Here is a 57,671-nt window from a genome sequence, read left to right as displayed (position 1 = left end):
GGCACAGGTTCACCCCCGGCGGGTGAGGCCGGCGGTTCGCCGGACGAGCAGGCTGACGCCATGGCATTCGGGCCGCTGGAACTGATGGTGTTGTCCTTCCCCGCCGAACGGCTGAGCGACGGTGTCCGGGTGACCCTGGACCATCTCTCCGCCGCCGCGGAGATGAGAGTCGTCGACGTCCTGGCGGTCCGTACCGACCCGGCGGGCTGCGCGTTCACCGTGGAGCTCAGCGAGTTGCCGGAGCTGGGCGGCGATCGGGCCCGGCTCGCGCGACTGGCCAGCGGCCTGATCACCGAGTCGGACGTCGCCGAGGTCGCGGCGGTGGTCGGCGACAAGCGGGACGCGCTGGCGGTGCTCCTGGAGCACCGCTGGGTGCGCGATCTGGCCGGGCCGGTGGCCGCCTTCGACGGGAGCATCGTGGCGCTCACCCACATCCCCGGCGCCCCGGGACACGGCCGGGTCCGGATCCGGAACAGCCACGACCAGAACCGCCTGATCACAACGAGCTGAGGAGAGCGATGACCAGGAGACAGAACACCCGGCAGCGCGCGGCCGCCGCGTACGGCGTCCTGCGCGGCCGAACCGTACCGGCCGCGAGTTAGGGGGGCACTGTGCCTGAAGATCTGCTGGAAGAGATGGGCCCGATCGACTATCTGTGCGTCGAGTTCCCCGACGGGAGCCTCAACGGCAAGGCGTTCCCGCTGCTGGTGGACCTGGTGGACCGGAGAATCATCCGGATCCTCGACATCCTGTTCATCAAGAAGACGCTCGAGGGAAGCGTGTTCGCCCTGGAGGGTAAGGACCTGGAGATCGCCGACCTGGGCGTCTTCCACGGTGCGGCCTCCGGCATCCTCGGCGGCGACGACCTGCGGGAGGTCGGTTCGGTGCTGACCGCCGGTTCGGCCGCGGCGGTCGTGGTCTACGAGAACCTGTGGGCGGCACCGCTCGCCGTCCAGTTGCGGCGCAACGGCGCCCAGGTCGTGGCGGGCGGCCGGATTCCCGTACAAGCGCTGCTGGCAGCCCTGGACGAAACCGATCCGGAAGCGGCCGCGGCGGCACCCACCAGCGCTACCGGAGGAAGGTGAGTCTGATGCCCGGACTTCTGCGAGGAATCGCCCGCACCGCGGTGGTCGCCGGTACGGCGACCGCGGTCTCCAATCGTGTCTCCCGCCGGCAGGCCGGCCGCTGGCAGAGGAAGGCCGACGAGCAGGACTCACAGGCGTACTACGAACAGCAGCAACAGCCGCAGTACGCGCCGGCGCCGGTAGCCGCCGAGCCTGCGCCGGATCCGATGGCCGTGAAGCTGGAGCAGCTGAAGCAGCTCGGCGAGCTGAAGAGCCAGGGCGTGCTCTCCGAGCAGGAGTTCCAGCAGCAGAAGGCCCGCATCCTGGGCTGAGCAGGCGATCGAGCGGCGAGGTCTCCGGCGGCACCCGGAGGCCTCGCCGCTTGCCGTCGGCCTGGCCCGGGTGGTCAGACCCGCAGTGCCAGCGGCGCGGTCGCCTCGGCCAGGGCGCCGACGAAGTCGCGGGTCGGCCCGTACCGCTTCCAGAGCCGCCGCTGCCGCTCCGCGCCGGTGCCCTCCCGGCGCAGCCGCTCGACGCCGGCGTAGACCTCGCCGGTGTCGCCGTTCGCGTCCAGCTGCGGGGTGATCTTGCCGAGCAGGCGGGCCGCCTCGTCCGCGGTCCGGGTGCCGCCGCGGGCCACCGCCAGCAGCCGCTCGGTGATCCGCCCGGCCGCGACCGGGACGATCTTGGCACGCTGCCGTACGTCCTCGATGAGGGTCGCCACCAGGGCTCGCACCACGCCGGCGAGCAGCACCGTGTCCGCGACGCCCAGACCGGTGTCGGCCACGCGTACCTCGATGGTCGGGTAGCGGGCGGAGAGCCGGGCCAGGAAGTAGATGCCGGACTCGTCGAGGGCGGTGCCGGCCGCGAGGTGCCAGCGCACCTCCCGGTCGTACTGTTCGGCGCTGGCCCAGACGTCCGGTGGCCGGAACGTCGGCCAGCGCAGCTGGGTCCGGTAACGGTGGCTGGCCCAGCCGGTGTCGGTCGCTCCGGTCACCGGCGAGTTCACGGTGAGCGCGAGCAGTCCCGGCAGCCAGGGCCGGATCCGGGTGAGCACCGCCGCGGCCAGTTCCCGGTCGGGCACGCCGATGTGGACGTGGCATCCGCAGGTGCCGCCGGCCTCGGTGGCCTCCGGGAAACGCCGGGCGAGCCGCCGGTACCGGTCCTCCTCGTTGAACGCCATCATCGGACCGGCCGGGAACGGCGGCGCGCCGCTGGCCACCAGCCGCACCCCGGACCGTTCCGCCGCCGCGGCCGCAGCCAGGCGCAGCCGGCTCAGTTCCCGGCGCAACTCGTCGAGGCCGGTGCAGACGGGTGTGGCGGTCTCCAGCTGGTAGGACATGTACTCGGTCTTGATCTGCTCGTCCACCCCGGCCCGGCGGACCACCTCCGGCGCCTTCGGCGCCACCGCGCCGTGCGGCTCCAGCAGCAGGAACTCCTCTTCAACCCCCATGGTCAACACGGCCTCAGCGTGCGGCCCGGGCTACCGCCCTCACCTCATCCCGCGGGGATGAGAGGCGCAGCACGGTGGTGCGCGCGACCTTGTCCTGGAGTCCCTGGCGGCGGCGGTCCACCAGCAGCCAGAGCGCCCCGATCGGGAAGAAGGCCAGCACCACCGCCCGGATCAACGCGGCCATCCAGCCCACCGGGCCGCCGTCGAAGCGGACGACGCGCAGGCCGAGCACCGTCATCCCGGGGGTACGCCCGGCGAGCGCCCAGAACAGCGTGCAGTACAACGCGAAGATGAAGGGCAGGAACTTCAGATACGACGAGAGCACCGTCTCGGACAGCTCGTGGGCCACGTTGCCGACGACCGAGGCCACCAGGCCCAGTGCGGTCGCCGTGACGCCGGTGAACACGGCGACGATCAGGGCGTCGAGGAGGTACGCCATCGACCGGCTGATCAGCCCGGCGTAGACGGTCACGTCGGTTCGGCGTCGCCGCCGCGCCGGCCCATCCGCAGGGTGAGCCGGTCGACCGCCGCGTCGCCGGCCGCCGCGCCGGCCCGGACCCGCCCGACCACCTCGCCGACCATGGTGTCGCGCTGGCCGCGGACCAGCCCCTGTATCCGGTCCGGCTCGTGCTCGAAGAGCTTGAGCATGCGGTCCACCTGGACGTCCACGATCCGATTGACGAGCGAGGACGAGGCGATCGCGGTCATCGCCGCGTCCAGCGCCTCGGCAGCCCGGGCGGATGCCTCCGATTGTCGTTTGGCCCGCTCGGCGGCACCGCGCTGGGCGAGAGCGGCCAGTCGCCCGCGCAGGCCGGACGTCTCGGCCGAGGCCCGCTCCCCGGCGGCCTCGCCGGCGGCGCGGACCCGGGCCAGCGCATCGGCGGTGCTCTCGCCGGCGCGGAAGGCCGCACCGATCGCCACGTCACCCAGATCGAACAGGCTCGGCATGTTCATCGGCTCCTTCGTCTAGCCGTACTGGCGGGGGTAGGGCCGGGGTGCCGGGCGCGCCGAGACCAGCATCGTCGCCGATCGGGCCACCCCGGCGACCAGCGAGCCGATGGCGATGCCGAGCACCATGTTGAGCCCGGCGGTGTAGATCCGGGCCGCGAGACTCGCGTCGGTGACGAACGGTGCCAGCATCGCCGCCACCGTGCTGAGGCCGATCACCCAGCCGAAGAACCGCATCGGTCGCGGGGTGGTCACGATGAGCACGTGCGCCAGTCCGGTGGCGAGCAGGGCGGCTACGGCGGCGCCGAGGGCGTACCAGCCGGTGCTGGCGTCACCCCAGGTGCCCTGCCCCTTCGGCGCGAGCACGTCGATGTCGAAGAGGCCGCGTCCCAAGAGGATGCCGACGATCGCGATCAGGGCGGCGACCGCTGCGGTGGCGGCACCACCGGCCCAGAGTTTGCCGGCGTTGACCACCGGGCGCGGCGTCGGATCCAATGGCGGATTCATACCGGTCATGGCGCTGAGCCTCACCGGACGGCATGCGCGCCGCCTCATCCGGCGTGGATGAACCGCCGGTACGCCGCTGAACGATTCCGCGCCCGGGGCCGTACCAAGCGACGGCAACACGTCGACCGAGGGCTCGGGAGGACATCGTGGCACGGACCGGAATCGACACGTCGATCCTGCACAAGGGTGCGCACAGCGCCTCCTACTTCGACCTGGCTCGTGCCGCCGGTGAAGGTGCGGAGATCGTCGACTTCTGCATCCCGTGCAACCCGTACTTCCCGACGCCGGAGATGTTCGACGAGCTCACCCGGGACCTGAAGAGCATCCTGAAGTACTACCCCAGTGACTCCGCCACGATCACCAAGAAGCTGGCGAGTGTGCTCGGCCTGCACCCGCAGACGGTGGCGATGGCGAACGGCTCCACCGAGCTGATCACCTGGATCGACCATCTGCTGGTCAAGGAGAGCCTGGCCATCCCGATCCCGACCTTCGGCCGGTGGACCGACCAGCCCCTGGAGACCGGCAAGCGGGTGGACATGTTCCCGCTGCAGGAACGCGACGGCTTCCGGCTCGACCTCGAGGAGTACGTGGAGTTCATCCGGGAGCGCAAGTCCCGGGTCGCGGTGATCTGCAACGTGAACAACCCGGACGGCAACTACCTGCCCCGGCGCGACGTCATCCGGTTCATGGACGCGCTCAGCGACCTGGACCTGGTGGTGGTCGACGAGTCGTTCATCGACTTCTCGGACGCCGAACGCTATCCCTCGGTCGGCCCGGACGCGGTGATCCGCCCGAACGCGGTGGTGCTCAAGAGCCTCGGCAAGAACTTCGGCCTGCACGGCATCCGGTTCGGCTACATGCTGGCCAACCCGGCGATCGCCGGCAAGATCGCCAAAATGCTCCCCAAGTGGAACCTCAACTCCCTCGCCGAGAAGGTGGTCCACATGATCCAGGAGCACGAGATGGAGTACGAGGAGAGCCTCCGCCTGCTCAGCCGCGACCGCCGGTCGATGGCGCGAGAACTGAGCCGCATCCCCGGGCTCACCGTCTTCCCGTCGCAGGGCAACTTCTTCCTGGTGAAGCTGCCGACCGAGTGGTCCGGCGTGGCACTGCGCGACTACCTGGTCGCCAACCACGGCATCATGACCCGGGAGTGCGGCAACAAGCTCGGCATGACCAGCCAGTTCATGCGCCTCGTGGTACGGCCGACCGCCGACGTCGAGCGGCTCGTGGACGGGATGATGGACTACGGGCAGCGGTTCCACGGCCGCTCGGTCTACGACATGGACCCGATGGAGTCCACCGGCCGGCGCTGGGCCACCGAATCGTACGACGATCCGCAGCCGGACAACCTGATCCCGTACCCGAGCCACCGCAACACTGAGTACACCGCCCGCCGCGCCGCCGTGAGCTGAGACTCAGATCACCCGCCGGCCCGCCGATAGGTCAACGACAGACCTTCTCTCCGCGGACGGGCGAGTAATGACCTATCGCAGGTCGCTGACGCGTACGGCGCTGTTCGCCGTGGTCTACGCGATCGCGATGGGCATCGGGCGTCTCACCGTGATGGACTCGGCCAACATGAGCCTGGTGTGGCCGGCCGCCGGGGTCGCGGCGGTCTGGTTCTGCGCGCAACGGCGGGCTCCGGCACGCTGGGCCGACGTGGTGGCGCTGGCCGTGGTCACGGTCTTGGTCAACATGGCCACCGGGGCGACCGCGCCGATGACGGTGATCTTCGTCGCCGCCAACCTCATCCAAACCACCGCCTTCATGTACGCGATCGGCCGTTCGCGCCCGCACCTGCTGGGCGCCGGCGGCATCGAGCCGCTGCGCAGTCCCCGTGACCTGTGGGGCCTGCTGGCCTGCGCATCCGCGGCCACGATCGTCGGTGCGATGGTCGGCCGGGCCGGCACGTGGCTGCTGACCGGCGCCTACACGTGGTCAGCCACGTTCGTGTGGCTGGCCCGCAACACGACGAGCGTCCTGCTGATCGTGGCGGCGGGCATCTGCCTCGGGCACGCGTACAAACGGTGGCGCCACGGCACAGCGGGCCGGCTGAGGAGCATGCCGCGCCGGCGGGTCGCCGAGTGCGCCGCGCTGATCCTCTGCTCCGCCGTGGCGTACCTGGCCGGGTTCGCGTACAGCCGCGGCCTGCCGCTGGCGTTCCTGATGATCGCCGTGACGGTCTGGGCCGGTGCGCGGTTCCGGGCCTCGTTCGTCGTGCTGCACAGCCTGGTCGCCGGCATCACCGTGATGTCGTTCACCCTGCACGGGACCGGGCCGTTCGCGGAGATCCCCAGCCCCGCCGACCGGGCGGTGGTGGCCCAGCTGTTCGTCGCCATGATCGTCGTCGTCGGTCTCTCGCTGGCGCTGGGCCGCGACGAGCGCGACGCCCTGATGGCCGAGCTCGCCGCGGACCGGGCCGAGCTGGCGGTGCAGCGGGAGCGGGCGTCGCAACGGGCCGAGCTGCTGCGGGCGATCATCGACTCGACCGCCGACGGGCTGGCCGTCGTCGACGAGAACGGTCAGGTGGTGCTGCGTAACCGGGCCGCGAAGCGGCTCCTCGGCGACTACCTCAACCCCGGCGACACCATGGCCGGACCCGCCCACTACGGGCTGTTCCACCTCGACGGCACCCCGCTGGCCGCCGAGGAGATGGCACACGTGCGGGTGCTGGCCGGAGAAGACTACGGCGACGCGGACCTGCTGATCCGCAACCCGGCACTGCCGGACGGGCGGATCCTCAACATCCGCGCCACGACGTGCGAGAACGGCGACGGCACCCGCAGTGCCGTCGTGCTGTTCCACGACGTCACGGCCGAGCGGCGGCACCGCGACGAGCTCGCGAACTTCGCCGGGGTGGTGGCGCACGATCTGCTCAACCCGGTGACCACCGTCGAAGGCTGGAGCGACGCGGCCGGCGAGTCGCTCGCCGAGGCACCCGACCACCCGGCGGTCCGCGACGCCCGCAGCGAGCTGCGCCGCGTCACCCGGGCCGCGGTACGGATGCGGACGCTGATCGACGGCCTCCTCGCCTTCACCACGGCACGCGACGCCGCGATGCGGATGGTTCCGGTGGACCTCGCCGAGGTGGTGACCGAGGTGACGATCGCCCGTCTCGACAACGCGATCGCGGCGGGCCGGCCGGCGCCCCGGTTCACCGTCCGGGACCTGCCCACGGTGCTGGCCGATCCGGTGTTGCTGCGCCAGCTGCTGGACAACCTGATCGGCAACGCGATCAAGTACACCGCCGCGGACGTCATCCCGAACCTGACCATCACCGCGGAGCGGAACGAGGACATGATCCGGGTGCGGATCACCGACAACGGCATCGGTATCCCGCCCGGGCAGCACGAGGCGATCTTCGGCGACTTCCACCGGGCCCACCGCTCCGGGCCGTACGCCGGCACCGGGCTCGGCCTGGGCATCTGCAAGCGCATCGTGGAACGGCACGGCGGCACGATCGCGGCGGAGGACGTACCGGGTGGCGGCTCCCGCTTCAGCTTCACCGTCCCGGCCGCCACTTCCACACACGAGACGGAGCGCGTGGCCGATTCCGCTCAGCTTCGATGAGTGCGGGCCGAAAGACAGGCGTGGACGCAACCCGGCCGGTGGACGGCATCGTGGAGGAGACACGCCTCGAGGCGCTGCGCTCGTACCGGGTCCTGGACCAGCCACGCGCGTCGGTGCTCGACGACCTCACCCGGCTGGCGGCGACCATGTTCGGCACGCCGATGGCCGCGGTCTCGCTCGTCGATCGGAACCGCCAGTGGTTCGCCGGCAGTGTCGGCCTGGCCGATGAGCAGACCCCGCTGGACGTGTCGTTCTGCGCCCACGTCGTCAGCGGCCGCGCGCCGCTGGTCGTGCCGGACGCCACCCGGGACAAGCGCTTCGCCGGCTTTCGCACCGTGGTCGGTTCGCCGAACATCCGGTACTACGCGGGTGCTCCGATCGTCGACGAGCAGGGACACACGCTCGGCGCGATGTGCGTGATCGACGACAAGCCGCGGGACACCGACGACCGCCAGGTGGCGGATCTGATCACCTTCGCCGGTCAGGCGGCCGGCCACCTGACCGCTCTGCGCAACCGCCTGTGGATGGCCGACCTCGGCGACGAGCTGGCCCGGACGGTGCAGCGCGAAGACGAGATGGTCGCCAACATCACTCACGAGCTGCGTACGCCGGTGACCACCATCCAGGGCTACCTGGAGCTCCTTGGTGATCATGAGGAGCTCCAGCCGTACCGTCGCCTCATCGAGCCGATCCACCGCAACGGCCGGCGGCTTGTCGCGATGGTCGATCACATCCTGGCCGGGACGCGGTCGCCGGAGGCGCCGCTCCCGCCGCCGGTCGGCACGGTCGACCTGGCCACCGTCGTCGCCGCCGCGGTCACCACCTGCCGTCCGCTGATCACGTCGCGTCCCGGGACGGTGACGGTCGAGGCGGACCAGGTGCTGCCGGTCCGGGCCGACCTGGCCCGGCTGGCCCACGCCGTCGAGCAGGTGCTGCGCAACGCGCTGCTGTTCACCCCGGCCGACCGGCCGATCACGGTACGGATGACCGGTGTGCCGTACCCGGTCGTCGAGATCATCGACGCCGGCGTCGGCATCCCCGACGACGAGCTGCCGCATGTCTTCGACCGCTTCTACCGGGGCCGGTACGCCCGCGGTCAGGCGGTGCCCGGGGTCGGCCTGGGTCTCACCATCGCCCACAGCGTCGTCGCGGCACACCGCGGGACGCTGATCGTGACGAGCTCACCGGATGGCACCACGGCCCGGATAACCCTGCCCGGCGCCGACTGAGGACGGCCGTGCACGGTTACGGTGAGGGAATGGACCGGCCCCGCGCGATGCGACTCGACGACATCGTCGGGGCGATTCTGGGCCGGCTCACCGAGCAGCACCGGGTCGTCCCGGAGTACATCGTGCGGGACGCCGTCGAGGCCGCGCTGCGCCGCCGCTTCCCCGGGCTGCCGCTCGCCACGGTGGAGGTGCCGGCCGACGTCGCCGGCGAGCTGGTCAATGGCTTCTGCGCGGACGCGGGAGAGGCCGAGGACGACTCGGCGACGATGCCCGCGGTGCTCACCGGCGACGAGACCGGCCGGCTGATCACGGCGCTGGGTCTGGCCGTACACGTGGCGGCCTTCAACCTGGACCGCGACCGCCTGCACGTCGCCCAGGTCCTCAACGGCGCCGCCGCCGCGCTGGTGGCGCTCGGCTCGGGCGCCCGGGCCGCGCACGACGACGGCACCTCGGCCGTCCTGCTCTCCCCGGCCACGCTGCGCACCGTACGCACCACGGTGATCGGTGTGCTCCAGGGTCTCCAGAACCGCGGCTGGCAGGCCCAGCACCTGGACGAGGCGACCACCCTCGCGCTCTTCGACGGGGTGCTGGCGATACTCGGCGCGGTGCCCTGAGTCCGCTCGATATAGCTATTTCGATATATACATGATTCGCTCGGTCGCCCATACGCTCTCTCCAGGCAGCGCGAGAGAGGAAGAACATGGCGATTCGAGGACACGGCCGCATCCTGGCCGCAGGTCTGTTCGCACTGGCCACCGCGGTGGTCGCGACCGGAACCCCGGCCGCGGCCGCACCGGCGACGGGCGAGATCCGCCTCGCCGGCACCGCCGACGCGATCCCGGGCAGCTACATCGTGGTTCTCAAGTCCGGCGCCCAGCAGGCGAAAATCAGCAAGGCGTACGGGGCGACGCTCAAGCGCAGCTTCGGCCGCGCGCTCAACGGCTTCGAGGCCGGCATGACCGAGACCCAGGCCAAGCGGCTGGCGGCACACTCCGACGTGGCGTACGTCGAGCAGAACCAGACCATCCAGCTCAACGCCACCCAGACCAACGCGACCTGGGGCCTGGACCGGATCGACCAGCGGAACCGGCCGTTGAGCACCACCTACACCTACCCGGTCACCGCCTCGAACGTCACCGCGTACATCATCGACACCGGCATCCGCTACACGCACAGCCAGTTCGGCGGCCGGGCCACCCCGGGCTACGACGCGGTCGGCACCGGCGCGGTGGACTGCAACGGCCACGGCACGCACGTCGCGGGCACGGTCGGCGGCTCCACCCACGGTGTGGCGAAGGCCGTGCGGCTGGTCGGCGTGCGGGTGCTGAGCTGCACCGGCAGCGGCACCACGGCGGGTGTCATCGCGGGCGTCAACTGGGTCACCCAGAACGCGGTCAAGCCGGCCGTGGCCAACATGAGCCTCGGCGGCGGCGCGTCCACCGCCCTGGACAACGCGGTGGCCAACTCGGTCGCCTCCGGTGTCACGTACGCCCTCGCGGCGGGCAACTCCAACGCCAACGCCTGCAGCTCCTCGCCGGCTCGCGTCGCCAGCGCCATCACGGTCGGCGCGACCACGAACACCGACGCCCGGTCCAGCTTCTCCAACTACGGCAGCTGCCTGGACATCTTCGCGCCGGGCTCGTCGATCACCTCGGCCTGGTACAACAGCAACACCGCCACCAACACCATCAGTGGCACCTCGATGGCGTCGCCGCACGTGGCCGGCGCGGCCGCCCTGGTCCTCTCCCGCAACCCGAGCTTCACCCCGGCGCAGGTGGCCTCGTCGCTGATCACCAACGCGACGCCGAACGTGGTGACCAGCCCGGGCAGCGGCTCGCCGAACCGCCTGCTCTTCGTGGTCCAGTAACAGCTCTTCAGAAGTCGAGGGGGCCCGCGACGACGGGCCCCCTCGTTCTGTGAGAGCGCGGTAAGGAACCACCTGCCGCTTCCGATAGGGCTGAGGTGAGCCGGAAGCGAGCGGGGAGCGGGCTGGGCCGCGCCACGGCGCTCAGCGCGCTGGTGGCCGTGCTCGGCTGCGCTGTGGCTCTGGGCATCAGCGCGGTGCTCGCCGAACGCGAGGACGCCGCCGCCGAGGTGCAGATGGATCGCCGTACCACGGCGGCGGCGGAGACCGTCCGGTTCGAGACCCGGCGCTACGTCGACGCCCTGCGGATGGCGGCGGCCGCGGCGGGCGCGCAACAGACACTGACCGCCCCCGAGTACGCCGGAATCACCGAGCCGCTGCGGGACATGCGGCTGGCCGGCGTCTCCTCGGTAGCCTTCGTGGTGCCGGCCGCCAACGGCAACGTGGCGCGGGTGCAGCAGACCTGGCGAGACCGGGGAGCCACCGGGCTCACCCTGGCACCACAGGGCGACGGCGATCACGCGTTCACGGTCTTCGTGACGACGCTGGACGGCCGGCCGGTGCCGACCGGCATCGACATGCTCCAGGCGTCCGCACCGGCCGCCGTCCTGGCCGAGGCCCGCCGCAGCCGGGACGTCAGCGTGTCCGACACCTACCAGCTGCTCGCCGACCAGACCCTGCCGCCCGCGCTGCGGCAGAACTCGTTCGTGCTGGCCGCCCCGGTCTACCAGGCGAGCGAGTTCCTCGGCTGGGTGCAGCTCGCGGTACGCGGCCAGTCGTTCATGGGCGCCACGTTCGCGCAGGCCGGCCAGGGACTGCTTGACCTCTCGCTGCGGGCCGACGACTCAGGGCGCCGCCCGGTCACCGTCGCCGAACTGCGCTCGGCCGCGGCCGGCGAGCGCGACCTCGACCGGACGGTCTCCGTACCGGTGGCTGACGGCACCTGGACCCTGCACGTGGCGGCGGTGAGCAACCGGCTGCCCGGCGCGCACACCGGGCTGCCGCTCGCGGTGGCCGGTGGCGGGCTCAGCCTGACCGCCCTGCTCACCGCGCTGGTGTGGGTGCTGGTCACCAGCCGCGAACGGGCACAGGCCCGGGTCCGTGCGGCCACCGCCGACCTGCGCGCGGGCGAGGCCGAGACACGCCGGCAGGCGGTTCTGCTCCAGGCCGTGCTGGACGGGATCAGCGACGGCGTCGGTGTGGTCGGCCCGGACGGCGGCTTCCTGCTGCACAACCCGGCCGCCCGCAGGATCCTGGGCGAGTCCGGGTCGCACCCGCGCCCGGACTCCTGGCCGGAGCACTTCGGGTTGTTCCGGCTGGACGGAGTGCCGTTCCCGGCCGAGGAGATGCCGCTGGCGCGTGCCCTGGCCGGCGAGAGCAGCGACCAGGTGGAGATCCTGGTCCGCAACGACGTGCACCCGGACGGGCGGGTAATAAGCGTGTCGGCCCGGCCGCTGGAGACCGCCTCCGGCGAGCGCGGCGCGGTCGCCGTCTTCCACGACATCACCGACCGCAAGCATGTCGAGACCGAGCTGCGCGGCTTCGCCGGGGTGGTGGCGCACGATCTCCGATCCCCGCTGACCACGGTCCGCGGTTTCGCCGAAATGATCAGCGACGCGCTCGCCGCCGAGCCGGCCGATCTCGCCCTCGCCCGCCGCGGCGCCGACAAGGTGATCACCGGTGCTGTCCGGATGGAACAGCTGATCACCGAGCTGCTCGACTACACCGCCGCACGGGACGCCACGCTGCGCATCGCCGAGGTGAGCCTGCACGCGATCGTCGACGACGTGGTCACCGCCCGCGTCGACGCCCCGGACGGCGCGGACCTGCGCCCGGACGTCTTCGTCGGCCGGCTGCCGGTGGTGCTCGCCGATCCGGTGCTGTTGCGGCAGGTGATCGACAACCTGGTGGGCAACGCGATCAAGTACACGCCGCCCGGCCAGGCACCGCGGATCGACATCACCGCGCGAGCCGGCGCGGGCGGCGCGGTCTCCGTGCAGATCGCCGACCGGGGCATCGGCATCCCGGACGGAGAGCACGGTGCCGTCTTCGACAGCTTCCATCGGGCCAGCAACGGCACCACCCATCCCGGCACCGGTCTCGGCCTGGCGATCTGCCGGCGGATCGTGGAGCGGCACGGCGGGCACATCGAGGCCGCTCCCAACCCGGGCGGCGGCACGATCTTCACCTTCACGCTGCCGGCCTCAGCGGTGGGGCCTTCGGTGACCGAGGTCACAGCCGGAGCGGCTAGTGGTTGAGCCGTCACCCTCCGGGTACGCCTGCCGCATGCCCGCCGACGATCCTGGCACCGTCATGGTCTTCGCACCGGTGCCGCTGCTCACCGTGACCATCGAGCAGCAGAACGACGAAGCGGAACTGCACGTCCACCCCGGCGGACAGGGCATCTGGCAGGCGAGAATGTGCGCCGGCCTGGGCGCTTCGGTCACCCTCTGCGCCGCGGTGGGCGGCGAGATCGGCAAGGTCATCGCCAGCCTGCTGGGCGACGAGCACATCGACGTACGCGTGGTCCACCGCTCGTCCGGCAGCGGCTGGTACGTGCACGACCGCCGGGACGGCTCCCGCAACGAGATCGCCGAGTACGGCGGCGCCCCGCTCGGCCGGCACGACGTGGACGAGCTCTACTGCACCGCGCTCGCCGCCGGCCTGCGCGCCGAGGTGAGCGTCTTCAGCGGGGTGGCGACCGAGGGAGTGGTCGATCCCGAGGTGTACCGCCGGCTCGCCACCGACCTGACCACGCACGGCGGCACGGTGGTCGCCGACCTCTCCGGCGACGACCTGAGCGCCGTGCTCGCCGGCGGCCTCGCCTTCCTCAAGGTCAGCCACGAGGAACTGCTGGACGCCGGCCGGGCCGGTGACGACAGCCCGGAAGCGCTGGTCGGTGCCGCCCGCAAGATGCGCGACGAGGGCGCGGGGTCGGTGCTGATCAGCCGGGCGGGAGAGTCCGGCGTCGCGCTGCTCGACGGCGAGCCGTTCCTGGTCGAGCTGCCCTCACTCGAGGTCGTCGATCACCGCGGCGCCGGAGATTCGATGACCGCCGGTGTGGCCACCGTGCTGGCCCGCGGCGGCGACCTGCACGAGGCGGTACGCACCGGTGCGGCGGCGGGCGCGGTGAACGTGACCCGCCACGGCCTGGGCACCGGCCGCCGGGAGGCGATCGAGGAACTGTCCGGGCGCGTACGCCTGACCCCGTTTCACTCCTGACGAGCGGCCGCGATCGCGGCGGTGCCGGGATTCTCGATGATCAAGCCGGCGTTCTCGCGGACGGCCTCGTCCGCGTAGAACGCGGCCTCCTGCCGGGCCCAGCGATCCCAGTGCGGCTCATAGGTGGCGCCGTCGCGGGCCAGGGCACGCCGCTTGCGCACCGCGGTGGGGCTCTCCAACCAGACCAACCCGCAGAGGTACGCCCGAAGCACCCGCCCACCCGAGCCGACGCCCTCCACGACCAACCACTCGCCGTCGGGCACCCGGTGTGACCCGGCGTAGGCGCCGGCCGCCCAGTCCCAGCGCCGCCAGATCGCCGGACGGCCCTCGGCGAGCGGGACCAGCACCTGGTCGCGCAGCGCGGTCACGCCCTCGGCGAGACCGTCCCAGCCGGCGTACAGATCGTCCATGTGGAGCAGCGGGGCGTCCAGGCGCCCGGCCACCGCCGCGGCGAGCGTGGACTTGCCCGACCCGGAACGGCCCTCGACCGCGAGCACCCGCCGCCCGCCCACCGGCGCCGGACGGGAACGCGCCCATCCGGCCACCCGGTCCGCCGCCGTCTCCGGCCAATCGCTCGCCCGCATTCCGGAAACCTAAATCGGCAGCAAAGCGCTGATCAACTCTTTCACCCGGACATAGCGAGTGGGGATCTCCGTCACATGCGGGCCAAGCGTGATCTGCCGTAACCGAAACCACAGGCTCCGCACAGCATCCTCGGCGAGGCTCCCGATCGCCCCCACAGATCTTGCAAACGCCCAGGAGTACCGGCTTGGAGCCCACGAGCAGTACCGCCGTCAGCATCGTCATTCCCACCCACAGCGAGAAGCGATGGACCTCGCTCACCCGTACCATCGCCTCCGCCCGGGCCCAGACGCATCCGGCCGCCGAGATCGTGGTCGTGGTCGACCACAACCCGCAGATGGCCGCCCGCGTGAAGCAGGAGTTCGAGGGCGTCACCGTGCTGGAGAACGCCTACGCGCGGGGTGCCTCGGGCAACCGCAACACCGGGGCGTTCCACACCCGTACGCCGTTCATCGCCTTCCTCGACGACGACACGGTGGCCAGCCCTTCCTGGCTCGCCGAACAGCTCGCACCCTTCTCCGACCCGAGAGTGGTCGGCACCGGCGGCGGGATCATCCCGGCGTGGGAGCGGATCCGCCCGCAGTGGATGCCGGACGAGCTGCTCTGGGCGGTCGGCGTCTCCTACACCGGGATGCCCACCACGACGTCACCGATCCGCAACGTCTGGTCGGCGAACATGATCGTGCGCCGCGAGGCTTTCCTGGCGGTGGGCGGTTTCCGTACCGGCTTCGGCAAGCTGGGCGACCAGAACCGGCCCGAGGACACCGAACTGTGCCTGCGGATGAGCACGGCGAACGGCGGCTACTGGATGTACGTGCCGCACGCCGTCATCGACCACGAGGTGCCCGCCGCCCGGTCGACGTTCGGGTTCCTGATGCGCCGCTGCTACGCCGAGGGGCGGGGCAAGGTGCAGATGGCCGGCCTGATGCCGAAGGATCAGGAGCTGGGGGCGGAGAAGGACTACCTGCGGCGTACGCTGCCCCGCGCCGTCGGCCGCAACCTGATCGACGCCGGCAGCGGCCGCGGCATGTTCCACGCGCTGCGGGCGGCGACCGTGGTCGCGGCCGTGTTCGCCGCCGCCTGGGGCGGTGGCGTGGAGACCCTGGCCGGTCTCTTCGAGACGAGCGCCGTCTCGGGCAGTGTCGACAACAGCTAGCCGGCCCGTTCCAGGCGGACGACGACCCACTTCGACGTCGGGGTGCCGCTCTCCTCGGCCTGCGAGTCGAGCGGCACGAGCGGGTTGGTCTCCGGGTAGTAGGCGGCCACACAGCCCTTCGGGGTGTCGTACTCGACCAGGCGGAACCGGTCGGCACGCCGGGTGACCCCGTCCTCCCACTCGGAGATCAGATCGACGACGTCGCCGTCCGCGTACCCGAGTTCGGCCAGGTCGGCGGCGCTGATGAAGACCACCCGGCGCCCGGACCGGATGCCCCGGTAGCGGTCGTCGAGACCGTAGATCGTGGTGTTGAACTGGTCGTGGCTGCGCAGGGTCTGCAGGACGAGCCGGCCCGGCGGCACGGTCAGCACCTCGAGCGGGCTCACCGTGAAGACCGCCCTGCCTTCCGGGGTCGGGAAGGTACGGGAGTCGCGCGGCGGATGCGGCATGGTGAAACCACCGTCGCTGATCTTCTCGGCGTAGCCGTCGCAGCCGGGCACGACCCGTCCGATCCGCTCCCGGACACGCTCGTAGTCGCCGGCGAAGTCCGCCCACGGAATGCCGTGCCGGTCCCCCAGTGTCGCCTGGGCGATGCCGCAGAGGATGTCCACCTCGGAGCGGAGCAGCGGTCCGGCCGGGTCGGACCGCCCGCGGGAGGCGTGCACCGCCGACATCGAGTCCTCGACGGTGATCCGCTGGACCCGGCCGCCGGTCCGGTCCTGCTCGGTGCGGCCCAGGGTGGGCAGGATCAGCGCGGTACGACCGGCGTCGAGGTGGCTGCGGTTGAGCTTCGTGGAGATCTGTACGGTCAGCGCCGCGCCTCGCATCGCCGCGGCGGTGACCTCGGTGTCCGACATGGCCGCCACGAAGTTGCCGCCCAGCGCGACGAAGACCTTCGCGTGCCCGTCGCGGAACGCCTTGACGGTGTCGACCGCGTCGTGGCCGTACGTCCGGGGCGGCTCGAAGCCGAACTCGTCGCGGAGCCGGTCCAGGAAGACCGCCGGTGGCTTCTCCCAGATGCCCATGGTCCGGTCGCCCTGCACGTTGGAGTGGCCGCGCACCGGGCACAGTCCGGCGCCCGGCTTGCCGATCATGCCCTGGAGCAGCGCGACGTTGACGAACTCCTTGATCGTGGCGACCGCGTTGCGGTGCTGGGTGATGCCCATCGCCCAGCAGTGCACGACCCGCTTCGCCGAGGCCAGCATGTCCGCCGCCGCCTCGATCTCGGCCCAGGTCAGGCCGGTGGCCTTCTCGATCGTCGCCCGGTCGACGGTCTCCAGATGCTTCGCCCAGGCCTCGAAGCCGACCGTGGACGACTCGATGAACTCGCGGTCGGCCACGTTCTTCCGCAGCAGCAGGTGCCCGATCGCCTGCCACAGGGCGAGGTCGCCGTTGGAGCGGATCCGCAGCAGCCGGTCGGCCAGGGCGGTGCCGCGCCCGGCCAGGCCGCGTACCTTCTGCGGGTTGTCGAAGCGCAGCAGACCCGCCTCCGGCAGCGGGTTGATCGCCAGGATCCGCGCGCCGTCCCGCTTGGCGATCTCCAGCGCGGTCAGCATGCGCGGGTGGTTGGTGCCGGGATTCTGCCCGGACACCACGATCAGGTCAGCCTGGTGCAGGTCCTCCAGGGTGACCGAGCCCTTGCCGACACCGATGGTGCGCATCAGCGCGGTGCCGGTCGACTCGTGGCACATGTTCGAGCAGTCCGGCAGGTTGTTCGTCCCGTACGCACGGGCGAACAGCTGGTACACGAAGGCGGCCTCGTTGCTGGCCCGCCCGGAGGTGTAGAAGACCGCCTCGTCCGGGCTGCCGAGCGCGTTGAGGTGCTGCCCGACCAGCGCGAACGCCTCGTCCCAGGTGATCGGCTCGTAGTGCGTCGCGCCGTCGCGGCGCACCATCGGATGGGTAAGCCGGCCCTGCTTCTCCAGCCAGTGGCCGGTCTGCCGGGCCAGGTCGGCGATCGAGTGCCGGGCGAAGAACTCCGGCCCGACGGTGTCCCGCTGCCCCTCCCAGGAGACCGCCTTGGCCCCGTTCTCGCAGAACTCGGCGGCGTGCCGGTGCCCCTGCGGGTCCGGCCAGGCGCAGCTCATGCAGTCGACGCCGTCGTGCTGGTTGAGGGTGCGCAGGTTACGGACGGTCTTGCGTACGCCCATCCGCCGCACCGCGTTGGTCAGGCTGAGCCGGACCGCCTCGAGCCCGGCCGCGTGATCGGCGGGCGGGCCGACCCGCAGTTCGGCGTCCTCGTCGGGCAGGGGTGCGGGCATCGGACCTCCAGGCGGCGCGAGTGGACCATCAAGAGTCTTCGCGTTACCGCTCCGCCGGGCAACTTCCGATCCCGTCACCCCCGCGAACCAAGAGTTCAGAATCCCCAGGAGATCAGCTTGAGGCTGGAGTTCGCCGCGCGTACCGCGGTGACCAGGCTGTCCCCGCGCGGCACGACAAGCGTGGGCAGGGTGGCCGCGCCCGCCTGGTTGCCGCTGTCGCCGTAACGCGTCACCGTACCGTCGGCCCGGGTCTGCCATGCGATGACCTTGAGGTTGCCGTCCTCGGTGACCACCGCGGTGGCCAGGCGCCCGCCGGGCGCCGGCCCGAGATCGTGGCCGTTGGAGGTGCCGGCGAGACTGCCGCTGTCGCTCAGGCGCTGGATCACGCCACTGGTACGCACCCGCCAGGTGATCAGCTTCAGCGAGCCGTTCGCCGCGCGGACCGCGGTGACCGCGTTGCCGTGCGGATCCATGGTGACCTTGACGAAGCGGCTGTCGCCGGCCTGTTCGCCGCTGTCACCGAGGCGCTGCACGGTGGTGTCGGTGACCCGCCAGAGGATCAGCTTCAACGTGTCCGAGGCGGTACGCACGGCGGTGAGCAGCAGCCCGTTGTCGACCACGGCGACGTCCAGGTCCCGGATCTCGCCCGCCTGGCCGCCGCTGTCGGCGCGCCGCTCGAACGACTCGTCGGGCCGCCGGGTCCAGGTGATCACCTTGAGGTTGCCGCTGCCGTCCTGGCAGGCGGTGGCCCAGAGCGTCGAGCTCATCTGCGCGATCTTGATGAGGTCGGCGGTTCCGGCCTGCTCGCCGCTGTCACCGTGCCGCTGGATGCCACTGCCGTCGTTGGCGACGTCCCAGCCGATCAGCTTCAGCTGGCCGGCCGCGGTGCGCACCGCGGTGACCATCTCATCCGGTCCGGCCAGGGCGATATCGATGGACCGCGCCGCGCCGGCCTGCTCGCCGCTGTCGGCGGTACGCAGCAGCGACCCGTCCGTGCGCAGCTCCCAGGCGATCAGCTTCAGCGTGCCGGCCTGGGTGCGTACCGCGGTGACCAGCCGGCGGCCGCGCTCCGGTGCGACCGCGGCGATCTCGCCGACGAACCCGGCCTGCGAGCCGCTGTCCCCGAGCCGCACCAGCGCCGGGTAGAGCCGGCGGATGCCGTCGATGTCGTCCTGGGTGAGCTGCCGGCGTTCCCCGCCGTAGGAGGCGAACATGACCGCGCCGGCCACTGTGGAGTGGTCCAGCCCGAGCAGGTGCCCGATCTCGTGCAGGGCCACCGTCTCGGTGTCGCGCTGCTGGCCGCCGTGCGCCAGCGCCCAGGTCTCGGCGTCGTCGTAGTGCAGGGCGCCGGCGTTCGCACCACCGCAGGGCGGCGGGTAGAAGGCGTGCGCCAGGGTGTTGCCGACGCCGTCGAAGGCCGAGCCGTCACCGTGCGCACCGGTGAACCAGCCGACCACGAAGTCGGCGTTGGCCGCCGTGGTCAGCGTGAAGCTGACGCCGCGCAACACGGACGCCCAGGTGTTGAAGGCGCGCTGCACGGCGGCCCGCTCGTCGTCGCCGGTGATGTCACCGGTCCCGTTGGCGAACCGGAAGGTCAGCGCGAGCCGGTTGTAGCTGCATCCGCGCAGCACGAACTCGGCGGACTCACCGCGGTGGGTCGCCGCCACCGTGGGCACGTCCGGTACGCCGCAGCGGGGCCGTTCCAGCGCCTCCTGAGTGGACGGGTCGAGGTAGCCGGTCTCCTCCACGCCGTACACATGCTGGAACGACCGCAGCGCGTCGCTTGTCGGCTGGTCGAGCTTGCCGGGCTCGATCGTGGTCGTCAGGTAGCCGAACCGGGTCAGGTACTTCTGCACCTTGGCGATGTCCGGATGTTCCTGACCTTGGTGGACTTCCTTGGCTTCGAGGGTGAATCGTCGTTCTGCCATGCGGCCGACGCTCCTCGCGTAGTGACCGTGGTCACAACAGCAGAACGTGCTCACTGTCTGTCAAATCACGGCCACAATCTGCTAGCCCGGCGGGACGGGCCGGCTCAGTCGATCTCGTGATGGCGTAACTCGGCCAGGACGGCGGGCGGCGGCCAGTCGTCCACCCGGTAGCGGGACGGCGCCAGGATCGGCTCCGGCCGCAACCCGGTCGTCTCCTCGACCACATGCCACGGCACCCGGAACTGGACACTGTCGGCGCGGGCGAAAGCGACCGAGTCGGCGCGCGGCAGCAGTGTGCTGGCGCCCTCGATCCAGGTCGCGATGGTCTCGGCCGGTCCGCCGCCGGGCGGCTCGACCGCGATCAGCCGGCCGACGTGCACGTCGACGCCGGCCTTCTGATACTGCTCGGCGAGCCAGTCGGTCTGGTTCGAATACTCGGTGAGGGCGAGCACGGCGTCGGCGCGGCGGGCGGCGGCGTGGTGCGGGTGACCGGGCGGTGGCGCGTAGGGCACGGCCGGGCCACCGGCGCCGGCCACGTAGGCGACCGGCGACAGGTATCGCACCGCCTCCTGGAAGGCCTTCTCGACGAGCGCGTACAGCTGGTCGGCGCCGTCGTCGGGCAACGGGGCGAGCAGCAGCGTGTTGTTGTCCGGGGCGAAGGCGAGCACCGGGGCACCCATCCGCTCGCCCACCTCGGCGAGCCAGCCGGGAGTGAGCAGCAGCGAGGTGAAGTAGCCGTCACCGTCGTCGATCATCCGGACCACGCTGGGGCCGCCGGGCCAGGGCTGCTCGAGGGAGTGACGGGCGATCTCGGCGAGGTTGTCGCGGGCCGCGGTGAAGACGTCCTCGGCGGTGACGCCCCACTCGTCGAGCCGGTCCGGGATGACGTAGGCCATCGCGTCCGGGGTGTCGATCACGATGAGTTCGCGCAGGAAGGGCATCGCGGGGCGGGACAGCGGCGGGCGCAAGCCGACCGGTCCGGCGACGCCGAACGTCACCGGGCGCACCACGGGACGCAGCTTCGGGCGTACCGAATCCCAGGTGTCCTCGGGCGGCGGAGCCGCCATCAGCCGGACCAGCCTGGCCAGCCGTTCCCGGCGCTCGGCCGGGGTGGCGTCGAGGGTCTCCCGGTAGACGTTGGACAGGTAGAGGCGTGCTGGACCGGCTCCGCCGGCTCGGTGGATCGCGATGGCGAACTCTTCCGGCTGGTAGACCGCGTGTTCCACCCCGGGGGTGCGACGCGCCACCCGGAGGGCGAGCTGGGCGAACCGGCGCTGCGGTGAGCCGATGAACCTGTCCAGCATTCCCATTGGAGGACAGTATCGAACCGAGATGAAGATCAAGAGAGTCGTTGCTCGTCGACCAGCCGGGTAGCGACCTTGCCCAGCGCCTCGTCGAGCAGCGCCCGGTCCTGCGGATCAGTCATGGTGATGTCGTCGAGGTGGGCGTCGAGCCACCCGCGCCAGGCATCCCAGACCCGTTCGAACTGTTCCTCCCCGGCCTCGGTCAGATGGATCGTGTCGCCCTCCAGCCGGGCGTATCCGGCCTGGCAGAGGTCGGCGAACGCGGGCCGCAGCACCTCGGCCGGCATCCGGTACCGGCCGGCGATCTCGGGCAGTTCGGCCCGGCCGCGGGCCGCGGTGTGCAGGTGCGTCTGCCCCATGGCCCAGGCCTGGGACGGGCTCAGCGCGGCGCCGGACTCCGCCAGAACGTTCTCCAGCCCCACCCCGCCGCGGCGGATCGTGTCGCTGATCTGTCTCTCCAGCTGACTGACCCGGTCGTCGGAGGCGGGCGGCGAGAAACCCTCGCCGACGTCGGTGGCGTGCGCCCGGGCACTGTCGCGCAGCGGCAACTCCTTGAGGAACCAGGCGACCAGGAAGCCCAGCAGGGCGACCGGGACGACCCAGCGGAAGACGTAGTTGATCGCGTCCGCGTAGGCCGCGATGATCGGCCCGGCCAGGGCCGGATCGAGGGCCTTGAGCGCGGCCGGTTCCTGTGCGGTCGCGGCCGGTACGCCGGTGGTGGCCAGCGCACCACCGAGCTCCGACTCGAGGCGGCCGGTGTAGAGGCTGCCGAAGACCGCGGTGCCGAAGGAGCTGCCGAGCGTACGGAAGAACGTCACCCCCGAGGTCGCGGTGCCCAGGTCGGCGTAGGGCACGGTGTTCTGCACGACGATCGTGAGCACCTGCATGGACAGCCCGATCCCGGCGCCGAGCACGAACATGTAGAGGGACTCCAGCCAGGTGCTGGTGCTCGCGTCCATGGTCGACATCAGGTAGAGCCCGATCGTCATCACCGCGCCACCGGCGATCGGGAACACCCGGTACCGGCCGGTGCGGCTGACCAGGTTGCCGGAGAGGATCGAGGTGACGAAGAGACCGGCCACCATGGGCAGCGTGCGCACACCGGACGCGGTGGCCGAGACACCGTCCACGTATTGCAGATAGGTGGGCAGGAACGTCATCGCGCCGAGCATCGCGAACCCGACGATGAAGCTGAGCGTGGAGCAGACGGTGAAGACCGAGTTGCCGAACAACCGCATCGGCAGCATCGGCTCCTCGGCCCGCAGCTCGACCAGCACGAACCCGGCGAACAGCGAGATCGAGGCGGCGAACAGACCGAGGATGATCGGGGACGTCCAGGCGTACTCCTTGCCGCCCCACTCCAGGGCCAGGATCATGCTGGTCGCGCCGCCGGCGACCAGCCCGATGCCGGCGTAGTCGATGATCGGGCGGGCGGCGGAGCGGATCGACGGGATGGCCCGGGCCGCCATCACGATCACCACCGCGGCCACCGGCACGTTCACGTAGAACGCCCACCGCCAGCTCAGATGGTCGGTGAACAGGCCGCCCAGGGTGGGACCGACCACCGTGGTGATGCCGAAGACCGCGCCCAGCGCGCCCTGGTACCGGCCGCGGTCGCGCAGCGGGATGACGTCGGCGATCAGCGCCATCGCGGTGACCATCAGACCGCCGCCGCCGATGCCCTGCAGCGCCCGGGCGGCGACCAGCATCAGCATGTCCTGGGCGACACCGCACAGCGCCGAACCGACGACGAAGACCACCGCACTGACCTGGAAGACCACCTTGCGGCCGAAGAGATCGCCGAACTTGCCGGCCAGCACCGTGGCGACCGTCTCGGCCAGCAGGTACGCCGTGACGACCCAGGACATGTGCCCGGCCCCGCCGAGGTCCGCCACGATCGTCGGGAGCGCGGTCGACACGATCGTCTGGTCCAGCGCGGCCAGCAGCATCCCCAGCAGGATCGCGACGAAGACGATGTTGGTCTGTCGCTTGCTCAGCACGGCCGGTGCGGTGGCGGTGGCCATGATCCTCAGTCTTCCGGGCGGCGGACCGGGATGTGGCGGCTATCCGAAATCGCCGAAGTAAACTAAGTTAACTTCGGCATCCCCGCAGCTCAGGAAAGGTGTATGGTCGCCCTCAGCCAGGGCAAGATACCGGGGACGCCATCTGGGAACGCGTCTTCGCGGTCAACGTGGACGGCGTCTTCCGGCTGACCCGCGCCGTCGTACCGGCCATGCTGGCGGCCGGCCGCGGCGCCATCGTCAACGTCGCCTCCGAGGCCGCGCCGCGCGGCAACGCCGCCGGGGTCGCCTACACCGCCTCGAAGCACGCGGTCGTCGGCATCACCAAGAACACCGCGTTCATGTACGGCCCGCAGGGCATCCGCACCAACGCGGTCGCGCCCGGCGGCGTCGCCACCGGCATGGCCCAGCCGCCGAACGCCTCCGCCTTCGGTCAGGGCCGCACCGGCCCGTTCCTGCGCCTCATCCCGCCGGCTGGTCGGTGCAGTAACTCAGGGCGTCAGCACCTGCTGGAGCAGAGCGCCGTACCGGACCACCAGCTCACGGTTGTCGGCGGCGAGCAACGCCTCGTCGCCGACCACCCAGAGCGCGTAGAGCAGCCCGCCCACCACCGCCACCGCGAGCCGGGCCCGCAGATCGGCATCCGGTCCGCTGAGCCGCGCCCGCACCGGTCCGACGAACGTCCGCTCGTGGATCTGCTGCAATCGCGCCTTGATCTGCTCCTCGTTGCTGCCGCGCACCAGCGCCAGATAGACCCCGCGGATGTCGTCGTCGGCGAGCAGCACCTCGACGAACCGCTCCCCGAACCCCTCCAGCGGCACGTCCAGCAACGGCTCGTCGTCGATGCTCAGGTGCATCGTCTCCAGGAACAGCAGTTCCTTCGTACCGAAATGCCGGATCACCAGCGCCGGGTTACTGCGGGCGAGCGCGGCGATGTCGCGCACTGACGTGCGCGCGAAACCCCGCTCGCGGAACAGCCGGGTAGCAGCGTTGCGGATCTCCTCCCGCGTCGCTCCCCCGGTGCGCCTGGTCACGCATCAAATCGTAGGGGTACGCGTATCGGCCGTCCCGCCGGATTCAGCCCGTCCCCGGACCGCGCACGCGGCCGGTCAGCCCGTCCCGGCCCCAGCGCGACCGCCGGGAAACACCGCGCCCTAACCCCTCGGGGCCAATCCCGGGACGTCAGCAGCCGGATTCCCCCGAACGAGGAAGACGCCCGCATCTCTCGTGCTCAGCTAGCCGGAGTCATTGGCATTTACACGAGAAAGGTATGACATGCGCAAGGCGACACGAAGCCTGACCATCGCCGGCCTCGGGCTGCTTGCCGGTGCGGCGTTCGGGGCGAGCCCCGCCATGGCCGCACCCGGCAACCCACCGCCGCAGAGCACCGACAACGCCGTCGGGCAGTACGACACGCAGCAGGCATGCAAATCGATCAGCAGTCTCGGCGCCAGTCTCGGGCTCTGGGACCGGCACGATTGCGCGACCGCCTTCCACGGCGTACGTCGGGTCTTCGTTCTCTACGCCGAATTCGACACCGCGACCCCGCCGGCCGGGCCAGGCCAGCCCAGCGGGTCGGAGACGCCGAGCGGTCCGGGAACGCCCGGTGGGCCGGCAACGCCAGGTCAGCCGGGGACGCCGGACGGGACGGCCCCCGGTGACGCGCCCACGGACATGACGCCGCCTACCGACACCACGCCGCCGACGGACGCCGGCACCACCACGCCGGGCACCACCGAGCCCGGTACCACCACTCCGGGTACGACCACTCCGGGCACCACTGAACCCGGTACCACCACTCCAGGCACGACCGAACCGGGCACCACCACACCAGGCACGACCGAACCGGGCACCACCACTCCAGGCACGACCGAACCGGGCACCACCACACCAGGCACGACCGAACCGGGCACCACCACACCAGGCACGACCGAACCGGGCACCACCACACCAGGCACGACCGAACCGGGCACCACCACTCCGGGTACCACCGCTCCGGGCACCACCGAACCGGGCACCACCACTCCGGGCACCGCTGAACCCGGCACCACCACTCCGGGCACAACTGAACCGGGCACCACCGCACCCGGCACCACCGAGCCGGGCACGGGAACCGCCGCCGGAGTCACCGACACCGACGCCACGACCGACACCAGCAACGCCGACGTGGCTCAGACCAGCAACGCCAGCGTGGCTGACACCAGCACGACCGATACGGCCAGCACCGGCCCGGACGCCACCAGCACGGCCGGCGCGGGCACTACCGACGCTGTGACCGCGACGCCTTGAACCGGCGTTCTGACGGCGGCCGGGATGATCGCCCGGCCGCCGACCGCCGGATCAGCCGCCGGCCATCGCGCCGACTATCAGGAACGGTTCCTCGCCCTTGACGACCCGGTCGGGCAGGGGCGCGTCCGGTGACTCGTTCGACAGGTCCTCCTCGCAGGCGAAGAACCGGACCAGCGGCCGCCGCTGCCCGGTCCGCCGATCCCGCATCGTGCCGCGCAGCATCGGGTAGCGCTCCTCCACCGCGTCGAGCACCAGCCGCTGGGTGACCTCGCCGCCGACCTCGACCCGCACCTCGCCGCTGACCTGGGCGAGGGTCCGCAGGTGCGGTGGCAGCACCACCCGGATCACGGCAGCACCTGAACTTCCACCGACAGCACCGGCGGCAGGTCGCGGACGATCGCCTGCCACGTGTCCCCGCTGTCCGCAGACGCGTACACCTGGCCGCCGCTGGTGCCGAAGTAGATCCCGCACTCGTCGAGCGTGTCCACCGCCATCGCGTCCCGCAGCACGTTGACGTAGCAGTTCTCCTGCGGCAGGCCGGCCGTCAGCGGCTCCCACTCCTCGCCGCCGGTCCGGCTGCGGTAGACCCGGAGCTTGCCCTCCATCACGTAGTGCAGCGAGTCGCTGGTGATCGGCACCACGTACAGCGTCTCCGGCTCGTGGGCGTGCACCGCGATCGGGAAGCCGAAGTCGGTCGGCAGGTTCCCGCTGATCTCACGCCAGTTCGCACCCGCGTCGTCGGTACGCATGACGTCCCAGTGCTTCTGCATGAACAGCGTCTCCGGCCGGGACGGGTGCATGGCGATCCGGTGCACGCAGTGCCCGACCTCGGCGCCCTGCTCGGCGATGCCCTCGGAGACGAGACCGCGGTTGATCGGCAGCCAGCTGGCCCCGCCGTCGTCGCTGCGGAACGCTCCGGCCGCCGAGATCGCCACGTAGATCCGATCCGGGTTCACCGGGTCGAGGATGATCGTGTGCAGACACAGACCCCCGGCGCCGGGCTGCCACTTGGGCGCCGACGGGTGCGTACGCAACCCGGTCAGCTCCTCCCACTTCTGCCCGCCGTCGGTCGACTTGTAGAGCGCGGCGTCCTCGGCTCCGGCGTAGACGACGTCGGGGTCGGTGCGTGACGGCTCGAGATGCCAGATCCGCTTGAACTCCCAGGGCCGGGGTGTCCCGTCGTACCACAGGTGGTCGCCGACCTCGCCGGAGTAGACGAAGTCGTGGTCGACCTGACTCCAGGACTTACCGCCGTCGTCGGACCGCTGGATCAGTTGACCGAACCAGCCGCCCGACTGCGACGCGTACAGCCGGTCCGGGTCGGCCGGCGAGCCGTTGACGTGGTAGATCTCCCAGCCGCCGAAGTGCGGGCCGTCGACCGTCCAGTCCTGGCGCCGACCGTCCGAGGTCAGGATGAATGCGCCCTTGCGGGTGCCGACCAGCAACCGAACTCCGCTCATCTTCCACTCCCTCCATAGCCGTATGGACGCATCATCGTCCATCTAGGCGTAGGCGTGGGGGCTTCGGACGAACGTTCGACCGGATCGGGTCAGCCTTGCAGTGCCCGGGCCATCTCGGCCTGCTCGCCCAGCACGTCGTTCATCCGGGCCTGGACACTGTCCATCTTGCCGATCGTCTCGCTGGTGGTGTGGATACCGGCCGCCACCGTCTGCGCGCTGGCCTGGATGCCGGCGATCTGGGCGGCGACCTTCTGGGTGGCCTCGGCGGTCTCCCGGGCCAGTTCCTTGACCTCGCCGGCGACGACCGCGAAGCCCTTGCCGCTCTCGCCGGCCCGCGCCGCCTCGATGGTGGCGTTAAGTGCGAGCAGGTTCGTCTGCTCGGCGATCGACTCGATGATCTTGATGACGTCACCGATCGCGGCCGACGCCTGTCCCAGCGCCGCGACCTCGGCGGTCATCGCCGACGCCCGGTCCACCGCCTGCTCGGCGACCGAGGTGGCGTCACCGCTGGCGCTGCGCAGCCGCTCCACTGTGTCCAGTAGCGCGCGAGCGTTCGTCGCCGCCCGCTCGGCGCCCCGCATCACGTCGAGCCGCTGTGAGACCAGCTGCTGCACGTTGCGCAGTGCCGCGGCCCGCGACTCGGAGAGGTCGATGTATTCGGTGGTGAAGAAGTCCATGGTGCCGACGATCCGGTCACCGCTCATGATCGGGAAGCAGACTCCCGAGCGGACGCCGGCCCGCTGTGCCGCGGGCGCCCGTACGCAGTCGGTCAGCTCCGCCAGGTCGCGGACGAAGATTAGATCCTTCGCCCGCCAGGCCCGGCCGGAGAGGCCGGTTCCCTCAGCGAACGTGGCCGCCAGGGTGACCCGGCGGAACTCGTCACCGGCCGAGCCGGACTCGAGCTGGAACTTCAGCACGTTGTCGTCCGGGTCCACCTCCCAGTACGAGCCGTACGCCCAGCCGAAGGCGGTCCGCACGCTGTCCAGGGCGCTGCGAATGGCGCTCTGGCTGTCCGGCGCGTTACCCAGCCTGGTGACGACGGTGGTCACCGCGATCCGGTCGTCGGCCACCTGACGCAGCTCGGCCGCGCTCACCGCGCTGGCCCGGGACCGCTCGGCGATCCGGGCGATGGACGCGAACTTCTCCCGCCGCGCGGCGTCCAGGTAGAGCGGGTGCGCGGAGTAGTACTCGAGGACGGCGTGCACCTCGGTGCCCTTGGTCACCGGCAGCACGACCGCGCTCGCCATGCCGGCCTGCTGCGCCGCCTGGCAGCGCCGGCAGTCACCGCACTCGGCGAGCGACTCGACGTAGACCGCGTTGCGCGACCGGTACGCCTTGCCCACCAGGCCTCCGTCGCCGGCCAGTGTCGTGCCACCGGTCGCCGACTTCAGCTGCGGGGTGATCCGCCCGGTCTCGTGCAGCAGGTGCAGCTTGCCGTCCGGCTGCGGGATCCAGACCGCGCCGTAGCCGAAGCCGTAGGACTCGACCGTGCTGGAAACCGTGATTCGCCAGGCGGTGGTCTCGTCGATCGCCGATTCGAGGGCGAGGACGAGATCCTCCAGGGCCTCCACGTCGCGGGGCGTGGGACGGGTGACTTCCGGGCTCACCGGCCGGGAACCGAACAACCGCACGCTGTATCTCCTCGTCACCACACCAGCCGGACGCCGGGTAACAGACATATCGCTCGATCACGCGGAGATTGAGGCATGCGGTCCCCGGTCCGGGCCCGGACGAGGAGACGCCAGGCCCGGACCGGATCAGACCGCTACGTCCTCCGCCGGCAGTTCGGCCAGCGGGCGCAGCCGCAGCCTGGTGATGGCCCGGCCGGTGATCTCCACGACCTCGGCGGTGTGCCCGTCGATCGCCACCGTCTCGCCCGGCTCCGTCGGGATGTGACCCAGGCGCGCCAGCACCAGCCCGGCGACCGTGGTGTAGTCGCCCGCGTCCAGCTCCTCGATGTCGACACCGATGTCCGGCAGGTCGTGGATCGGGAAGGTGCCGGGCAGCAGCATCGCCCCGTCGTCCTCACGAATGACCGACTGCACGTCGCGGTCGGTCTCGTCGTAGATCTCGCCGACGATCTCCTCGACCAGGTCCTCCATGGTAACGATGCCGTCGATCGCACCGCGCTCGTCCACCACCAGGGCGAACTGCTGGCGCTGGACCCGCAGCTGCCGCATCGCGTCGGAGACCTTCAGCGTCTCCGGCAGGAAGAGCGGGGTGAACATGTAGCCGTTGACCGGCCCATCGGCGCCGATCAGGTCGCGCAGGTGCACCACGCCGAGCACGTCGTCGAGACCCATCGGCCCGGTGACCGGGGCCCGCGAGTGCCCGCCGGCGACCAGCCGGTCCAGGGCCTCGGGCGCGGGCGTGTCGGCCGGCAGGACCAGCACGTCGCGGCGGGGCACCAGGATCTCCCGCAGGATCCGGTCGGCGATCTCGAACGCTCCGGAGATGATGGTGCGCTGCTCAGCGGTGAAGTCCTGCTGCTGCGCGACCATGTCGCGGATCTCCTCGGTGCTGACCTCCTCGCGGCCCGCGTCGGGGTCGCCGCCGGTCAGCCGTACCACCAGGTCGGTGGACTTGCCGAGCAGCCAGTTCACCGGCCGGGAGAGCGTGGCGAGGACGTCCAGCGGCCGGGCGACGAGCATCGCCCAGCCCTCGGCGCGCTGCATGGCGATCCGCTTCGGCGCCAGCTCGCCGACCACCAGAGTGAAGAAGGTCAGCACGATGGTGATCAGGAGGATCGCCACCGGCTCGGCGGCCGTGCCGAGAAAGCCCTCCAACGGCTTGATCAGCGGCTGGGCCAGCGTGGTGGCCGCGGCGGCCGAGGCCAGGAACCCGGCCAGGGTGATACCGATCTGAATGGTGGCCAGGAACCGGTTCGGGTCCCGGGCCAGCTTGGCGAGTGTCCGGCCGGTGCGGGACTGCCGCTCCAGACGTTGCAACTGGCTCTCCCGCAGCGAGATCAGTGCCATCTCGCTTCCGGAAAATGCCGCGTTGAGCAGCACAAGCACTACGACGAGGACAACTTGCCACCCGTATCCGCCCACGGCGGAAATCAACTCCTTCGCTGACAGAGATGCGAAGTTCCCAGCCTACCCAGGAATGCTGGGAGCCATTCCCAGGTGGGCTGGGGCCGATGTTCGTCACATGGTGGCGGCCGCTTTGACGCGGGCGGCGGCGTCCCGGCCGGCCCGGTAGCCGAAGACCACCGCCGGCGCGATGGTCGAGCCCGGCCCGGGGTAGGTGCGGCCCATCACCGAGGCGGTGGTGTTGCCGGCCGCGTACAGGCCGGTGATCTGGTCGCCGCCGGCGCCGACGGCACGGCCCTCGGCGTCGGTGAGCAGGCCACCCTTGGTGCCCAGGTCGCCGGGGACCAGCTGGACGGCGGTGAACGGGCCCTTCTCGAGGGTGCCGAGGTTCGGGTTCGGTTTGACGGTCGGGTCGCCGTAGTAGTTGTCGTAGACCGTGCGGCCCCGGCCGAAGTCCTCGTCGACACCGCTGCGGGCGAAGCCGTTGAACCGCTCGACCGTGGCGCGCAGCTTCGCCGGTTCCATGCCCAGCTCGGTGGCCTCGCGCCGGTCACCGCGCCGGCCTCATCGGTGATCAGCCCGGTGAGCGGGGTGTTCAGCAGGATCTCGACGCCCTGCTTCACCAGGATGGTCAGCATGCTGGCGGTGAGCGCCGAACCGAGGCCGAACAGCCGCTTGCCACAGACCAGCCCGAAGAGCGTGCGGAACACGAAGCGGGCGCCGCGGACGAAGCCGTCCGGTGTGGACCAGGCGCGGGACAGCAACCAGACGTCGTCGGTCTTGAGCGGGGCGGGCAGGCTGTCGCGGCCGGCGTCGTCGACCTGGTGGTGGAGTACCGCCGGCTCTCCGCGGTGCTCAGCTTCGACCCGGTGGTCAGCCGCCTGGTCCGGCAGCATCCCGCGATGGCCGCGATTCACCGGGTCGTCGCGCCTGCGGCGCCATTTACTGACAACGGCCGCGCGCACATTACGCCTTCGGGTGTCGCCGGGCTGACGGACAGCACCGGAAAAGCGGCGTTGACTGTTTTCATGCCGCTGAAAAGATACGGTGTGCTACGGGCCGCCGTCATCGACCGCCGGATCGAGACCACCGACACCCCGCATTACCAGATCCATTTGCGGGCAGCCGGTGTCGATTACCGCGCGGCCGTCAACGTACGCTCCCAGCAGTCCCCGCCGGACCTGCTCTACCTGGGGATCAACCCGTTCATCCACCCGGTCACCGACCGGCTCCGCGGCCTGAGCGACGGTTTCACCGAACTGGAGAGCCGCACCGGCGGCGCCGCACTCGACTATATTCGCGGAAATCTATTTCAACGCGATCAGATGCGTCCCGTTCCGACCACCGCGCCCGGCCCGGAGAACGATCTCGGCGATTTCCTCGATCATTTCGTCCGGCGCGCACTCGGCGATTCCGACGCCCGCGCATATGTCTTCGGCGAGGCCTGGGGACCGGAGCGGAACAAGCCCGACAAGATCTTCGGATTCCGGCCCGGCAACGGCATCCACGACGTGCACATGAACCAGGGCAACGCCGGCCGCTTCGCCGGCGACAACGGCGTGCACCAGGACGGCGCCCTGCTGCTGCATTTCCCGGCGGCCGACGAGTGGGTGGCGATCTTCCTGGCCTTCCAGTCCCAGGTCTGGCACACCGACGACATCACCGGCCACCCGCTGCCCGAGGTCACCCGACCCGGCCCGGCGCCGACCCCCGGCCCCGGCGAGCCCGACCACCTGGTCCGCATCCTCGCCGCCCTGGTCAACCCGCCCGGCCCGGCACCCGAACCGGAGACCGTCACGCTGCTGAACGCCTCGCCCGGCGAGATCGACCTGACCGGCTGGTCCCTGATCGGCCAGCCACCCGGCCGCCAGGACCTGGACGGCCGCCTCCCGGCCGGCGCGACCCTCCAGGTCCGCGTCGCACCACCCCTGCAACTGAGCAACCGCGGCGGCGCACTCACCCTGCTGAACGCCGCCGGCCTCAAGGTGGACGGCGTCGCCTACACCGCCACCCAGGCAAGCCGGGAAGGCTGGACGATCATCTTCTAGAACCTCCGGGGTACGCGTTCGCACCGCCCCGCCGAATCGGACCGTCCCGCCGCTCCCGCGCGCGGTCCGCCCGGGCCGGCGCCCCAGCGCGACCGCCGGGAAAAGCACGGGCCGGCCCTGCGAGGACCTAAGCGTCAGTCGGCGGCGCCGGCCCGGAACACCCCGTCGAGCATGAGGTCGATCGAGCGGTCGGCGGCGGCTCGGGCGGCCGCCACGTCGGCGGCCGCCTCGGTCACGCCCTGGACCATGGTGAGCAGCAGCGCCAGGTCCTCGGGAACCAGGTCGGCCCGCACGTACCCGTGCTCGCGGGCCCGCCTCAGCGGCACCGCGAAGGCGGCGATCACCCGCTGCCGGTACCGCTCCTGCACGGCGGGTTCGAGGCGGCGGACCAGGCTGACCAGGCCACGCATCTCGATCTGGTGATGCAGCACCTCACGCAGCAGGCTGCGGAACTCGGCCGGGTGCTGCGCGTGCGCGACCACCCGCGCGTCCAGCAGGTCCAGCTGATAGCTGAGCACGGCCGCGAGCAGGGCGTGCCGGTCGGCGAAGTGCCGGTACAGGGTGGCCTGGCCGACGCCGGCCCGGCGGGCGATCTCCGGCATCAGGGCGACCACGTCGCCTCCGGCCAGCACCTCGCTCGCGGCCTCCAGGATGGCCGCCCGGTTGCGCTGGGCGTCTCGGCGACGCGCGGTCGGGGCTCCGTAAAGCACGCTCACCCCCTTGGCTACCGACGAGTCACGTTACTAGTCGGTAACGAGAATGTCACCATCTTCAAATTCTCGGAACCGCTTCCTACGCTGCCGCCACGACGCGTCGCCATATTCACATCCGTCCATTCCCGAGGAGTGCGCATGGCGCCTCGCCGTTGGTTCACGCTGCTCGCCGCCCTGCTCCTGGCGGCCACCACATTGATCGGAATCGCCGGGCCCGCGCAGGCCGCCGTGGCCACCACCGGATTCAAAGCCGTCGACATCACCGGCGGCGACGGCGTGATACTCAAGGCCAACGTGATCGGCCCGGCCACCGCCGGCCGACATCCGGCGGTCGTCCTGCCGTCCAGCTGGGGCCTCAACGACCTGGAGTACCTCGCTCAGGCCAAGGTGCTCGCCGGGCGCGGGTACGTGGTCGTCTCGTACACACCCCGGGGCTGGTGGCTCTCCGGCGGCGAGATCGACACGGCCGGGCCGAAGGACATGGCGGACCTGTCCAAGGTGGTGGACTGGACGATCGCGAACACCGCGGCGGACCCGGCCCGGATCGGGGCGGCCGGCATCTCGTACGGTGCCGGGATCAGCCTGCTCGGCTCGGCCTTCGACCCGCGGATCCGCGCCGTCGGGGTGCTCAGCGGCTGGACCGACCTGGTCTACTCGCTGTACGCCGACTCGACCCGGCACCGCCAGTCGGCCGGCCTGCTCGAACTGGCCGCGCAGATCGTCGGCAAGCCCAGCGCGGACCTGACCGACAAGATGGCCGACTTCAACGCCAACCGTGACGTGGCCGAGGTGATGGCCTGGGCGAAGGTACGCTCCGCCACCAGCTACGTCGACGCCATCAACGCCAACCGCCCGGCCGTGCTGATCGCCAACGCCTGGGGCGACACGTTCTTCCCGCCGAACCAGATGGTCGACTTCTACGGCCGGCTGACCACGCCCAAGCGCCTCGAACTGCGGCCCGGCGACCACGCCATCGCCGAGCTCACCGGCGTGCTGGGCCTGCCCAACGACGTCTGGACCAGCCTGTACGCGTGGCTCGACCAGCACCTCAAGGGAACCGGCTCCACCGGTCCGAACCCGGTCCAGGTCAAGCCGCTCAACGCCTCGTACGAGTCCTACCCGGACTGGTCGGCGCTGACCGGCACCGACCGCCGCTACGGCCTCGGCCGGATCCGCCTGCTGGACGGCACCGGCCTGCTCGGCGGCAACCCGAGCAGCGGCTGGACCAAGAGCATCCCCACCGACAAGGACACCGTCGCCGGCGGCGGGATCGTGCTGATCACCAACGGCGCGGCCGCGATCACCGGTGAGCAGCCGAAGATCTGGCTGCCGTTCGTGGACCGGGGCAAGGCCGGTGTCTGGGCCGCCGAGCGCCCGTCCACGGTCCAGAAGATCCGCGGATCCGCCAAGCTGCACCTGGAACTGTCCGGCGCCGAGTCCAAAGGCACCGTGGTGGCCTACCTGTACGACCTGGACGCGGTCGGCAACGCCAAGCTGATCACCCACGCGCCGGCCACCTGGCTCAGCGGCGGCGGCTCACGCGACGTCGACCTGAGGTTGCCGGCCACCGCGTACGACCTGCCGGCCGGGCACTCGCTGACGCTGGTGATCGACACGGTCGACCCGCTCTACTACGAGGAGAACGCGTCCGGCGATGCGATCACCGTGGGCGGCGGGTCCTACCTGGACGTTCCGCTGCGGTAGCCGAGGGTGACCACCTGCCCGGGCCCGGCGGCCGCGCTGCGGCCGGAACCGGGCAGGTGGTCGCGTCGTAGTCCGGTGACCATGCCGGAATCGTACGATTCAAAGATCGATAAACTCCGATATGGTGCCTGCATGAGCCGGACCGGAAAGCTCTCGCTCGTGCTTGTTCTCCTCGCCGCCCTGGCGGCCGCCTGCGGCGACGACACCGCGTCGGACCAGGGCGGCAACGGCCTGGAGAAGTCCACCATCAACGTCGCGATGCTGGCGCTGGTGGTCAACGCGCCCTATTACATCGCCGTGCAGGAGAAGCTCTTCGAGGCCGAAGGCCTGACCGTGCGCACCCAGCCGGTGCAGCAGAGCACCCAGGCCTATCCGGCGCTGAAGACCGGCGACGTCGACGTGGTGTTCGCCAATAACGCGTCGATGCTGCTCGGGCACGACAAAGGCGACCTGCGGATCAATCTGGTCGCCGAGGGCAGCCGGCTCACGCCGAAGTTCATGGGCGTGCTGGTGATGCCGGACTCGCCGATCACCGACATGAAGGGTCTGGAAGGGCGCAGCCTCTCGGTGCACGTGCTCAACAACATCCAGGCGATCACCTTCGACGCGATCGCCGCAGCCGGCGGGGTCGATCCGGCGAAGCTGCGATACCGGCAGGTGGTCTTCCCGCAGATGGCGGCCACCATGCAGAAGGGCGACCTGGACGCCATACATACCCAGGAGCCGTTCCTCACCGACACGATCCGCAAACTCGGCGCCCGGATGGTCGCCGACGGCGGCGCGGTGCCCGCCACCGACCTCCCGCTGGACGGCTACTTCTCGCTGGACACCTGGACGAGGCAGAATCCGCGGACCGCCGCCGCCTTCCAGCGGGCGATCCAGAAGGCCTCGCTGATCGCCGCCGACCGGGCGCGGGTCGAGGCGATCCTGCCGACGTACGCGCGCGGCATCGACCCGGCCGTGGCGAAGGCGATGACCATGCCGGCCTTCGGCACCTCGGCCAGCGCCGAACGGATGCAGCAGCTGATCGACCTGATGGTTGAGCAGAAACGCCTGACCAACAAGATCGACGCCGGCACGATCGTGTTCCAGCCGTCCTGACATGCGTCTGGCCACCGTCGCGCGCGGTGCGGCCGGGATCGCCCTGGTGATCACGGCGAGCGAGGCGCTGGGCCGGGCCGGCATCGTGCACCGGGACTTCCTGCCGCCGGCCTCGGTGATCCTCGCCCGGGCCGGCGAGCTGGCGTTCGACCCGCTCTTCCGCGCGGACGTGACCGCCACCCTCACTGCCTGGGCCCTCGGCCTGCTCATCGCGATCGGCATCGCCGTTCCGCTCGGCCTGGTCCTGGGCACCATCCCGGCGGTGTCCCGGGCCGTCACCACGATCGTCGAGTTCCTCCGGCCGATCCCGTCGGTGGCGCTCATCCCGCTCGTCGCGATGCTGCTCGGCACCGGCCTGGAGATGCGGCTCACGGTGATCGTGTACGCCTCGGTCTGGCCGATCCTGTTCAACACGATCTACGGGCTGCGCGAAGTCGACCCGCTCGCGAAGGAGACGTTGCGGGCGTTCGGGTTCGGCCGGATCGCCGTCCTGCTGATGGTCTCGTTGCCGGCCACCGCGCCGTTCGTCGCCACCGGCGTGCGGATGGCCGCCGCGGTCGCGCTGATCCTGGCGGTGACCGCGGAGATGTTCGGCGGGTTCGGTTCGGGCATCGGCATCTTCATCGCCCAGGCCTCGAACTATCCGGGCGGCATCGACGACACCCTGGCGGCCACGGTCTGGGCCGGCGCACTCGGGCTGACCATCAACGGCCTGCTCTGGCAGGGCGAGCGGCGAATGTTCCGGTGGGCGTACCGATGATCCTCTCGCGACGCGGCCGCCCGGGTGCCCTGAACCGCTTCCTGCAACGCTGGCTGGTCTTCCTCGGCTGCCTGCTCGCCTGGCAGCTCGCCGCCTCGGCCGCCACGGATCCGTTCTTCCCGCCGCCCTCGACGATCCTGCGGCAGCTGCTGGACCTGTTCCGCGCCGGCGCGCTCACCACCGACGTGCTGCCCAGCCTGGCCCGGCTCGGGCTGGGCTTCCTGCTCGGCTCGCTGGCCGGCGCCGTCCTGGGCATCGCGATCGGCCGGTCCCGGTGGGCCTACGAGCTGCTCGATCCGGTGCTCCAGTTCTTCCGGGCCATACCGCCACCCACCCTGGTCCCGGTCTTCATCGTGCTGTTCTCGCTCGGGCCGGCCATGCAGGTCGCGTCGATCGTCTTCAGCGTGCTGTGGCCGGTGCTGCTCAACACCGCCGACGGCGCCCGCACCGTGGAACCGCTACAGATCGAGACCGCGCGCGCGTTCCGGCTGACCGCCGCGGAACGCCTCGGGTTCGTCATCCTGCCGGCCACGCTGCCGAAACTCTTCGCCGGGCTACGGCTGGCCCTCTCCCTGTCCCTGATCCTGATGGTCTTCTCCGAGTTGCAGCCCGGCGCGGCCGACGGCATCGGCTTCCGGCTGCAGGAGGCCACGACCCGATTCGACTACGAGACCGTCTGGGCGGCGATCGTGCTGCTCGGCGTCCTCGGATACCTGCTCAACGCCCTGCTCCAGGCGGTGGAGCGGCGGGTGCTCGCCTGGAGGTCCGACACATGAGCACGGTCCGCGAGACGTTCTTCGACGTGTGCCGGGACGCCGGCCTGACCAGGTGGTTCGGCAATCCCGGCTCGACCGAGCTGCGCATGCTGCGGGACTGGCCGGACGACTTCGACTACGTGCTGGCACTCCAGGAGTCGTCGGCGGTCGGCGTGGCCGCCGGGTACGCCATCGCCACCGGCGGGCCCGCGCTGGTCAGCCTGCATTCGGCGGGTGGGGTCGGGCACGCGCTGGGCGCGGTGTTCAACGCGTACCGGGATCGGGTGCCGCTGATCGTGGTGGCCGGGCAGCAGACCAGGGCGATGCTGCCGACCAGGCCGTTCCTCTCCGCCGACGAGCCGGCCACCTTCCCCCGGCCGTACGTCAAATGGAGTCACCAGCCGGAGCGCGCGGCGGCCGTACCCACCGCCCTGGCCGAGGCCGTACGCGTGACACTCGCCCCGCCCCGCGGCCCGGTCTTCCTCTCGGTCCCGGAGGACGACTGGGATGCCCCGGCGGATCCGGTGCCGCAACGATCGGTGCACTCCGACTTCACCGCCTCACCCTCGGCGCTGCGTCTCGTTGCCGACGCCTTGGACAGTGCCCGCACGCCGGCCATCGTCGCCGGCCCCGGCATCGACGAGGACGGGGCGTGGGCGGAGATCGTCGCGCTCGCCGAGAAACTGCGGGCGGCCGTGTGGGCGGCGCCGATGCCGAGCCGGGCCGCGTTCCCCGAGGATCATCCGCTCTTCCAGGGCTATCTGCCGCCGGTCCGGTCGTCGATCGCGTCGCTGCTCGGCGGCAACGACGTGGTGCTGGTGGTCGGCGCTCCGGTCTTCACCTACCACGTGCACACCGAAGGGCCGGTCGTCGCCGCCGGCACCCGCCTGTTCCACCTGGACTGCGACCCGGCGGCGGCCGCCTGGGCAGCGGCCGGCACCTCGGTGCTGACCACCGTGCGGGCCGGAGTCGCCGCACTGGTCCGGCAGGTCAGGCCCGCGGCCCGGCCGGCACCGCCCGTACGCTCCCGGCCACCCGCTCCCGCCCTGGCGGATCCGCTCACCGCCGCGGCCGTGCTGGCCTGTCTGCACCCGATGGAGTCGGTGCTGGTGGAGGAGGCGCCCTCGCACAAGGACACCCTGCACGAGCAGATCCCGATCACGCGCCCGAACAGCTACCTGACCACCGGTAGCGGTGCACTCGGCTGGGGCCTGCCGGTCGCGGTCGGGCGGGCACTCGCCGGTGAACGGGTGATCTGTGTGGTCGGCGACGGTTCCAGCCTCTACTCGATCCAGGCGCTCTGGACGGCGGCCCGGCGCCGGGCACCGCTCACCGTGATCGTGCTGAACAACCGCGGTTACGAGGCGGTGTCCGCGCTGGGCCGCCGGATCGGCGTCACCTCGCTGCCGGGGGTGGCCCTGCCCGATCTGGATCTGGTCTCGCTGGCCCGCGGTTTCGGCTGCGAGGGCGAACGGGTGACACGGGCCGCGGACCTGCGCAAGGCGCTGTCGCACGACGGCCCCTATCTGGTGGACGTCGAGGTCACCACGTCAGGCGGTGCGCTCTACTGAACCCTTGCCGCGTACCAGCCGCCCCACCTCCGAGCGCAGCGCCACGAACTCCGGCGACTCCCGCGTGGCGATCTGCTCCCGCGGGCTCGGCAGCGGCACCGGCAGGTCGGCGCGCACCCCACCCGGCGACCCGCCGAACACCACCACCCGGTCACCCACGTACACGCTCTCGTCGATGTCGTGCGTGACCAGCAGGATCGTCATCCCGAACCGCCCGCGGATCGCCAGCAGCAGATCCTCCAGCTCCTCGCGGGTCTGCGCGTCCACCGACCCGAACGGCTCGTCCATCAGCAGCAGCCTCGGCCGGAAAGCCAGCGCCCGCGCGATCGACACCCGCTGCTGCATCCCGCCGGACAGCTGCCACGGATGCTTACCCGCCGACTGCCCCAGCCCCACCGACTCGAGCGCGTCCGCTGCCGCCGCCCGCCGCTGCGCCCGGGCCATTCCACGCCGGCGCAGCGGAAGTGCCACGTTGTCCCGGACGGTCAGCCACGGATAGAGCGATCGGCTGTAGTCCTGGAACACCACCGCCAGCCCGTCCGGCACACCGTCGATCGGCTCGCCGTCCAGCCGGATCTCACCGTCCGCCGGCCGTTGCAGCCCGGCCACACAGCGCAGCAGCGTCGACTTACCGCACCCGGACGGTCCGACGATGCTGACCAGCGTGCCCTCCTCGACCCGTAGATCGACGGCACGGATCGCCACGTGCCCGTCGGGATAGGTGTGGGTGAGCCCTCGGACCTCCAGCATCCATCGATCGTAAGGAATCAATTCGCTGGTGATCCGTCGTCGGGGTGGACTCCCGCTCCGGGCACCACCGCGCGACCCCGGGCCGGTGGGGACATCGGGTTCGGCGAGCGCGGCCCGGCACCGAAGGCGCCCTTCATCGGCCGGTCAGCGGTGCCCTCCAGGTCGCTGTTCGCCGGCCGGTCCAGATCACTGACGCTGAGCGGGCGGTATGCCGCGGCGATCGCGGGCGCGCGCCGGCCGGACGCTCGCCGTGCCACCAGGACGACCGCACCCAGCAGCAGGGCCAGACCGGCGACGGCTGCCGCCAGCCAGAGCCATCCCGGCCGCGACGACGTCCCGGGCCGCTCCGCGACCACGACCTCGCCGGTGAACGTCGGCTCGCCGGTGTCCACACTGACCACCACCCGGGCCGGCAGGTCCGGCGGGGTCGGGAAGCGCACCAGATAGCGCCCGCTGAGCGTCGTCTCCACCTGGTCCAGCGCCGGGACCACCACCGGATCACCGGCCGGTGCGAAGAACCCGCCGGTGCCGGTCGCGGCGGCCGACCAGTAGGTTCCGGCGGCCGCGGGTCCGACCACCACCAGGATCGTCCCGGCGGCCCGGTAGCGGGCGGCCAGCCGGTCCGCGCTCGTGACCCCCGCATCGGCCGCCGTCGTATACAGCAGCACCACCCTCCGGCCGGCCGGCACGTCCGGGAACTGCCGCTCGGCGAGCTCCAGCGCGGCGGCGGTGTCCCGCTCACCGCCGGCGCGTACCGAGTTCAGCGAACGGACGATGCCGAACGGCCCGCGTTGCGCCGGTCCGAGCACCGCCACCGGCGCCCGGTCCGGAATGATCACGGCCTGGGTGGTGGCGGGCGCGGCGAGCATGAACCGGGCGGCGGCGCTGAGCCAGGCGGGCAGGGTGGCGGCACCCTCCGTGGTGGCGTCGACGACCAGGGTCACCGCGAGCCCGTCAGCGACCACCGGCTCCAGATCTGCCGGCCGGGTGGCGCCGTCATGGGTGATCGTGGCGGTGCTTCCCGCAGCCGGTGGCCGGGAGCTCAGGTCGACCACGACGGTGGTCTCCGCCCCGACGGTGACCGTCGCGACCACCGGAAGAGGCAACGCGGCCGGAGCCGCGGCCGGGACGGCGAGCGAGGCGAGCAGGAGGGCCGCGAGGCTAGACCGGTTCGGCGTACGCGATGACATTGTCGCGATAGCTCCCTCTGCTCCGGTCGAAACCGCCGCCGCAGGTGACCAGCCGCAGGGTGGCGTCGAGGGTGGGCGCGTACACCAGGTCGGTCGGGAACTCGTCCTTCGGCACCCGGGAGATCCGGGTGATCCGGAAGGTGACCGTGCTGCCGTCGGCGCGATCCACCCGGACCTGGGTCCCGACCGGGGCGCCGGCCAGCGACGCGAAGATCCCCGGGCCGGCCTTGGAGTCGACGTGGCCCAGGATCACGGCGGGGCCGGGCTGACCGGGGCGGGGTCCGTGCTCGTACCAGCCCGCCACGTGCGGGTCCTTCGGCACCGCGACGGCGCCGTCGGATTGCAGGCCGAGCCGTTCCAGCTCGCTCTGCACCCGCAGCTCCGGGATCCGCAGCCGCACCGGCAGCGCCACCTCCGCGTAGTCGCTCTCCGATCGGAACCGGTCCGCCGCGATCGGCCCGGTCACCTGGGGCGCGGGCTCGGGCCCGGGGGCGGACAGGGCTCCCGACGGCTGGGCTCCGGCCAGCCCGGCCAGGCCACCGGCCACCAGCGCGAGCAGGAGCAGCCCGCGAAGGTATGCCGGTCCGGACACCTCACCGACCACCCGTGACAAGTCCGCCGTACCCGGTCTGCGCGCCACCGCGCGGGAGTCGCGCCGCGACCGTCTCGCCGAACGCGTCGGCCAGCTGGCGGGCGAGGTCGAACCCGTGCTCATACGTCTGGTACGCGATGTCGTGCGCCGTCGCGTAGTCCCGCGACGCATACGCGTCCGCGTGTTTGAGCAGCATCTCGTCGTGCCCGGCGAACGCCTCGAACAGTTTCGGCCGGGTCATCCGCTCGCCGGTCGCCCCGCTCAGGAACTCGGCCACGTCCTTCTCGTATTCGGCCAGCGCGGCACGCGCCTTGGAGCGACCGGCCTCGTCCTTCTTCGCCGTGGCCGCGCTGTACGCCACGAGCTGCTCCACGTGCTCACCCCAGAGCTGCTGGAACTGCCGGGCCGCGGCCGTCCCGAACAGGCTGTCCATCGCGGCGGTCAGATCCCGGGTGTTCGCGTTGATCATCCGCGCGGCGGCGTCGAAGTCCGGCGTGTTGGTGACCGCCGCCCGGGTCACGTCCTCGACCAGGACGACGTGCTCGGCGAGCAGTTTGCCGAGCTGGGAGCGGAGTCGCCAGACCGGCTGCCGCAGCGCGGAGCGGTCACCGGCGGGCAGCAGCGTCTCGGCCAGCACCAGACCCAGGTCGTAGAGGTGCTGGTAGCCCTCCCGGTTGACGCGGTCCGCGGTGAGGTAGTCGCCCTTCGCGTACGCGTCGGCCTGCCGGGTGAGGTGCTCGACGTGCATGCTGAGCGCGTGGTGGGCGTCGGCGGTGGCGAGCCGGCCGCGGGAGAGGCCGGCCAGGAATTCGCTGAGCTCGCCCTCGTACTCGATCAGCTCCTCGCGGGCGTGCTCACGGGCGGTGTTGTCGCGGGCGGCGAGCGCGCTCGCGTAGGCCACCAGCTCGACGACGTGCTCGGCCCACATCGGACGGAACGTGCCCACCATGTCCTCGCCGAAGAGCCGGTCCATCAGGTCGGTCATGGCGTCGGTGTTCTTGCCGAGTGCGGCCTCGGCGGCCTGCACGAAGTCGTCGTCACCTCGGATGCGGCTGCGCATCACGTCGGCGGCGAGCACCGAGTGCTGTCCGAGCAGCGCCTGAAGGCGTACCGCATGGTCGGCCGCGTCGCTGGGAGCCAACCGCCCCGCGGCGACCACCGCATGGTCGTGTCCGTGGCCCGGCGTGGCCGGGGCCGGTGGCGCGGCCCCCGCGGAGCCGATCGGCAGTGCCGCGAGCAGGCCGGCACAGAGGATCGGGATCGAGTGCCGGCGCCATCCTTCGCCAGGTTTCCGCATGTCGCCCTCTTCGCCACCCGGTTACTGTGGACAACCGGGCGATTGCCGACGGTCAGGTCCCCGCCGACCTTACGCCGATCATCGATGCCGGTCGAGTCATCGCGCGGATGAGCGCCCCGGCGAAATCCGACAGTTGCCGGGTGGCGCGTTTGCAGTAGGGTCTAAGGGGCTGCTGACCCGGATTTTCGAGGTGACGGTATGACGTCTCCGGGAGAACTCGTCTCCGGGCGTTACCGCATCATCCGGCCGCTGTCCGCCGGTGGGATGAGCCACGTGTGGCTCGCCTCCGACGAGGCCGGCGGCTCGCTCATCGCGCCACTCGTCGTGGTCAAACAGTGCACCGTCCCCGAGGGACTCGCTCCCCACCAGCGCGATCTCGTGCGCCGCTGGGCCCTGCCGGAGGCGGAGGCCGCGGCCCGGGTGAACCACCCCAATCTGATCCGTACGTTCGAGGTTCTCCCCGACGACGACGGTCCGTGGATCGTCATGGAGTACCTGCCGTCCCGGTCACTTCAGGACATCGTCGACGAGTCCGGCGCCCTGCCCGTGGCCCGGGTCGCCGAGATCGGGCTCGCCGTGCTGGCCGCTCTGAAGGCGGCCGGCCGGGCCGGGCTGCTGCACCTCGACGTCAAACCGGGCAACGTGCTGATCACCGACGACGACCGGGTGGTGCTCACCGACTTCGGGCCCGCCGTCACCGCCGAGGGCGTCGCGGTCCTCTCCAACGCCGGCGTGGTGCTCGGCTCACCGAAATACATCGCTCCGGAGCGGCTCTTCGACCGCGTCTCGACCGAGCGCTCCGACCTCTGGTCGCTCGGCGCGACCCTCTACCACGCCGTCGAGGGCCGCCCGCCGTACCTGCGTTCCAGCACCACCGAGATCTTGCGCGCGCTCGCCGACAGCCTGCCGGACCCGCCACGCCGGGCCGGACCGCTCACCCCGGTGCTGACCGGCCTGCTGCGCCGCGACCCGGCCGCCCGGCTCACCGCCTCCCAGGTTCAGAGCCAGCTCCGCCGCGCCGCCCAGCCGTCGCGCAGCGCGGCGCGGAGCCGGCGCCGGGTTCCCGCGCTGGCCGCGGCGTGCACCGTGCTGGTCACCCTCGCGGCGGTCGCCGCGAGCGCGCAGGGCGACCCCCGGTCCGGTACGCCACAGGCCGTCGCCCCCCTGGTCGCCACCTCACCCACCCCGGCCACCCTGCCCGCCGAGTACACCTGGTGGAACGATCCGAACGGGTTCCGGGTCGCCCTGCCCCGCGGATGGAAAGCGGTGCCCGGACCGGACCGCACGGTCGCCTTCACCGATCCGCGCGGCGGCCCGACCCTGCAGGTCAGCCGCTGGCCGAAACGCCAGGGCGACGTGGTCTCGGCCCTGCTGGCCGAGGAGCAGAAGATCCAGCTGGAGGCGTACCGGCGGTTGCGCATCGAGGCGCAGTCCACCCCGCCCGGCGCCGTCTGGGAGTACACGTTCCTGACCGGCGGCGAGGTGGCGATGCGCGGTCTGCGCCGGGTGATCGGCATCGGCGACCAGACCTACCTGCTGGAGTGGCGCATCGACCGGGCCCGCTGGGTCGCCGGCCTGCCGCATCTGAACGTCATCCTGACCAGCTTCACCGGCTCGGGGTCGTAGCCGGCTCACCCACCACCTCGGCGATCTTGTGCAGCAGGTCGTGCGCGGTGAACGGCTTCTCGATGAACGCGATCTCCCCGTCCAGCACGTGTGTGGTGCCCAGCAGCCCGTTGCTGTACCCGGACATATAGAGCACCGGCAGGTCCGGCCGGCTGGAGTGGATGACCTCGGCCACCCGCCGCCCGGACATCTCCGGCATGATCACGTCAGTGAGCAGCGCGTCGCAGCCGTGCTGCCGGAACAGGTCGAGCGCCTCCGCGCCGGCCGTGGCGGTCAGCACGTGGTACCCGCCGTTGGTGAGGATCCGGGTGACCACCCGGGCCAGCGCCGGCTCGTCCTCGACGACCAGGATGGTCCGGCCGTCGCCGTGCGGTGGCGGCGCCTGCCGGATCCCGGCGACCGTGGTCCGCCCCGGCACCGCCACCATCGGCAGGTAGATCCGGAACGTCGTGCCGACTCCGAGCTCGGAGAACACGTTCAGGCTGCCCCCGGCCTCGGTGACGATGCCGTAGACCGTGGAGAGACCCAGACCGGTCCCCTTGCCGCGGGGTTTCGTCGTGTAGAACGGCTCGAAGATGCGCCCCGCCACGTCCGCCGACATTCCCTCCCCGGTGTCGCTGACCAGCAGGCGGGCGTACCGGCCGGCGGGCAGCGGCGGCTGCATGTCGACCTCGTCGCCGTCGATCTCGGCGGTGTTGGCCTCCAGCACCAGCGTGCCGCCGTCCGGCATCGCGTCCCGGGCGTTGATCGCCAGGTTGAGCAGCACCTGCTGGATCTGCCCCGGATCGGCGTGCACGACGACCGGTTCCCGCGCCGGTACGGCCATCAGGTTGATGTGCTCCCCGATGGTGCGCCCGAGCATGGCGTACACCTCGGCGATGGCCGCGTTGAGGTCGACGTCCTGCGGCTGGATGGTGTCGCCCCGGGTGAAGGTCAGCAGCTGCCGGGTGAGGTTGATGGCCCGGTCGGCGGCGCTGCGGACGTGCCTCAGGTCGGCTTCCAGCGCCGGGTTGCCGGCGGCGTCCTCGACGGCGAAGTCGGTGTAGTTCACGATGATCGCCAGGATGTTGTTGAAGTCGTGCGCCACCCCGCCGGCCAGTTTGCCGAGACTCTCCATCCGCCGCGCCTGGTTCGTACGCTCCTCGATCGCGCGCTGGCGCTCGGCCGCCTCCTTGGCCGCGGTGATGTCCCGCACCACCACCGAGATGCCGGTCACCTCGCCGGCACCGTCCCGGATCGGCGCGAGGGTCAGCGCGGCCTCGACCGGGATTCCGTCCTTGGTGTAGCGCCGCGACTCGTAGTAGACGCCTCGCTCACCGCGCATGATCCGGGCGATCACGTCGCGCTGCGCCTCGGCGCCGGACGCGTCGGCCAGCAGCGCCGCGGGCTGCCCGATGATCTCGGCGGCGGAGTAACCGAAGAGTCGTTCGGCTCCGCCGTTCCAGGCGGTGATCACCCCGTCCAGGGTGACGCCCACGATCGCGTCGTCGGTGTGCTCGACAACCGCTTCGAGCGTTGCCCGGGCGGTCTGCTCCCGGGCGGTTGCCTCATGTTCGCGGGCGGTGGCCTCGTGCTCCCGGGCGGTGGCCTCGTGCTCCCGCGTGGCGGCCTCGTGCTCCCGGGCGGCCGCCTCGGCGAAACATCGCTGCGCCTCCGGATCCACGTAGATCGCGCCCGGGTTGATGAGCGCACGCTTGCGCAGCGTCCAGTAATAGACGCCGGCCAGACAGCAGACCACGTTCCACCAGGCCAGCGCCCAGACCCAGACGATCGGCACGGAGTGCGCGGCCCGGTCCAGGTTGCGAAACGCCAGGAAGGCGTGCAGACCGTGCCCGACCGCGGCGGTCAGGAAGATCAGCGCGGTGGCGACCGCCAGCTTGTTGCTGCGCAGTTGCCCGGCCCGCCCGACCGGCACCGCGACTGCCACCGTGATCGCTCCGTACGTGATCATGGTGCCCAGATTGCCGACCAGAAAAAGCTGTTCCGGCACGGTCGTCTCTTCGGTCGGCAGCGCGAGCATCTGAGGATTCCGGCCGGGCTGGACGATAGGCCGGTACCGCCGTGTCGAGCCCCCGGGGACAATAGCTGATCTTGGGCACCGAACGAGGGGAACAGCGCGGCTGATGCGGGTCGGGATCACAGGGGTGGGCGCCCATCTGCCGGAGCGCGAGGTGACCACCGCCGAGCTGCAGGACAGCGTCTCCCGGGCCGGGTCGGTACGGCTGCCGCGCGGCCTGCTCGCCCGGCTCACCGGCATCGAGCGGCGCCGGATCGCGGCCGCCGACGAGTACGCCTCCACGCTCGGCCTGCACGCCGCCCGGGCCGCGCTGGCCGACGCCGACCTGGACCCGCTCGACATCGACCTGCTGCTGTTCGCCTCGGCCAGCCGGGACATGGTCGAGCCGGCCACCGCGCACATCCTCCAGGACGGCCTGGGCAGCCGGGCACACGCGCTGGACGTCACGAACGCCTGCAACAGCTTCGTCAACGGCATCGACCTGGCCCGGTCGATGATCCTGGCCGGGCGTGCCCGCCGCGCGCTGGTGGTGACCGGTGAGACACCGTCCCGGGTGATGCGCCCCGGGGTCACCGACCTCACCGAGGCCCGCCGGTCGTTCGCCGGCTACACGTTCGGTGACGCCGGGGCGGCGGTGGTGGTCGAGCCGGTCAAGCGCGGCGGCATCCTGGACGTCGACACCGAGACCCACTCCGAGCACTGGACCGTCGGCGGGATCCCGGGCGGCGGTTCCCGGCATCCGCGTGGCGACGAGCACACCTACTTCGCCGGCGACGGTCACCGGCTGCGCGGCGTCTTCGAGAAGGTCGGCGCCAGCATCCTGGACCGGGTCCGCAGCCGCACCGGCCTGGAGTACGCCGACTACGCCCGGATCCTGGTGCACCAGGTGACACTGCCGTACCTTGACCGGTTCGTGGAAGTCACCGGCGTACCCCGGGACAAGCTGGAGGTGACCGTGACCGGCCTCGGCAACATGGCGAGCGCCACCCTCGGTGTGCAGCTGTCCCGTGCCTGGCCCGCGCTGAGCGCCGGCGACCGGGTGCTGTTCATGGGCCTGGGCGGCGGGGTCAGCATCATGACGATGGTCTGGGAGTGCTCGTGACGACCCGGTTGTGGGTGGTGGTCCCGGCGTACAACGAGGCGGCCCGGATCAGCGCCACCCTGTATGCCATCGCCGCACAGACCGACACGGATTTCACCCTGCTGGTGGTCGACAACGGGTCGTCCGACACGACCGTCGAGGCGGTCAGGGCGTTCGAGGCTTGTGCGCCGTTCCCCGTACAGGTGCTGGTCGAGACCGAGAAGGGCGTGGGCTGCGCGGTCGACAGCGGGTTCCGGCACGCCATCGCCGCCGGGGCCGAGCTGATCGCGCGTACCGATGCCGACTGCCTGCCGCGCCCCGGCTGGGTGGCCGCCGCCCGGGCCGCCCTGGACGGCGGCGCCGGCATGGTCTGCGGCCGGATCACCGCCCGCCGCGACGAGCACGGCCCGGCCGGCCGGGCGTTCTTCGCGGGGCTGGTCGGCCTCGCGGCCCTGTTCGGCCGGTTGCGCCCGGCACACCGGGGCAGCGGCTACCTGGCGCCGTACCGGATGCACGCCGGCAACAACATGGCCATCACCGCGGAGCTGTACCAGGCCTGCGGCGGCATGCCCCGGCGCCCGTCCCCGACCGATCGGCTCTTCCTCAACCGGGTCCGCAGCACCACCGCGGCGATCGTCCGGAGCCGCCACATGGTGGTGGAGAACTCCACCCGGCGGATCAGGGCGTACGGCGTGCTCGGCACCGCCCGGTGGTACCTGGACCGGGGCAGCGGCGTGCTCACCCCGGACCCGAGGTGACGGATGCCGGTAGAACTGCGACCGGGTGACGACACCCCGGCCCTGCTCCACGGCCGGCGCACCGTCACCCGGGGTGACCTGGCCGAACTGCGCGACCGGTACGCCGCCGCCCTGTACGCGCGTGGCCTGCGCCCCGGTGACACGCTCGGCCTGGCCGTGCGCCCGGGGCCACGAGCGCTGGCGGTGGTGCTTTCCGCGTACCGGATCGGGGTCCGTGTCGCGGTCCTGGATCCGAACGCCGGACCCGACGTGCTCACCGCACGCCTCGCCGCGGCCCGTCCGAATCTGATCGTCGCCGACGCGGCCGCGCAAGCGGTCGCCGGCTGGGCCGCGCCGATCGCCCGCCGCGCCGGGCTGGCCCTGCCCGACCTGGCCGCGCTGGCACCCACCGTGACCGTCGGCAGGCGGCTGCCCGGCACCGCTCCGGCCCTTGCCCCGGCCACCGCGGCGGCGCCCGTCCATGACGGCGACGGCGACGCGGTAATCATCTTCACCTCCGGCACAACCAGCAGCCCTCGGGCGGTGGTGCACACCCGGGCCGGCCTCGCAACCGGCCTGCGCGCGGTGTCAGAGCTGGTCAGACCGCGTTCCGGCGTACCCGTCCTGGGCGGCACCTTCTTCGTCATGCTGCCGTCGATCGCCGCCGGCGCACCGGTCGCGCTCCCGGCACGCCGCCCCGCCCGGCTCGCCCGGCAGATCGCCACGCTGCGCCCGCAGGCCACCTATCTCACTCCGCCGCAGCTGCGCGCCGCCCTCGACGCCGGCGTGCCGTTCACTCAGCGTGTCTACAGCGGGTCCGCTCCGGTCTCCGCCGACCTGCTCAACCGTGTCCGCGCGGCCGGCGCCGACGAGGCCTGGGGTGTCTACGCACTCACCGAGGTGTTCCCCGCGGCAGCCGTCGAATCCCGCGAGAAGTCCGCTTTCGACAGCACTGGTGACCTGGTCGGCGACCTCCTGCCCGGCGTGCGCGCCCGGCTCGGCGAGAACGGCCAGCTGCTGCTCGCCGGCGCCGGCGTCTGCGACCGGTACCTCGGCGCCGACCCGCACGAATGGGTCGCCACCGGCGACGTCGCCCGCCTGATCGATCGCCGGGTGGTCCTCGGCGGACGCTGCAAGGACATGATCCTGCGCCGCGCCGAGAACATCTATCCCGGCCTCTACGAGCCGGGCCTGCACGTGCCCGGCGTCGCTCTCGCCGTCCTGGTCGGCGTCCCGGCCGGCGACGGCGACGAGGAGGTGGTCGCGGTCGTGCAGACCGCGCCGGGCGCGGACCAGGCCACGGTGCGCGCCGCCCTGCGCGACCCGCTACGCCGGATGGGCGCGGCCACCCCGGACCGCGTGCTCTTCGCCCCGGTCCCGCTCGCCGGCCGCTCCCGCAAACCCGATCGGGGCGCGGCGGCCCGGCTCGCCGCCGGCATTCCACGCCAGAGAAAACCGTTCGGGGTACGCCGTTGACCGCCCCCGCCGAACCCACCCCGTCCCGCCCCGCCCGGTCCGTCCCGCCTGAGGGGTCCAGCCAACTCGCCGTGGTCGTACCCGCCTACAACGAGGCCGGCTCGATCAACGCGACCCTCGACGCGCTCGCCGCGCAGACCGACCTCGGCTTCCGCCTGATCGTCGTCGACAACGGCTCCACCGACGGCACCGCCGAGGAGGTGCGCGCGTTCGCCGCCCGGGCACCCTTCCCGGTGGAGGTCGTGACCGAACCGGAACGGGGTGCGGGAACCGCCGCCGACACCGGGTTCCGGTACGCGATCGCGGCCGGTGCCACGCTGCTCGCCCGTACCGACGCGGACTGCCGGCCGGCGCCCGGCTGGGTGGCGACCGCGCGGGCGTACCTCGCCGGCGGCGCCGCCCTGGTCTGCGGCCGCAGCGTGCCGCGCCGCGACGAGCAGCCGTCCTGGCCGGAACGGCACGTCTTCCCCGCCGCCGTCCGGATCGCCGCGCTCTACGGCCGGTTCCGGCGCGCGCATCGCACACCGGAGTTCCGCACCCCGTACGTGCTGGTACACGGGCACAACCTGGCCCTCACCGCCGAGCTCTACCTGGCCTGCGGCGGCACCGCCCGGGAACCGCTGGAGGCCGGCTCCGAGGACGTGACCCTGCTCAACCGGGCCCGCACGCACACCGACCGGATCGTCCGCGCCGAGGACCTCGTGGTGGAGGCGAGTCTGCGCCGGCTCCGCGCGTGGGGTGCCCGCCGCACCCTGCTCTGGTACTGGGACCGCCGCTGGCGCCCGGTCACGTCGTCCGAGGTGCACGTCAGGTGACGCCCGGCGAACGTGCCGGCGCGGCCTCTCGGCACGCCGCCCGAGCCCGCCGCCGGGACCGGCGGGTCTACCTGTACAGCCATCCGGTGCTGTTCGCACTCCTCGCCGTCACCCGGCGCCGGCCGGTAACCAGGTTGGGCGGCACCGTGCTCGCGCACTCCCGGGCGGCCTTCGTGGACGGGCTCACCCGGGTGCGGCTGGACCGGACCGCCGAGGGCACGACGGGCGGCGCGGCCGGCCGGCTGGCCGGCGATGGGCTGCTGTTCGACCAGGAGGGCGACGAGCACCGCGGTACCCGCCGGGCGCTGGCCGACGCCCTCGGCGCCGACGGGGTCACCCGCCTCCGTCCGGTCTGGCGGGAAGTGCTGGAGCGGCGGCTGGCCCCGCTCGCCGCCGGCGGCGAGGTGGATCTGGTCGACGTCGCGGCGGAGCTCGCGGGCACGACCGCCGCCGCCCTGCTCGCCCTCGACGTGGACGGCCGCGAGCTCGCCGCCGCCGCACGCGCCGCCGCCACGGCCGGCGCCCGCGAGCACCTGCCCGGCCTGCCCCGCCCGGGCGCCCGCCGCACCGCCCGGGCCGCAGCCGAGCGGCTCAACGCCCTGGTGACGTCGCCCCGGCCGGCAGAGGGCACGGCCGGCACCGGCCCGGACAGGCGCTCCGGCGATCCGGCGGCGAGCCCCACCGGGGCAGAGCAGCCGCTGGGGACGCACGGCCTGGCGGCCATGCTGGCGGTCGCCGCGATCAACACGACCGTGGCGGCGCTGCCGCGGGCGGCGGCCTGGTGCGCCGACGCGGGCCTCTGGGCGTACGCCGAGACCGATCCCGGCACGCTCACCGCCGAACTGCTGCGGGTCACCGCCCCGACTCCGCTGCTCCCCCGGGTCGCCGCGGCGGGCGGGGAGATCGACGGATGCCCGGTCCGCGGCGGCGACCGGCTGATCCTGGTGGCCCGGCACGCCGTGGACGCCCACCGGCGCGACCCCTGCCCTCGCGACCCGGCACCGCCGCAGACCGCGCAACTCGTCTTCGGGGCGGGCCCGCACGCCTGCCCGGGAGCGCGGCTGGCCCGCCGGCAGATCGCCGACGCGCTTGTCGCGCTCGCCGCGCACCGTCCCGTGGTGATCAGCGCACGGGTCGACCGGCGTAGCGCCCTGCCCGGCTGGGCCTCGCTGATCGTGCGCGCCGGCCGATGAGCGGCCGGGACAGGTTGCGGGTTGCGGTGACCGGAGCGAGTGGCTTCTGCGGCGGGGTGGTGGCACGAGCCGCCGCGGCCGCCGGTGCGGAGGTGGTGTGCCTGGGGAGGCGACCGGGGCCGGTTGGCGAGTCACGGTACTGGGACGCTGCGCGTACCCCGCCCGATCTGACCGGAACCGATCTGGTGCTGCATCTCGCGGCAGCGGTGGGTGACCCACCGCCCGGTCGCGGATCGGAGGCCGCGTTTCGCGCGGTCAACGTGGACGGCACCGCCCGCCTGCTGGAAGCCGCCGGCGAGCGGCCGGTGGTCTGGGTGAGCAGCGCCAGCGTCTACGCACCGGCCGGGCCGGAACCGATCCGCGAGGATCATCCGCTTGGTGGGCTGACCGCTTACGGTCGCACCAAAGCGGCCGGTGAACGGCTGGCCCTGAACGCCGGCGCGGTGGTCCTGCGTCCCCGGGCGGTCTACGGGCCGGGTGACCCGCACCTGCTGCCGCGCCTGCGCCGCGCGGTGCGCGGCGGCCGGGTACTGCTGCCCGGACCGGACGTCCCGCTGAGCCTGACCGCTGTGGAGAACCTTGCCGACGCCTGCCTGGCGGCACACTCCTGGCCGGCCGGCGCCTACAACATCGCGGATGCCTGCGCCTACCGGCGGGACGAGGTGGTGGCGGCGGCCTGCGGCGTGCCGGTCCGGCACGTCCCGATCACCCTGACCCGCGCGGCCGCGACGTTCGCCACCGGCATCGCGCGCCTCACCCGCCGCGAGGCAAGCCTTTCCCGGTACGCCGTGGAGCAGCTCACCAGCGGCGTGGTCCTGGACATCTCCCGGGCCCGGGCCCAGCGATGGACACCGCGCCGGACGTTCGCGGACTTCCTCACCTCGGCCTTGTAGTCGGCTGTTCAGCGCCGGCGGTGATGCCGATCGACGTACTCGGCCCGGCGGCCGGGATCGCGGGCCAGGTCGAGGCCGGTGCGGGCGAGCAGCTTGGCCGCGTGCACCAGGCTCTCGCCGGCCGCCGGGGTCACGGCGTACGCGGCGAACTCGTGGGTGTGCGGCATCGCCGCCACGCCGTGCATGGCGATCATGGGGTGGATGGCCGGCAGAGCGTGGCTGATATTGCCCATGTCGGTGGAGGCGCTGCCGGAGCCGGGCGGGAGGTGGGCCGCCGTACGCCCGAAGCCGGGCAGGTGGCTCGCGTACCGTTCGATCAGCCACGGGTCGTTGCGCAGGTCGAGGTAGTCCGGTTCGGTGCGCCGGAACCCGACGGTCGCGCCGGTGGCCAGGGCGCCCGCCTCGAAGCAGTCGTACACCCGGCGGCGCAGGGCGGCCAGCTGGTCCACGGCGGGAGTGCGCACCTCGTACTCGAGAACGCTGAGGGCGGGAATGATGTTCGTCTTGTCGCCACCCGACCGGACGAAGCCGGCGATCCGGTAGGCCGGAGGTGTCTGCTGGCGCAGCAGGCCGACCGCGACCTGGGCGACCACCGCCGCGTCCGCCGCGTTGACACCGTCCCAGGGCGCGCCGGCCGCGTGTGCCGGCCGGCCGCGATAGGTGACCTCGAAGCGGCTGCACGCCTGCGTGCTGTCCGTGGCACCGGCCAGGTCGGCGGATCCGGGGTGGGCCATCATCGCCACGGTGACGTCGTCGAACGCCCCGCGTTCCAGCATCAGCTGCTTGCCGCCGCCGCTTTCCTCGGCCGGGGTGCCGAGCAGCTTGACGCGGAACTCGTACCGGTCGGCGGCGGCCTTGAGCGCGACCGCCGCGCCCGCCGACGAGGCACAGATGACGTTGTGCCCGCAGCCGTGGCCGATCCCGGGCAGCGCGTCGTACTCGGCGCAGAGCCCGATGGTCAGGTCGCCCTCGCCGTATTCCGCGGTGAGGGCGGTCGGCAGGTCGTAGGCGCCTTCGCGGACCGTGAATCCGGCGTCGTCGAGCAGGGTGGCGAGTTTGCCGGCCGAGGCGTGCTCGGCGAACGCGACCTCCGGTTCGGCGTGCAGGCTGTGGCTGAGCGCGAGTAGCGGGTCCCGCCAGTCGTCGACCGTACTGTCAGTGATGGAGTAGCCCATGCCGGACGGTGCCCTACGTCGCCGTGCGGAAACTGTCTGATCACGGACAGGTTGCAGTCCGGCGATCTACCAGGTCAGAGCCCTGTGGGTAAGCCTCGTCACGGTGTCAACACTGTTGACACCGGCTGTCAACGGTGTTGACACTACGACGGTCAAAGTTGATGTCCGAAAGCGTTCAGTCATGCGTCTGCTCTGGTTCATGGTGGTCGGTGCCGTCAGCACGGTCGTGCAGACGATCGTCTACGTGGCCGTGCGCGAGGCCGTTCCGGCGATCTGGGCGAGCTGGCTGGCGCTGCTGGTGGTGACCCCGCTCAACACCGAACTGCACCGCCGGGTCACGTTCGCCGTCAAGACCACCGCGCTCGGGCGGCTGCACTGGGAAGCCGGCCTCACCTCGGTCGCCGTCTTCGTGGCGAACCTGGCCGCCGCACCGCTGTTCACCGGCCTCGCCGGACCGAACCCGCCGGCCGTGATCGAGGCGCTGATCCTGGCCCTGACCGGCAGCCTGATCGGCGGCGCCCGCTACCTGGTGCTGCGCGGCTGGGTCTTCGCGGCGCACCGCCACCAGCCGGCGCAACCGGGGTTCAGGGCGGATCGTCGCTGTCGAGTAGCCGTTGGATCGCGTCGCCGTAGAGCTCGACTGTCGCCGACCGGTCGGCGTTCCGCAGCACCGGATCAGCGACCAGCCAGTACGCGTTGATCAGACCGGCGAACTGGGCGGCGACCAGACGGGCACGCAACTCCGGGTACGCGCCGCCGATCCGGTCCGCCAGCGGCCCGACGAACACGTCGTGCATCGAGGCCCGCAGTCGCTCCTTGATCTCCGGCCGGTCCGACGCGCTGAGCATCGCCCGGTAGACCCCGGCGACCCGGCTCTCCGACGCGCCGAGGACGAAGCCGACCAACTCCCGCCCGAGCGACTCGACCGGACCGGCCAGGATCCGCGCCAGCTCCGTGGAGGCCGGCACTGTCGCCAGAAACAACGCCTCTTTCGACCCGAAATGCCGGATCACCAGTGCGGGATCGCAACCGGCGGCCGCGGCGATGGCCCGCACGGTCGTACCCGCGTAGCCGTCCCGGGCGAACAACTCGGTCGCCGCGCCTCGAATCGCGTCGCGGGGAGAGTTGGGCGGCACCGGCACATCTTAAGGCGACCATTCCGGGGTACGCCCAACCGGCGCCGTCAACGATCCGATCGGTCCTCCTGGTAGGTCGCCCCACCGGTGGACTCCTCGGTCAACGGGCGAGCACCACCCTCGGGCGGACCTGCCTCGGACTGCTCGCCGGCCGCGAGCTCCGGGAACTTCGCGTCGAAGGCCGGCCGCTCGGAGCGGATCCGCGGCATCCGGTCGAAGTTGCGCAGCGGCGGCGGGCTGGACGTCGCCCACTCCAGCGAGTTGCCGTGGCCCCACGGGTCGTCGAGCGTGGTGACCTGGCCGACCTTGTAGGACTTCCACACGTTGTAGATGAACGGCAGCGTCGCGACGCCCAGGATGAACGCGCCGATCGTGGAGAACATGTTGAGGAACGTGAAGCCGTCAGTCTGCAGGTAGTCGGCGTACCGGCGGGGCATGCCCTCCGCACCGAGCCAGTGCTGCACCAGGAACGTCATGTGGAAACCGATGAACGTCAGCCAGAAGTGAATCTTGGCGAGCCGCTCGTCGAGCATCCGGCCGAACATCTTCGGGAACCAGAAATAGATTCCCGAGAAGACCGCGAACACGATCGTGCCGAACAGCACGTAGTGGAAGTGGGCCACCACGAAGTAGCTGTCGTGCACATGGAAGTCCACCGGCGGCGAGGCGAGCAGTACCCCGGTCAGGCCGCCGAGCAGGAACGTCACCATGAAGCCGAGCGCGAAGAGCATCGGTGACTCGAAGCTGATCTGGCCGCGCCACATGGTGCCGATCCAGACGAAGAACTTCATCCCGGTCGGGATCGCGATCAGATAGCTGAGCAGGCTGAAGAACGGCAGCAGCACCTGGCCGGTGGCGAACATGTGGTGCGCCCACACGCTCATCGACAACACCGTGATCAGGATGGTGGCCGCCACCAGCGTCTTGTAGCCGAACACCGGCTTGCGGCTGAACACCGGGATGACCTCGGTGATGATGCCGAAGAACGGCAGCGCGATGATGTACACCTCGGGATGGCCGAAGAACCAGAAGAGGTGCTGCCAGAGCATCGGCCCGCCGGTCTCCACGTTGAAGACCTGAGCGTCCAGCACCCGGTCGGCGGCGAGCGCGAAGAGCGCGGCCGCCAGGAACGGGAACACCAGAATCACCAGCAAGCTGGTGAGCAGGATGTTCCACGTCATGATCGGCATGCGGAACATGGTCATGCCCGGCGCGCGCAGGCAGAGGATCGTCGTGATCATGTTGACGCCACCGAGGATCGTGCCGAGACCGGAGACGGCCAGACCGACCACCCACATGTTGCCGCCGAGACCGGGCGAGTGCTCCCAGGTGCTCAACGGGACGTACGCCGTCCAGCCGAAGTCCGCCGCCCCACCGGGCACCAGGAACCCGCCGAACGCGATCATGCCGCCGAACAGGTACAGCCAGTAGGCGAACGCGTTGAGCCGCGGGAACGCCACGTCCGGCGCACCGATCTGGATCGGCACGACGAAGTTGGCGAACGCGAACACGATCGGCGTCGCGAAGAACAGCAGCATGATCGTGCCGTGCATGGTGAACAACTGGTTGTACTGCTCCGGTGAGAGCATCTGCATGCCCGGCCGGGCCAGCTCGGCGCGCATCAGCAGCGCCATCGCACCGCCGAGCACGAACCAGACGAGGGCGGTGGCCCCGTACAAGATGCCGATCTGCTTCGCGTCCGTGGTGCGGATCGTCCGGGCCAGCCATGAGCCGCGGACCTGCCGCCGCAGCGGGTGCGGCCGGGTCTGCACAGGACGGGGCACAACAGTGGTCATCGGAACTCCTCCGGGCGGCGACTACCCGCTTCGAAGATCACTTAACGCATGCACTCTGTACCCGTTCGTACCGCTCCGGCGGCAGACTTGCCAACCCGGTCACATTGATCGAAAGGGATCAAGCCCCTGGACGTGCACCATCCGCACAAGCACCCATCGCCGCGGCCATCTCGGCACCCTCCGGCACCTCGATGTCCGGCACGACCCCGGTGCCCTCCCAGTTACCACCCGTCACCGGATCACGGACCACGCCGTAGGGAATGAGCGCCACCACATGCGGCGAAACCCGCGCCGGCGTGCAGTGATCCGCGGCGCCCGCGGTGCGCCGGCCGACCACGGTGACCCCGCGGTTCTGCAGCACGTACGCCAGCGCCTCCCCGGAGGAGTAGGTGCGTTCGCTGGTCAGCACCACCACCCGCCGGCCCCCGCCTCGGCCGGCCGGGGCAGTCCGGTATTCGTCGACGCGCTCCATCGTGGTCACCGTCGCCAGCGTCACCGCCTCCGGCCCGAGAACGAACCCGGCGATCCGCGACAGGGTCTCCATGTCGCCCCCACCGTTGCGCCGCAGATCCAGCACAAGCCCCCCACCCCCATCGGTACGCGAACCGCCCCGCCCCTCCACCGCACCAGCTCCGGCTGCCACTCCGCCTACGGCCTCGGCTGCGGCGAAGGCATCTTCAAGGAATGGCCCAGCGGACTCCCACGCTTCCAAGCTGTCCACCCGCAGTACAGCCACCCCCTGATGCCGCTCGACCGACACCACGCCACCCCTGGCCCGCGCGATCGCCGCACCGTCCGGCGGCGGCCAGCCCATCGGCTCCTCCCGATCCGGCACGAGCGAGCCATCGGCGTGGAACTTGAGAGTGAGATGCCGCGAATACGAGTGACACACCTTCTCAATACGCCGGCACACCTCCGCACTGATCCTCTCCGTGGAGTCCCCGAACTCCCGCCGCAACGCGGCAGCGAGTAGCCCGGCTCGCTCCCTATCCGGCAGCAGCCGCTCAACCCAGGCCCCGATGCCGGCGGCAACTCTTGCCGCGGTGTCGTCACTCATACGAACGACGCTAGATTCACCGCCTCGCGCGGCACGTCGGCTTTGGCACCTGGCATCCGCTTTGCCCGCCCCACCTCTGCCAAGGGCAGAAGCAATCCCCGGCCGGCGCAGCCCTCAGCCGGAAGCCGGCTCACCATGCCGGCTTAGCGGTAGTTTGTCGCCTTAATGGTGGTAGATAGAGGTTGAGGGCGCGGCCGTTTCCGACGGCGTTGAGGAGTTGCTGGAGTTCACGGGGTGGCGGTTTGTTGGTCCAGGCTGTCCAACAGCGTTGCAGTAGCAGCCATGGGGTGAG

The 57,671-nt window shown here is 71.5% G+C and carries 51 protein-coding genes and 1 pseudogene; 27 read left to right on the top strand and 25 right to left on the bottom strand.

Going from position 1 to position 57,671, the window contains the following annotated elements; translation table 11 throughout:
- Positions 1-60: 60 nt before the first annotated feature.
- From I4J89_RS37465 to I4J89_RS37455, 3 genes are all read left to right on the top strand, one after another.
- Positions 61-510 (top strand): DUF6325 family protein, encoded by a 450-nt coding sequence (locus tag I4J89_RS37465; protein ID WP_196418926.1) that lies wholly within the window; start codon positions 61-63, stop codon positions 508-510.
- A gap of 101 nt (positions 511-611) precedes the next feature.
- Positions 612-1,085 (top strand): DUF6325 family protein, encoded by a 474-nt coding sequence (locus I4J89_RS37460; RefSeq protein ID WP_309238640.1) that lies wholly within the window; start codon positions 612-614, stop codon positions 1,083-1,085.
- 5 nt (positions 1,086-1,090) lie between these two features.
- Positions 1,091-1,396, top strand: coding sequence for an SHOCT domain-containing protein (locus I4J89_RS37455; protein WP_196418925.1), 306 nt, complete (start codon positions 1,091-1,093; stop codon positions 1,394-1,396).
- Positions 1,397-1,470: 74 nt separating this feature from the next.
- Here the strand turns inward: I4J89_RS37455 and I4J89_RS37450 are convergent, their stop codons facing one another.
- From I4J89_RS37450 to I4J89_RS37435, 4 genes are read right to left on the bottom strand one after another with little or no spacing between them, the layout of a single operon-like run.
- Positions 1,471-2,517, bottom strand: a complete 1,047-nt coding sequence (locus tag I4J89_RS37450; RefSeq protein WP_230860283.1) for a carboxylate-amine ligase — start codon at positions 2,515-2,517, stop codon at positions 1,471-1,473.
- Positions 2,518-2,530: 13 nt separating this feature from the next.
- On the bottom strand, positions 2,531-2,989 hold the full coding sequence (locus tag I4J89_RS37445) for an RDD family protein (RefSeq protein WP_196418923.1): 459 nt from the start codon (positions 2,987-2,989) through the stop codon (positions 2,531-2,533).
- A complete protein-coding gene (locus tag I4J89_RS37440) occupies positions 2,986-3,465 on the bottom strand; it encodes a hypothetical protein (RefSeq protein WP_196418922.1) in 480 nt (159 codons plus the stop codon). The genes I4J89_RS37445 and I4J89_RS37440 overlap by 4 nt, the downstream gene beginning before the upstream one ends.
- 18 nt (positions 3,466-3,483) lie before the next feature.
- Positions 3,484-3,981 carry a DUF6069 family protein gene (locus I4J89_RS37435; protein WP_196418921.1) on the bottom strand — a complete coding sequence of 166 codons (498 nt, stop codon included), beginning with the start codon at positions 3,979-3,981 and terminating at the stop codon, positions 3,484-3,486.
- 137 nt (positions 3,982-4,118) lie between these two features.
- Here I4J89_RS37435 and I4J89_RS37430 point away from each other — a divergent pair, with 137 nt between their 5' ends.
- The 7 genes from I4J89_RS37430 (at position 4,119) to I4J89_RS37400 (ending at position 13,860) form a co-directional block, all read left to right on the top strand.
- On the top strand, positions 4,119-5,387 hold the full coding sequence (locus I4J89_RS37430; protein ID WP_196418920.1) for a pyridoxal phosphate-dependent aminotransferase: 1,269 nt from the start codon (positions 4,119-4,121) through the stop codon (positions 5,385-5,387).
- 67 nt (positions 5,388-5,454) lie between these two features.
- Positions 5,455-7,545, top strand: coding sequence for a sensor histidine kinase (locus I4J89_RS37425; protein WP_196418919.1), 2,091 nt, complete (start codon positions 5,455-5,457; stop codon positions 7,543-7,545).
- 20 nt (positions 7,546-7,565) lie between these two features.
- On the top strand, positions 7,566-8,774 hold the full coding sequence (locus I4J89_RS37420; RefSeq protein WP_309238639.1) for a GAF domain-containing sensor histidine kinase: 1,209 nt from the start codon (positions 7,566-7,568) through the stop codon (positions 8,772-8,774).
- 29 nt (positions 8,775-8,803) lie between these two features.
- Positions 8,804-9,388, top strand: coding sequence for a hypothetical protein (locus I4J89_RS37415; protein WP_196418917.1), 585 nt, complete (start codon positions 8,804-8,806; stop codon positions 9,386-9,388).
- Between the two features lie 86 nt (positions 9,389-9,474).
- Positions 9,475-10,641 carry a S8 family peptidase gene (locus tag I4J89_RS37410; protein ID WP_196418916.1) on the top strand — a complete coding sequence of 389 codons (1,167 nt, stop codon included), beginning with the start codon at positions 9,475-9,477 and terminating at the stop codon, positions 10,639-10,641.
- A 95-nt stretch (positions 10,642-10,736) separates the two neighbouring features.
- Positions 10,737-12,896: an ATP-binding protein gene (locus I4J89_RS37405; RefSeq protein ID WP_309238638.1), complete on the top strand. Its 2,160-nt coding sequence runs from the start codon at positions 10,737-10,739 to the stop codon at positions 12,894-12,896.
- A 28-nt stretch (positions 12,897-12,924) separates the two neighbouring features.
- A complete protein-coding gene (locus I4J89_RS37400; protein WP_230860260.1) occupies positions 12,925-13,860 on the top strand; it encodes a 1-phosphofructokinase family hexose kinase in 936 nt (311 codons plus the stop codon).
- Here I4J89_RS37400 and I4J89_RS37395 read toward each other — a convergent pair.
- Positions 13,851-14,444: a nucleoside/nucleotide kinase family protein gene (locus I4J89_RS37395; protein WP_196418915.1), complete on the bottom strand. Its 594-nt coding sequence runs from the start codon at positions 14,442-14,444 to the stop codon at positions 13,851-13,853. The genes I4J89_RS37400 and I4J89_RS37395 overlap by 10 nt on opposite strands.
- Positions 14,445-14,629: 185 nt before the next feature.
- Here I4J89_RS37395 and I4J89_RS37390 point away from each other — a divergent pair, with 185 nt between their 5' ends.
- Positions 14,630-15,598, top strand: coding sequence for a glycosyltransferase family 2 protein (locus I4J89_RS37390; RefSeq protein ID WP_196418914.1), 969 nt, complete (start codon positions 14,630-14,632; stop codon positions 15,596-15,598).
- Here I4J89_RS37390 and I4J89_RS37385 read toward each other — a convergent pair.
- From I4J89_RS37385 to I4J89_RS37370, 4 genes are all read right to left on the bottom strand, one after another.
- Positions 15,595-17,859, bottom strand: coding sequence for an FdhF/YdeP family oxidoreductase (locus I4J89_RS37385; protein WP_196418913.1), 2,265 nt, complete (start codon positions 17,857-17,859; stop codon positions 15,595-15,597). The genes I4J89_RS37390 and I4J89_RS37385 overlap by 4 nt on opposite strands.
- Before the next feature lie 95 nt (positions 17,860-17,954).
- The gene (locus I4J89_RS37380; protein ID WP_196418912.1) at positions 17,955-19,787 is read right to left on the bottom strand and encodes a matrixin family metalloprotease; all 1,833 of its coding nucleotides are present in this window, start codon (positions 19,785-19,787) and stop codon (positions 17,955-17,957) included.
- A 104-nt stretch (positions 19,788-19,891) separates the two neighbouring features.
- Positions 19,892-21,097: a DUF1444 domain-containing protein gene (locus tag I4J89_RS37375; protein ID WP_196418911.1), complete on the bottom strand. Its 1,206-nt coding sequence runs from the start codon at positions 21,095-21,097 to the stop codon at positions 19,892-19,894.
- 29 nt (positions 21,098-21,126) lie between these two features.
- The gene (locus I4J89_RS37370; RefSeq protein ID WP_196418910.1) at positions 21,127-23,115 is read right to left on the bottom strand and encodes an MDR family MFS transporter; all 1,989 of its coding nucleotides are present in this window, start codon (positions 23,113-23,115) and stop codon (positions 21,127-21,129) included.
- A gap of 98 nt (positions 23,116-23,213) precedes the next feature.
- Here I4J89_RS37370 and I4J89_RS50255 point away from each other — a divergent pair.
- Positions 23,214-23,516, top strand: a pseudogene (locus I4J89_RS50255) (SDR family NAD(P)-dependent oxidoreductase); the annotation flags it as partial.
- An 87-nt stretch (positions 23,517-23,603) separates the two neighbouring features.
- On the opposite strand, the gene I4J89_RS50250 reads toward I4J89_RS50255, so the two are convergent.
- Positions 23,604-24,146, bottom strand: a complete 543-nt coding sequence (locus tag I4J89_RS50250; RefSeq protein ID WP_309238636.1) for a TetR/AcrR family transcriptional regulator — start codon at positions 24,144-24,146, stop codon at positions 23,604-23,606.
- A 241-nt stretch (positions 24,147-24,387) separates the two neighbouring features.
- Between I4J89_RS50250 and I4J89_RS37360 the strand changes: the two genes are divergently transcribed.
- The gene (locus tag I4J89_RS37360) at positions 24,388-25,401 is read left to right on the top strand and encodes a hypothetical protein (RefSeq protein ID WP_196418908.1); all 1,014 of its coding nucleotides are present in this window, start codon (positions 24,388-24,390) and stop codon (positions 25,399-25,401) included.
- A 51-nt stretch (positions 25,402-25,452) separates the two neighbouring features.
- On the opposite strand, the gene I4J89_RS37355 is transcribed toward I4J89_RS37360, so the two are convergent.
- The 5 genes from I4J89_RS37355 to I4J89_RS50245 all read right to left on the bottom strand — a co-directional run bounded on the left by I4J89_RS37355 (position 25,453) and on the right by I4J89_RS50245 (position 30,421).
- The gene (locus tag I4J89_RS37355) at positions 25,453-25,749 is read right to left on the bottom strand and encodes a MoaD/ThiS family protein (protein ID WP_196418907.1); all 297 of its coding nucleotides are present in this window, start codon (positions 25,747-25,749) and stop codon (positions 25,453-25,455) included.
- Positions 25,746-26,861 carry a WD40/YVTN/BNR-like repeat-containing protein gene (locus I4J89_RS37350; RefSeq protein ID WP_196418906.1) on the bottom strand — a complete coding sequence of 372 codons (1,116 nt, stop codon included), beginning with the start codon at positions 26,859-26,861 and terminating at the stop codon, positions 25,746-25,748. The genes I4J89_RS37355 and I4J89_RS37350 overlap by 4 nt, the downstream gene beginning before the upstream one ends.
- A gap of 89 nt (positions 26,862-26,950) precedes the next feature.
- Complete coding sequence (locus I4J89_RS37345) at positions 26,951-28,492, bottom strand: GAF domain-containing protein (RefSeq protein WP_309238635.1); 1,542 nt, start codon at positions 28,490-28,492, stop codon at positions 26,951-26,953.
- Positions 28,493-28,618: 126 nt separating this feature from the next.
- Positions 28,619-29,914 (bottom strand): hemolysin family protein, encoded by a 1,296-nt coding sequence (locus I4J89_RS37340; protein WP_196418904.1) that lies wholly within the window; start codon positions 29,912-29,914, stop codon positions 28,619-28,621.
- A gap of 96 nt (positions 29,915-30,010) precedes the next feature.
- Positions 30,011-30,421, bottom strand: a complete 411-nt coding sequence (locus tag I4J89_RS50245) for an FAD-binding protein (RefSeq protein ID WP_230860258.1) — start codon at positions 30,419-30,421, stop codon at positions 30,011-30,013.
- Positions 30,422-30,720: 299 nt separating this feature from the next.
- Between I4J89_RS50245 and I4J89_RS37330 the strand changes: the two genes are divergently transcribed.
- Positions 30,721-31,944, top strand: coding sequence for a DUF2278 family protein (locus I4J89_RS37330; protein ID WP_309238634.1), 1,224 nt, complete (start codon positions 30,721-30,723; stop codon positions 31,942-31,944).
- 134 nt (positions 31,945-32,078) lie between these two features.
- Here the strand turns inward: I4J89_RS37330 and I4J89_RS37325 are convergent, their stop codons facing one another.
- Positions 32,079-32,654 carry a TetR/AcrR family transcriptional regulator gene (locus I4J89_RS37325; RefSeq protein ID WP_196418902.1) on the bottom strand — a complete coding sequence of 192 codons (576 nt, stop codon included), beginning with the start codon at positions 32,652-32,654 and terminating at the stop codon, positions 32,079-32,081.
- Positions 32,655-32,795: 141 nt separating this feature from the next.
- On the opposite strand from I4J89_RS37325, the gene I4J89_RS37320 reads away from it, so the two are divergent.
- The 5 genes from I4J89_RS37320 (at position 32,796) to mdlC (ending at position 38,548) form a co-directional block, all read left to right on the top strand.
- Positions 32,796-34,361: a CocE/NonD family hydrolase gene (locus I4J89_RS37320; RefSeq protein WP_196418901.1), complete on the top strand. Its 1,566-nt coding sequence runs from the start codon at positions 32,796-32,798 to the stop codon at positions 34,359-34,361.
- Positions 34,362-34,493: 132 nt separating this feature from the next.
- Positions 34,494-35,462, top strand: coding sequence for an ABC transporter substrate-binding protein (locus I4J89_RS37315; protein WP_196418900.1), 969 nt, complete (start codon positions 34,494-34,496; stop codon positions 35,460-35,462).
- A gap of 1 nt (position 35,463) precedes the next feature.
- On the top strand, positions 35,464-36,222 hold the full coding sequence (locus I4J89_RS37310) for an ABC transporter permease (RefSeq protein ID WP_196418899.1): 759 nt from the start codon (positions 35,464-35,466) through the stop codon (positions 36,220-36,222).
- Complete coding sequence (locus tag I4J89_RS37305) at positions 36,219-36,998, top strand: ABC transporter permease (RefSeq protein ID WP_196418898.1); 780 nt, start codon at positions 36,219-36,221, stop codon at positions 36,996-36,998. The genes I4J89_RS37310 and I4J89_RS37305 overlap by 4 nt, the downstream gene beginning before the upstream one ends.
- Positions 36,995-38,548: a benzoylformate decarboxylase gene (mdlC, locus tag I4J89_RS37300; protein WP_196418897.1), complete on the top strand. Its 1,554-nt coding sequence runs from the start codon at positions 36,995-36,997 to the stop codon at positions 38,546-38,548. The genes I4J89_RS37305 and mdlC overlap by 4 nt, the downstream gene beginning before the upstream one ends.
- Here mdlC and I4J89_RS37295 read toward each other — a convergent pair.
- Genes I4J89_RS37295 through I4J89_RS37280 form a run of 4 tightly spaced genes read right to left on the bottom strand, consistent with a single transcriptional unit; the run spans position 38,528 to position 42,377 of the window.
- Positions 38,528-39,298 (bottom strand): ABC transporter ATP-binding protein, encoded by a 771-nt coding sequence (locus I4J89_RS37295; protein WP_196418896.1) that lies wholly within the window; start codon positions 39,296-39,298, stop codon positions 38,528-38,530. The genes mdlC and I4J89_RS37295 overlap by 21 nt on opposite strands.
- A gap of 17 nt (positions 39,299-39,315) precedes the next feature.
- The gene (locus tag I4J89_RS37290; protein ID WP_196418895.1) at positions 39,316-40,488 is read right to left on the bottom strand and encodes a vWA domain-containing protein; all 1,173 of its coding nucleotides are present in this window, start codon (positions 40,486-40,488) and stop codon (positions 39,316-39,318) included.
- Entirely contained in the window at positions 40,460-41,080 is a 621-nt protein-coding gene (locus I4J89_RS37285; RefSeq protein ID WP_196419024.1) for a class F sortase, read from the bottom strand. The genes I4J89_RS37290 and I4J89_RS37285 overlap by 29 nt, the downstream gene beginning before the upstream one ends.
- A 1-nt stretch (position 41,081) precedes the next feature.
- The gene (locus I4J89_RS37280; RefSeq protein ID WP_196418894.1) at positions 41,082-42,377 is read right to left on the bottom strand and encodes a hypothetical protein; all 1,296 of its coding nucleotides are present in this window, start codon (positions 42,375-42,377) and stop codon (positions 41,082-41,084) included.
- Positions 42,378-42,575: 198 nt separating this feature from the next.
- On the opposite strand from I4J89_RS37280, the gene I4J89_RS37275 reads away from it, so the two are divergent.
- Positions 42,576-44,003 (top strand): serine/threonine-protein kinase, encoded by a 1,428-nt coding sequence (locus I4J89_RS37275; RefSeq protein WP_196418893.1) that lies wholly within the window; start codon positions 42,576-42,578, stop codon positions 44,001-44,003.
- Here I4J89_RS37275 and I4J89_RS37270 read toward each other — a convergent pair.
- Positions 43,984-46,023, bottom strand: a complete 2,040-nt coding sequence (locus I4J89_RS37270) for a PAS domain-containing hybrid sensor histidine kinase/response regulator family protein (protein ID WP_196418892.1) — start codon at positions 46,021-46,023, stop codon at positions 43,984-43,986. The two genes, I4J89_RS37275 and I4J89_RS37270, sit on opposite strands and share 20 nt — an antisense overlap.
- Positions 46,024-46,147: 124 nt before the next feature.
- On the opposite strand from I4J89_RS37270, the gene I4J89_RS37265 reads away from it, so the two are divergent.
- The 6 genes from I4J89_RS37265 to I4J89_RS37240 are packed head-to-tail and all read left to right on the top strand — an operon-like array spanning position 46,148 to position 52,215.
- Positions 46,148-47,122: a 3-oxoacyl-ACP synthase III family protein gene (locus I4J89_RS37265; protein ID WP_309238633.1), complete on the top strand. Its 975-nt coding sequence runs from the start codon at positions 46,148-46,150 to the stop codon at positions 47,120-47,122.
- Positions 47,119-47,859, top strand: coding sequence for a glycosyltransferase family 2 protein (locus tag I4J89_RS37260; RefSeq protein WP_309238632.1), 741 nt, complete (start codon positions 47,119-47,121; stop codon positions 47,857-47,859). The genes I4J89_RS37265 and I4J89_RS37260 overlap by 4 nt, the downstream gene beginning before the upstream one ends.
- 3 nt (positions 47,860-47,862) lie before the next feature.
- Positions 47,863-49,314 (top strand): class I adenylate-forming enzyme family protein, encoded by a 1,452-nt coding sequence (locus tag I4J89_RS37255; protein ID WP_196418890.1) that lies wholly within the window; start codon positions 47,863-47,865, stop codon positions 49,312-49,314.
- On the top strand, positions 49,311-50,129 hold the full coding sequence (locus I4J89_RS37250) for a glycosyltransferase family 2 protein (RefSeq protein WP_196418889.1): 819 nt from the start codon (positions 49,311-49,313) through the stop codon (positions 50,127-50,129). Before I4J89_RS37255 ends, I4J89_RS37250 begins: the two co-directional genes overlap by 4 nt.
- Positions 50,126-51,322, top strand: coding sequence for a cytochrome P450 family protein (locus I4J89_RS37245; RefSeq protein WP_196418888.1), 1,197 nt, complete (start codon positions 50,126-50,128; stop codon positions 51,320-51,322). The genes I4J89_RS37250 and I4J89_RS37245 overlap by 4 nt, the downstream gene beginning before the upstream one ends.
- Before the next feature lie 26 nt (positions 51,323-51,348).
- Positions 51,349-52,215 (top strand): NAD-dependent epimerase/dehydratase family protein, encoded by an 867-nt coding sequence (locus I4J89_RS37240; protein ID WP_309238631.1) that lies wholly within the window; start codon positions 51,349-51,351, stop codon positions 52,213-52,215.
- A gap of 8 nt (positions 52,216-52,223) precedes the next feature.
- Here I4J89_RS37240 and I4J89_RS37235 read toward each other — a convergent pair whose 3' ends face one another.
- Positions 52,224-53,390, bottom strand: coding sequence for an amidohydrolase (locus I4J89_RS37235; RefSeq protein ID WP_196418886.1), 1,167 nt, complete (start codon positions 53,388-53,390; stop codon positions 52,224-52,226).
- 181 nt (positions 53,391-53,571) lie between these two features.
- On the opposite strand from I4J89_RS37235, the gene I4J89_RS37230 reads away from it, so the two are divergent.
- A complete protein-coding gene (locus tag I4J89_RS37230) occupies positions 53,572-54,090 on the top strand; it encodes a GtrA family protein (protein ID WP_196418885.1) in 519 nt (172 codons plus the stop codon).
- On the opposite strand, the gene I4J89_RS51740 is transcribed toward I4J89_RS37230, so the two are convergent.
- From I4J89_RS51740 to I4J89_RS37215, 3 genes are all read right to left on the bottom strand, one after another.
- Positions 53,975-54,526, bottom strand: coding sequence for a TetR/AcrR family transcriptional regulator (locus I4J89_RS51740; RefSeq protein ID WP_196418884.1), 552 nt, complete (start codon positions 54,524-54,526; stop codon positions 53,975-53,977). The two genes, I4J89_RS37230 and I4J89_RS51740, sit on opposite strands and share 116 nt — an antisense overlap.
- A gap of 47 nt (positions 54,527-54,573) precedes the next feature.
- Positions 54,574-56,322, bottom strand: a complete 1,749-nt coding sequence (gene ctaD, locus I4J89_RS37220; protein WP_196418883.1) for an aa3-type cytochrome oxidase subunit I — start codon at positions 56,320-56,322, stop codon at positions 54,574-54,576.
- A 118-nt stretch (positions 56,323-56,440) separates the two neighbouring features.
- The gene (locus I4J89_RS37215) at positions 56,441-57,379 is read right to left on the bottom strand and encodes a S41 family peptidase (protein WP_196418882.1); all 939 of its coding nucleotides are present in this window, start codon (positions 57,377-57,379) and stop codon (positions 56,441-56,443) included.
- Positions 57,380-57,671: the final 292 nt, after the last annotated feature.

This window comes from Actinoplanes aureus, assembly GCF_015704865.1.
GTDB lineage: Bacteria > Actinomycetota > Actinomycetes > Mycobacteriales > Micromonosporaceae > Actinoplanes > Actinoplanes aureus.
The sequence above is the reverse complement of the archived record's forward strand: the minus strand, read 5'-3'. Positions and strand labels throughout refer to the sequence as shown.

Coding starts and splice junctions, on each gene's coding strand:
- I4J89_RS37465 (WP_196418926.1), top strand. CDS start 61: ATGGCATTCGGGCCGCTGGAACTGATGGTGTTGTCCTTCCCCGCCGAA.
- I4J89_RS37455 (WP_196418925.1), top strand. CDS start 1,091: ATGCCCGGACTTCTGCGAGGAATCGCCCGCACCGCGGTGGTCGCCGGT.
- I4J89_RS37450 (WP_230860283.1), bottom strand. CDS start 2,517: ATGGGGGTTGAAGAGGAGTTCCTGCTGCTGGAGCCGCACGGCGCGGTG.
- I4J89_RS37440 (WP_196418922.1), bottom strand. CDS start 3,465: ATGCCGAGCCTGTTCGATCTGGGTGACGTGGCGATCGGTGCGGCCTTC.
- I4J89_RS37435 (WP_196418921.1), bottom strand. CDS start 3,981: ATGACCGGTATGAATCCGCCATTGGATCCGACGCCGCGCCCGGTGGTC.
- I4J89_RS37425 (WP_196418919.1), top strand. CDS start 5,455: ATGACCTATCGCAGGTCGCTGACGCGTACGGCGCTGTTCGCCGTGGTC.
- I4J89_RS37415 (WP_196418917.1), top strand. CDS start 8,804: ATGGACCGGCCCCGCGCGATGCGACTCGACGACATCGTCGGGGCGATT.
- I4J89_RS37410 (WP_196418916.1), top strand. CDS start 9,475: ATGGCGATTCGAGGACACGGCCGCATCCTGGCCGCAGGTCTGTTCGCA.
- I4J89_RS37400 (WP_230860260.1), top strand. CDS start 12,925: ATGCCCGCCGACGATCCTGGCACCGTCATGGTCTTCGCACCGGTGCCG.
- I4J89_RS37395 (WP_196418915.1), bottom strand. CDS start 14,444: ATGCGGGCGAGCGATTGGCCGGAGACGGCGGCGGACCGGGTGGCCGGA.
- I4J89_RS37385 (WP_196418913.1), bottom strand. CDS start 17,859: ATGCCCGCACCCCTGCCCGACGAGGACGCCGAACTGCGGGTCGGCCCG.
- I4J89_RS37380 (WP_196418912.1), bottom strand. CDS start 19,787: ATGGCAGAACGACGATTCACCCTCGAAGCCAAGGAAGTCCACCAAGGT.
- I4J89_RS37375 (WP_196418911.1), bottom strand. CDS start 21,097: ATGGGAATGCTGGACAGGTTCATCGGCTCACCGCAGCGCCGGTTCGCC.
- I4J89_RS37370 (WP_196418910.1), bottom strand. CDS start 23,115: ATGGCCACCGCCACCGCACCGGCCGTGCTGAGCAAGCGACAGACCAAC.
- I4J89_RS37360 (WP_196418908.1), top strand. CDS start 24,388: ATGCGCAAGGCGACACGAAGCCTGACCATCGCCGGCCTCGGGCTGCTT.
- I4J89_RS37350 (WP_196418906.1), bottom strand. CDS start 26,861: ATGAGCGGAGTTCGGTTGCTGGTCGGCACCCGCAAGGGCGCATTCATC.
- I4J89_RS50245 (WP_230860258.1), bottom strand. CDS start 30,421: ATGGAACCGGCGAAGCTGCGCGCCACGGTCGAGCGGTTCAACGGCTTC.
- I4J89_RS37320 (WP_196418901.1), top strand. CDS start 32,796: ATGGCGCCTCGCCGTTGGTTCACGCTGCTCGCCGCCCTGCTCCTGGCG.
- I4J89_RS37315 (WP_196418900.1), top strand. CDS start 34,494: ATGAGCCGGACCGGAAAGCTCTCGCTCGTGCTTGTTCTCCTCGCCGCC.
- I4J89_RS37310 (WP_196418899.1), top strand. CDS start 35,464: ATGCGTCTGGCCACCGTCGCGCGCGGTGCGGCCGGGATCGCCCTGGTG.
- I4J89_RS37305 (WP_196418898.1), top strand. CDS start 36,219: ATGATCCTCTCGCGACGCGGCCGCCCGGGTGCCCTGAACCGCTTCCTG.
- mdlC (WP_196418897.1), top strand. CDS start 36,995: ATGAGCACGGTCCGCGAGACGTTCTTCGACGTGTGCCGGGACGCCGGC.
- I4J89_RS37295 (WP_196418896.1), bottom strand. CDS start 39,298: ATGCTGGAGGTCCGAGGGCTCACCCACACCTATCCCGACGGGCACGTG.
- I4J89_RS37290 (WP_196418895.1), bottom strand. CDS start 40,488: ATGTCATCGCGTACGCCGAACCGGTCTAGCCTCGCGGCCCTCCTGCTC.
- I4J89_RS37280 (WP_196418894.1), bottom strand. CDS start 42,377: ATGCGGAAACCTGGCGAAGGATGGCGCCGGCACTCGATCCCGATCCTC.
- I4J89_RS37275 (WP_196418893.1), top strand. CDS start 42,576: ATGACGTCTCCGGGAGAACTCGTCTCCGGGCGTTACCGCATCATCCGG.
- I4J89_RS37270 (WP_196418892.1), bottom strand. CDS start 46,023: ATGCTCGCGCTGCCGACCGAAGAGACGACCGTGCCGGAACAGCTTTTT.
- I4J89_RS37255 (WP_196418890.1), top strand. CDS start 47,863: ATGCCGGTAGAACTGCGACCGGGTGACGACACCCCGGCCCTGCTCCAC.
- I4J89_RS37235 (WP_196418886.1), bottom strand. CDS start 53,390: ATGGGCTACTCCATCACTGACAGTACGGTCGACGACTGGCGGGACCCG.
- I4J89_RS37230 (WP_196418885.1), top strand. CDS start 53,572: ATGCGTCTGCTCTGGTTCATGGTGGTCGGTGCCGTCAGCACGGTCGTG.
- ctaD (WP_196418883.1), bottom strand. CDS start 56,322: ATGACCACTGTTGTGCCCCGTCCTGTGCAGACCCGGCCGCACCCGCTG.
- I4J89_RS37215 (WP_196418882.1), bottom strand. CDS start 57,379: ATGAGTGACGACACCGCGGCAAGAGTTGCCGCCGGCATCGGGGCCTGG.